The sequence below is a fragment of the Cellulomonas sp. genome (assembly GCF_017744555.1).
GTDB lineage: Bacteria > Actinomycetota > Actinomycetes > Actinomycetales > Cellulomonadaceae > Cellulomonas.
The window spans coordinates 1-57,671 of record NZ_JAGIBD010000001.1 but is presented as its reverse complement, the minus strand read 5'-3'; the positions used below and the strand labels follow the sequence as shown (position 1 = coordinate 57,671).

46 protein-coding genes and 2 pseudogenes (1 of these 48 running past the window's edge) are annotated in these 57,671 nt (G+C 73.6%); 10 read left to right on the top strand and 38 right to left on the bottom strand.

What is annotated here, in order from left to right; genetic code table 11:
• On the bottom strand, positions 1-284 hold the beginning of the coding sequence (locus tag J7523_RS00240) for a LysR family transcriptional regulator (protein WP_291881040.1). The gene continues 643 nt to the left of window position 1, outside the view; only the first 284 of its 927 coding nucleotides appear in the window; the start codon lies at positions 282-284; the stop codon falls past the left edge of the window.
• Positions 285-356: 72 nt separating this feature from the next.
• On the opposite strand from J7523_RS00240, the pseudogene J7523_RS00235 reads away from it, so the two are divergent.
• Positions 357-1,208, top strand: a pseudogene (locus tag J7523_RS00235) (EamA family transporter); the annotation flags it as partial.
• 131 nt (positions 1,209-1,339) lie between these two features.
• Here the strand turns inward: J7523_RS00235 and ispF are convergent.
• The 3 genes from ispF to J7523_RS00220 are packed head-to-tail and all read right to left on the bottom strand — an operon-like array spanning position 1,340 to position 3,154.
• Positions 1,340-1,837: a 2-C-methyl-D-erythritol 2,4-cyclodiphosphate synthase gene (gene ispF / locus J7523_RS00230; RefSeq protein ID WP_291881039.1), complete on the bottom strand. Its 498-nt coding sequence runs from the start codon at positions 1,835-1,837 to the stop codon at positions 1,340-1,342.
• Positions 1,834-2,655, bottom strand: a complete 822-nt coding sequence (gene ispD, locus J7523_RS00225; protein WP_291881037.1) for a 2-C-methyl-D-erythritol 4-phosphate cytidylyltransferase — start codon at positions 2,653-2,655, stop codon at positions 1,834-1,836. Before ispD ends, ispF begins: the two co-directional genes overlap by 4 nt.
• A gap of 16 nt (positions 2,656-2,671) precedes the next feature.
• On the bottom strand, positions 2,672-3,154 hold the full coding sequence (locus tag J7523_RS00220) for a CarD family transcriptional regulator (RefSeq protein ID WP_203757377.1): 483 nt from the start codon (positions 3,152-3,154) through the stop codon (positions 2,672-2,674).
• A 320-nt stretch (positions 3,155-3,474) separates the two neighbouring features.
• Between J7523_RS00220 and J7523_RS00215 the strand changes: the two genes are divergently transcribed.
• A complete protein-coding gene (locus J7523_RS00215; protein WP_291881032.1) occupies positions 3,475-4,035 on the top strand; it encodes a hypothetical protein in 561 nt (186 codons plus the stop codon).
• A 150-nt stretch (positions 4,036-4,185) separates the two neighbouring features.
• Here J7523_RS00215 and pstB read toward each other — a convergent pair whose 3' ends face one another.
• From pstB to J7523_RS00165, 10 genes are all read right to left on the bottom strand, one after another.
• Entirely contained in the window at positions 4,186-4,965 is a 780-nt protein-coding gene (pstB, locus tag J7523_RS00210; RefSeq protein ID WP_291881031.1) for a phosphate ABC transporter ATP-binding protein PstB, read from the bottom strand.
• Between the two features lie 34 nt (positions 4,966-4,999).
• The gene (pstA, locus tag J7523_RS00205; RefSeq protein WP_291881029.1) at positions 5,000-5,953 is read right to left on the bottom strand and encodes a phosphate ABC transporter permease PstA; all 954 of its coding nucleotides are present in this window, start codon (positions 5,951-5,953) and stop codon (positions 5,000-5,002) included.
• 1 nt (position 5,954) lies between these two features.
• Positions 5,955-6,938, bottom strand: coding sequence for a phosphate ABC transporter permease subunit PstC (pstC, locus tag J7523_RS00200; RefSeq protein WP_291881646.1), 984 nt, complete (start codon positions 6,936-6,938; stop codon positions 5,955-5,957).
• A gap of 114 nt (positions 6,939-7,052) precedes the next feature.
• Positions 7,053-8,165: a phosphate ABC transporter substrate-binding protein PstS gene (locus J7523_RS00195; RefSeq protein WP_291881027.1), complete on the bottom strand. Its 1,113-nt coding sequence runs from the start codon at positions 8,163-8,165 to the stop codon at positions 7,053-7,055.
• A 192-nt stretch (positions 8,166-8,357) separates the two neighbouring features.
• Complete coding sequence (locus tag J7523_RS00190) at positions 8,358-9,077, bottom strand: response regulator transcription factor (RefSeq protein WP_291881025.1); 720 nt, start codon at positions 9,075-9,077, stop codon at positions 8,358-8,360.
• A complete protein-coding gene (locus J7523_RS00185) occupies positions 9,074-10,375 on the bottom strand; it encodes an ATP-binding protein (RefSeq protein WP_291881023.1) in 1,302 nt (433 codons plus the stop codon). The genes J7523_RS00190 and J7523_RS00185 overlap by 4 nt, the downstream gene beginning before the upstream one ends.
• Before the next feature lie 125 nt (positions 10,376-10,500).
• A complete protein-coding gene (locus J7523_RS00180) occupies positions 10,501-10,983 on the bottom strand; it encodes a DUF1269 domain-containing protein (protein ID WP_291881022.1) in 483 nt (160 codons plus the stop codon).
• Between the two features lie 12 nt (positions 10,984-10,995).
• Positions 10,996-11,358 carry an SHOCT domain-containing protein gene (locus tag J7523_RS00175; protein WP_291881020.1) on the bottom strand — a complete coding sequence of 121 codons (363 nt, stop codon included), beginning with the start codon at positions 11,356-11,358 and terminating at the stop codon, positions 10,996-10,998.
• A gap of 9 nt (positions 11,359-11,367) precedes the next feature.
• On the bottom strand, positions 11,368-11,811 hold the full coding sequence (locus tag J7523_RS00170; RefSeq protein ID WP_291881018.1) for a DUF6325 family protein: 444 nt from the start codon (positions 11,809-11,811) through the stop codon (positions 11,368-11,370).
• Positions 11,812-11,829: 18 nt separating this feature from the next.
• A complete protein-coding gene (locus tag J7523_RS00165) occupies positions 11,830-12,231 on the bottom strand; it encodes a hypothetical protein (protein WP_291881017.1) in 402 nt (133 codons plus the stop codon).
• A 165-nt stretch (positions 12,232-12,396) separates the two neighbouring features.
• Between J7523_RS00165 and J7523_RS00160 the strand changes: the two genes are divergently transcribed.
• Positions 12,397-12,624 (top strand): hypothetical protein, encoded by a 228-nt coding sequence (locus J7523_RS00160; protein ID WP_291881015.1) that lies wholly within the window; start codon positions 12,397-12,399, stop codon positions 12,622-12,624.
• On the opposite strand, the gene J7523_RS00155 is transcribed toward J7523_RS00160, so the two are convergent.
• Positions 12,617-15,181 (bottom strand): LuxR C-terminal-related transcriptional regulator, encoded by a 2,565-nt coding sequence (locus J7523_RS00155; protein ID WP_291881013.1) that lies wholly within the window; start codon positions 15,179-15,181, stop codon positions 12,617-12,619. The two genes, J7523_RS00160 and J7523_RS00155, sit on opposite strands and share 8 nt — an antisense overlap.
• A gap of 169 nt (positions 15,182-15,350) precedes the next feature.
• Here J7523_RS00155 and phoU point away from each other — a divergent pair, with 169 nt between their 5' ends.
• Both phoU and J7523_RS00145 read left to right on the top strand, forming a co-directional pair.
• Positions 15,351-16,010 carry a phosphate signaling complex protein PhoU gene (phoU, locus tag J7523_RS00150; protein WP_291881011.1) on the top strand — a complete coding sequence of 220 codons (660 nt, stop codon included), beginning with the start codon at positions 15,351-15,353 and terminating at the stop codon, positions 16,008-16,010.
• A 262-nt stretch (positions 16,011-16,272) separates the two neighbouring features.
• A complete protein-coding gene (locus tag J7523_RS00145; protein WP_291881010.1) occupies positions 16,273-16,710 on the top strand; it encodes an MmcQ/YjbR family DNA-binding protein in 438 nt (145 codons plus the stop codon).
• Between the two features lie 28 nt (positions 16,711-16,738).
• Here the strand turns inward: J7523_RS00145 and J7523_RS00140 are convergent, their stop codons facing one another.
• Complete coding sequence (locus J7523_RS00140; protein WP_291881008.1) at positions 16,739-17,479, bottom strand: phosphoglyceromutase; 741 nt, start codon at positions 17,477-17,479, stop codon at positions 16,739-16,741.
• Positions 17,480-17,560: 81 nt separating this feature from the next.
• Here J7523_RS00140 and J7523_RS00135 point away from each other — a divergent pair, with 81 nt between their 5' ends.
• Positions 17,561-17,911: a VOC family protein gene (locus J7523_RS00135; protein ID WP_291881006.1), complete on the top strand. Its 351-nt coding sequence runs from the start codon at positions 17,561-17,563 to the stop codon at positions 17,909-17,911.
• A gap of 3 nt (positions 17,912-17,914) precedes the next feature.
• Here J7523_RS00135 and J7523_RS00130 read toward each other — a convergent pair whose 3' ends face one another.
• The 3 genes from J7523_RS00130 to J7523_RS00120 all read right to left on the bottom strand — a co-directional run bounded on the left by J7523_RS00130 (position 17,915) and on the right by J7523_RS00120 (position 25,804).
• Complete coding sequence (locus J7523_RS00130) at positions 17,915-19,216, bottom strand: glycosyltransferase (RefSeq protein ID WP_291881644.1); 1,302 nt, start codon at positions 19,214-19,216, stop codon at positions 17,915-17,917.
• A gap of 126 nt (positions 19,217-19,342) precedes the next feature.
• Entirely contained in the window at positions 19,343-24,439 is a 5,097-nt protein-coding gene (locus J7523_RS00125) for a glycoside hydrolase family 3 N-terminal domain-containing protein (RefSeq protein WP_291881004.1), read from the bottom strand.
• Positions 24,440-24,730: 291 nt separating this feature from the next.
• Positions 24,731-25,804, bottom strand: coding sequence for a lactonase family protein (locus tag J7523_RS00120; protein ID WP_291881002.1), 1,074 nt, complete (start codon positions 25,802-25,804; stop codon positions 24,731-24,733).
• Positions 25,805-25,941: 137 nt separating this feature from the next.
• On the opposite strand from J7523_RS00120, the gene J7523_RS00115 reads away from it, so the two are divergent.
• Positions 25,942-27,219, top strand: a complete 1,278-nt coding sequence (locus J7523_RS00115) for an ABC transporter substrate-binding protein (protein WP_291881000.1) — start codon at positions 25,942-25,944, stop codon at positions 27,217-27,219.
• A gap of 9 nt (positions 27,220-27,228) precedes the next feature.
• On the top strand, positions 27,229-27,771 hold the full coding sequence (locus tag J7523_RS00110) for a GNAT family N-acetyltransferase (protein WP_291880999.1): 543 nt from the start codon (positions 27,229-27,231) through the stop codon (positions 27,769-27,771).
• A gap of 28 nt (positions 27,772-27,799) precedes the next feature.
• On the opposite strand, the gene J7523_RS00105 is transcribed toward J7523_RS00110, so the two are convergent.
• Positions 27,800-29,026, bottom strand: a complete 1,227-nt coding sequence (locus J7523_RS00105) for an ROK family transcriptional regulator (RefSeq protein ID WP_291880998.1) — start codon at positions 29,024-29,026, stop codon at positions 27,800-27,802.
• 70 nt (positions 29,027-29,096) lie between these two features.
• Here J7523_RS00105 and xylA point away from each other — a divergent pair, with 70 nt between their 5' ends.
• Both xylA and xylB read left to right on the top strand, forming a co-directional pair.
• Positions 29,097-30,284, top strand: coding sequence for a xylose isomerase (xylA, locus tag J7523_RS00100; protein WP_291880997.1), 1,188 nt, complete (start codon positions 29,097-29,099; stop codon positions 30,282-30,284).
• A gap of 134 nt (positions 30,285-30,418) precedes the next feature.
• Positions 30,419-31,849 carry a xylulokinase gene (gene xylB / locus J7523_RS00095; protein WP_291880995.1) on the top strand — a complete coding sequence of 477 codons (1,431 nt, stop codon included), beginning with the start codon at positions 30,419-30,421 and terminating at the stop codon, positions 31,847-31,849.
• 181 nt (positions 31,850-32,030) lie between these two features.
• On the opposite strand, the gene J7523_RS00090 is transcribed toward xylB, so the two are convergent.
• The 18 genes and pseudogenes from J7523_RS00090 to J7523_RS00005 form a co-directional block, all read right to left on the bottom strand.
• Entirely contained in the window at positions 32,031-32,369 is a 339-nt protein-coding gene (locus J7523_RS00090) for an Lsr2 family protein (RefSeq protein ID WP_291880993.1), read from the bottom strand.
• 70 nt (positions 32,370-32,439) lie between these two features.
• Positions 32,440-32,628: a hypothetical protein gene (locus J7523_RS00085; protein WP_291880991.1), complete on the bottom strand. Its 189-nt coding sequence runs from the start codon at positions 32,626-32,628 to the stop codon at positions 32,440-32,442.
• A 10-nt stretch (positions 32,629-32,638) separates the two neighbouring features.
• A complete protein-coding gene (gene lysS / locus J7523_RS00080) occupies positions 32,639-34,159 on the bottom strand; it encodes a lysine--tRNA ligase (protein ID WP_291881642.1) in 1,521 nt (506 codons plus the stop codon).
• 118 nt (positions 34,160-34,277) lie between these two features.
• Positions 34,278-35,207, bottom strand: coding sequence for a carboxylating nicotinate-nucleotide diphosphorylase (gene nadC, locus J7523_RS00075; protein ID WP_291881640.1), 930 nt, complete (start codon positions 35,205-35,207; stop codon positions 34,278-34,280).
• Positions 35,208-35,417: 210 nt separating this feature from the next.
• Positions 35,418-40,196, bottom strand: coding sequence for an endo-1,4-beta-xylanase (locus tag J7523_RS00070; protein ID WP_291880989.1), 4,779 nt, complete (start codon positions 40,194-40,196; stop codon positions 35,418-35,420).
• A gap of 272 nt (positions 40,197-40,468) precedes the next feature.
• Positions 40,469-45,067, bottom strand: a complete 4,599-nt coding sequence (locus tag J7523_RS00065) for an endo-1,4-beta-xylanase (protein ID WP_291880987.1) — start codon at positions 45,065-45,067, stop codon at positions 40,469-40,471.
• Between the two features lie 216 nt (positions 45,068-45,283).
• Positions 45,284-46,996 carry an L-aspartate oxidase gene (locus tag J7523_RS00060; RefSeq protein ID WP_291881639.1) on the bottom strand — a complete coding sequence of 571 codons (1,713 nt, stop codon included), beginning with the start codon at positions 46,994-46,996 and terminating at the stop codon, positions 45,284-45,286.
• 44 nt (positions 46,997-47,040) lie between these two features.
• The gene (panD, locus tag J7523_RS00055; protein ID WP_291880985.1) at positions 47,041-47,529 is read right to left on the bottom strand and encodes an aspartate 1-decarboxylase; all 489 of its coding nucleotides are present in this window, start codon (positions 47,527-47,529) and stop codon (positions 47,041-47,043) included.
• A complete protein-coding gene (gene panC / locus J7523_RS00050) occupies positions 47,526-48,455 on the bottom strand; it encodes a pantoate--beta-alanine ligase (RefSeq protein WP_291880984.1) in 930 nt (309 codons plus the stop codon). Before panC ends, panD begins: the two co-directional genes overlap by 4 nt.
• Entirely contained in the window at positions 48,452-49,495 is a 1,044-nt protein-coding gene (locus J7523_RS00045; RefSeq protein ID WP_291880981.1) for a DUF2520 domain-containing protein, read from the bottom strand. Before J7523_RS00045 ends, panC begins: the two co-directional genes overlap by 4 nt.
• Positions 49,492-51,093 (bottom strand): PH domain-containing protein, encoded by a 1,602-nt coding sequence (locus J7523_RS00040; protein ID WP_291880978.1) that lies wholly within the window; start codon positions 51,091-51,093, stop codon positions 49,492-49,494. The genes J7523_RS00045 and J7523_RS00040 overlap by 4 nt, the downstream gene beginning before the upstream one ends.
• The gene (locus tag J7523_RS00035) at positions 51,090-51,611 is read right to left on the bottom strand and encodes a PH domain-containing protein (protein ID WP_291880976.1); all 522 of its coding nucleotides are present in this window, start codon (positions 51,609-51,611) and stop codon (positions 51,090-51,092) included. The genes J7523_RS00040 and J7523_RS00035 overlap by 4 nt, the downstream gene beginning before the upstream one ends.
• 111 nt (positions 51,612-51,722) lie before the next feature.
• Positions 51,723-52,214: a DUF3180 domain-containing protein gene (locus tag J7523_RS00030; protein WP_291881637.1), complete on the bottom strand. Its 492-nt coding sequence runs from the start codon at positions 52,212-52,214 to the stop codon at positions 51,723-51,725.
• Positions 52,214-53,680: a 2-amino-4-hydroxy-6-hydroxymethyldihydropteridine diphosphokinase gene (gene folK, locus J7523_RS00025; RefSeq protein WP_291880975.1), complete on the bottom strand. Its 1,467-nt coding sequence runs from the start codon at positions 53,678-53,680 to the stop codon at positions 52,214-52,216. The genes J7523_RS00030 and folK overlap by 1 nt, the downstream gene beginning before the upstream one ends.
• Positions 53,677-54,675, bottom strand: coding sequence for a dihydropteroate synthase (folP, locus tag J7523_RS00020; RefSeq protein ID WP_291881636.1), 999 nt, complete (start codon positions 54,673-54,675; stop codon positions 53,677-53,679). Before folP ends, folK begins: the two co-directional genes overlap by 4 nt.
• A gap of 125 nt (positions 54,676-54,800) precedes the next feature.
• Positions 54,801-55,430: a GTP cyclohydrolase I FolE gene (gene folE, locus J7523_RS00015; protein ID WP_291880973.1), complete on the bottom strand. Its 630-nt coding sequence runs from the start codon at positions 55,428-55,430 to the stop codon at positions 54,801-54,803.
• A 4-nt stretch (positions 55,431-55,434) separates the two neighbouring features.
• Positions 55,435-57,468 carry an ATP-dependent zinc metalloprotease FtsH gene (gene ftsH / locus J7523_RS00010; protein WP_291880972.1) on the bottom strand — a complete coding sequence of 678 codons (2,034 nt, stop codon included), beginning with the start codon at positions 57,466-57,468 and terminating at the stop codon, positions 55,435-55,437.
• 129 nt (positions 57,469-57,597) lie between these two features.
• A pseudogene (locus J7523_RS00005) lies at positions 57,598-57,671 on the bottom strand (hypoxanthine phosphoribosyltransferase); the annotation flags it as partial.

The following is a 57,671-nucleotide window of genomic DNA, read 5'->3' as shown; positions in this document are numbered from 1 at the left end:
ACCCGCACGGTCCCCGTCGGCTTCTCCAGGAACGCGTCGCACGCCGCCCGGGCACGCTCGAGAGCGACGGACACGTCGACGGCCGCCTCCGCGAGGGCCTCGCCCGCTGGCGTCAGGCGCAGCCCGCGCCCGATGCGCTCCGTGAGCACCACGCCGACCTCACGCTGCAGCACCGCGACCTGTTGAGACACCGCCGAGGGCGTCAGGTGCAGCGTCCGCGCGGCGGCCGTGACGCCGCCCTGCGAGCCGACGGTCCGCAGCACCTCGAGCGATCGCGCATCCATGTAGTGACGCTACAAGATCGGCACAGAACATTTCGATGGTGCTGAAGTCAAGTCGCGCGGCATGGTGCCGTCATGCCTGCTCGCGACCGACTCCTCGCCGTCCTCGTCGCGGTCGCCTGGGGCCTGAACTTCCCGGCGATCCACCTGTCCCTGCAGCAGTTCCCGCCGTTCCTGCTCGTCGCGCTGCGGTTCACGCTCCTCGCCGTGCCGACCCTGCTGTGGGTCCGCCGGCCGTCGGCGCCGTGGCGGTGGGTGCTGCTCTACGGGCTCGGGTTCGGGGTGCTGCAGTTCGTGTTCCTCTACCTCGCGATGGACTCCGGGATGCCCACCGGGCTCGCCTCGCTCGTGCTGCAGTCGTCCGCGCCGTTCACGGTGCTGCTCGCCGCCGGCTTCCTGCGCGAGCGGGTCACCGGCCGGCAGGCGCTCGGTGTCGCCGTGGCCGTCGCGGGTCTCGGCGGCATCGCCGTGCACCGGGCCGGGCTCGACGGCGGCGCGACGCTGCTCCCCGTGGTCCTCACGCTGTGCGGCGGCCTCGGCTGGGCGACCGGCAACCTCGGCAACCGGCTCGCGATGCAGCACGCACCCGGCGAGGGCTTCCGGCTGATGCTGTGGATGTCGGTCGTGCCGCCGATCCCGCTGGCGGCGCTCTCGCTCGCCGTCGAGGGGCCGAGCCGGATCGCCGCCTCCTTCCACGGACTCACGACCCGCACCGGCCTGCTGGCCCTCGCCGGGCTCGCGTTCACGGTGCTCGTCGCGACCGTGGGCGGCTCGGGGGTCTGGACGACGCTCATGGGACGCCACCCGTCGAGCACCGTCGCTCCGTTCTCGATGCTCGTGCCCGTCGTGGGCATCGGTGCCTCGTGGCTGCTCCTGCGCGAGGGGACCGAACCCGCAGAGCTCGTGTGGGGAGCGCTCGTCGTCGCGGGCGTGCTGCTGGGGTCGACGCGTGGACGGCGGAGGGCCGCGATGCCGGCCGCGTCCGGCGTGCCGTCGGAGGCGGCGTCGGGTCGGTCGTCGGACGTCGCCGCCGGCCGCCGGTCGGGCGGCCCGTCGGGTCAGGCCGCGGGCGAGGGCACGACGAGCGCCGTGGCGATCGCCGCGACGCCCTCGCCGCGCCCGGTGAGCCCGAGCCCGTCCGTCGTCGTCGCCGAGACGCTCACGGGCCCGCCCGCGGCCGACGACAGCGCCGCCTCGGCCTCCGCGCGCCGCTGACCGATCCGCGGCCGGTTCCCGATCACCTGCACGACGACGTTCCCGACCTCGAACCCGGCCGCCCGCACCCGTCGCGCGGCCTCCGCGAGCAGCACCGCACCCGCGGCCCCGGCCCACTCCGGCTCGGACGTCCCGAAGTTCGATCCCAGGTCGCCGAGGCCGGCGGCGGACAGCAGCGCGTCCGCCGCCGCGTGGGCCGCGACGTCGGCGTCCGAGTGCCCGGCCAACGGTCGCTCCCCCGGCCAGGCGAGCCCGGCGAGGTGCAGGACGGCGTCCGGCGCGGGGTCCGGGTCGTAGGCGTGCACGTCCACGCCGATGCCGGTGCGGGGCAGGACGGTCATCGGGCCTCCGGGGCCGTCTCGGGGACGCGGTGCGCCGCCGGGCCCGTGCCGGGGTCGTCACGCAGCAGGAGCTCGGCGATCGCGAGGTCCCGCGGCGTGGTGATCTTCGCGGCCCGCTCGTCGCCGTCGACGACCCACACCGCGCCGCCCAGCCGCTCCACGAGCCCTGCGTCGTCGGACGCGGCGAGCGCCTCGTCGTACGCGTGCGCGGCGGCCTCGTCGTGGGCGGCCCGGAGCAGGTCGAAGGCGAATCCCTGCGGCGTCTGCACGGCACGCAGCCGGTCCCGGTCCACGGTCGCGACGACGCGTCGCGCCGGCACGCCGCCGTCCTCCGGGGCGTCGACCTGCTTGATCGTGTCGGTGACGGGCAGCCCGGGGATGACGGCGGTGCGACCCGCCCGGACGGCGTCGATGACCCGGCCGACGAGCTCCTCGGGGACGAGCGGGCGCGCCGCGTCGTGCACCAGCACCACCGACGGGACCGCCCCGGCAGTCCCACCGTCCGACGAGGCGGGAGCCCCGAGCACGGCCAGCGCCGCGGCGACGGACGCCTGCCGGGTCACGCCACCCGCCACGACGACCACGCGCACGTCGCCCGCGAGCCCCGTGAGGCTGCGTTCGACGTGCGCGACGTGGTCCGCGGGTGCGGTGACGACGAGCGTCTCGATGCGCTCCCCGTCGCCGGCGCGCGCCGCCAGGAGGCGACGGGCGGCATGACGCACGAGCGGCTCCCCCGCCAACGGGACGAGGGCCTTCGGCAGGGCATGCCCGAGCCGGGACCCGCTCCCGGCAGCGGTCAGGACGGCAGCGACGCTCACCTGAGGTGCGTGCGCGTCAGGACGCGAGGACCTCGTCGAGGATCGCCTCAGCCTTGTCCTCCTCGGTGTGCTCCGCGAGAGCGAGCTCCGAGACGAGGATCTGACGGGCCTTGGCGAGCATGCGCTTCTCACCCGCGGACAGACCGCGGTCGGCGTCACGACGCGAGAGGTCGCGGACGACCTCCGCGACCTTGATGACGTCACCGGACGCGAGCTTCTCGAGGTTCGCCTTGTAGCGGCGCGACCAGTTGGTCGGCTCCTCGGTGTACGGCGCGCGCAGCACGTCGAAGACCTTCTCGAGGCCCTCCTGCCCGACGACGTCCCGCACACCCACGAGGTCGACGTTCTCCGCCGGCACCTCGATTGTCAGGTCCCCCTGAGCGACCTTGAGCTTGAGGTAGATCTTGTCCTCTCCGCGGATGGTCCTGGTCTTGATCTCTTCGATCAATGCCGCACCGTGGTGCGGGTAGACAACGGTCTCCCCAACAGTGAAAGTCATCTGCAGGTGTCCCCTTTCGCAGAGGACTATCTTATCACGCGGAATTTTGGCCCTGGACGGCGCGTCGACTGCATCGTTGCAGGTCAGAGACGTGACACGGAGATCGTGCCAGGTCGTCGGGCGGCCGGGCGGGACCTTGGACCGGCCGGCTCGGGCACCCTGACGGGTACCGTGGACGCGCGTCTGCCCCGACCCGCGGGGGCGGCTAGGCTTGCGGCGGACCGCACCCGCACCGCACCTGCAGCGCGCCACCGGTCCGACCGCATCGTCCGCGACCGGCCCCGCGCCCAGCGGCGCGCCCGACGCCCCGAGGAGTCACCGTGACCTCGCTCCGCCCCCGCACCCGCCGCCTGCTGGCCCTCACCGGCGGCGCCGTCGTCGTCGGGCTGGTCCTCGCCGGCTGCTCGGCCACCAACCCGATGACCACCGAGAACGAGTACAGCGCCTCGGACGGCGTGCGCTTCACGCTCGGTGACGTCCGCGGCACGAACCTGCTGGTCCTCAGCGAGGGCAAGGGGGACGTCGGTCGGCTCGAAGGTGCGCTCGTCAACGACGGCGACGACGACCAGACCGTGACGCTGACGTTCGGCGACGCGGACCCGACGACCCTCGAGCTCGGCCCCAAGGAGACGCTGCTGCTCGACGGCTCCGACGAGGACGGTCACGCGAACGTCGTCATCACCGCCGTCGAGGTCTCGCCGGGCGAGGTCGCCCCGCTCACAGTCAAGACCGGCAGCGGCGGCTCGATCACGTTCGACGTCCCGGTGCTCGACGGCACGCTGCCCGAGTACGCGAGCGCGGTGCCGACGCAGGAGCCGACGCCGTCCGACGAGCCCACCTCGTCGGACGAGGCGACGCCCTCGCCGTCGGCCAGCTCCTGAGCTCCAGGCGGTAACCGGCGACCCGGACACGACGAAGCGGCGGGACCTGCCCTCGGGGCGGATCCCGCCGCTTCGTCCTTCACAGCCCGCCTCCCCCGGGGCGGGACGGCCACGTGCACGCGGTCGGGCGCGTCCGTCAGCCGCGCACGGTCAGCCGAAGCGGCCGGAGATGTAGTCCTCCGTGGCCTGCTCGCGCGGCGACGAGAAGATCGTCGACGTGTCGTCGATCTCCACGAGACGGCCGGGCTGGCCCGTCGCGGCGAGGTTGAAGAACGCCGTCCGGTCGGACACGCGCGCCGCCTGCTGCATGTTGTGCGTGACGATCACGATCGTGTAGTCCGACTTGAGCTCGGCGATGAGGTCCTCGATGGCGAGGGTCGAGATGGGGTCGAGCGCGGAGCACGGCTCGTCCATGAGCAGCACCTGCGGCTTCACGGCGATGGCGCGCGCGATGCACAGACGCTGCTGCTGGCCGCCGGACAGGCCCGAGCCAGGACGGTTGAGCCGGTCCTTGACCTCGTTCCAGAGGTTCGCGGAACGCAGCGACGTCTCCACGACCTCCTCGGCGTCCGACTTCGAGATGCGCTTGTTGTTGAGCCGGACGCCCGCGAGCACGTTGTCCGCGATGGACATCGTCGGGAACGGGTTCGGGCGCTGGAACACCATGCCCACCTGGCGGCGGACCGCGACCGGGTCGACGTCCGCGCCGTACAGGTCGATGCCGTCCATCGCGACCGTGCCCTGCACGTGCGCGCCGGGGATCACCTCGTGCATGCGGTTGAGCGTCCGCAGGAACGTCGACTTGCCGCACCCGGACGGGCCGATGAACGCGGTGACCGACCGCGGGTCCACGGACATCTCCACGTTCGCGACCGCGAGGAAGTCGCTGTAGTAGATGTTGAGGTCCTTGACGTCGATGCGCTGTGCCATGGTCGTTCTCCTTGAAGGGCCGGGCTGGTGGGCGTCAGGCCCGGGTCTTGGGGGCGAACCAGCGGCTCACGCCGCGCGCCACGAGGTTGAGCAGCATCACGAGGATGATCAGGACGAGCGCGGCGCTCCACGCGCGGTCGTAGTTGATCGTCGGGATGCAGGCGGCGTCGCCGGGGGTGCAGGGCACCAGGCCCGCGGCGTACTGCCGGTAGACGTAGACCGGCAGCGTCATCATGTTGCCCTCGAACGGGTCCCGGTTGATCGAGTCCGTCGCGCCGACCGTGATGAGCAGCGGGGCGGTCTCGCCGATGACGCGCGCGATCGCGATCATCACGCCGGTCGTGATGCCCGCGACGGCGGTGCGGAGCACGACCCGGATGATCGTCAGCCACTTCGGCACGCCGAGGGCCAGCGACGCCTCGCGCAGCTCGTTCGGGACGAGCCGCAGCATCTCCTCCGTCGAGCGGATGACGATCGGGATCATCAGCACCGACAGGGCGACGGCGCCGACGAACCCGCTGCGCGAGTCCGGGCCGGCCACCAGGTAGAACAGCGAGAACGCGAACAGGCCGGCGACGATCGACGGGATGCCGGTCATGACGTCGACGAAGAACGTCACCGACCGGGCCAGCGCGCCGGACCCGTACTCGACGAGGTACACGGCCGTGAGGATGCCGATCGGCACCGAGATGAGCGCGGCGAGGCCCGTGATGAGGATCGTGCCGAGCAGCGCGTGGTAGACGCCGCCGGCATCCATGCCGCCGTACACGTTGCGCATCGAGTGCGTGAGGAAGTACAGGTCGAACCGGCCGAGGCCGTTCGCGAGCACGCTCCAGACGAGCGAGACCAGCGGGATCATCGCGAGCACGAACGCCGCGTAGATGAGCCCCCGCATGACGCGGTCCTTGCGCCGGCGCGCCGGGTCGACCTGCGTCAGGGCGAGACGGAGCGCCGACGCGTCGGGCGTGAGGGTGTCGGTGGCGGCCACGTCAGTTCGCTCCCGAGAAGTCCTTGCGCCGCGCGATGATCGCGCGCGCAGCCAGATTGACGAGCAGCGTGATGACGAAGAGCGCGAGGCCGGTCGCGATCAACGTCGAGCGGCCGATGTCGTTCGCGTCGTTGAAGCGGGCGGCGATGTTCGCCGCGATCGTCTGCTGCTGGGACGCGACGAGCAGCTTGAACGAGTAGAGCAGGCCGGGCGACAGGATCATGAGCACCGCCATCGTCTCGCCGAGCGCGCGGCCCAGGCCGAGCATCGCCGCCGACGTGACGCCCGAGCGGCCGAAGGGCAGGACCGCCATGCGGATGAGCTCCCAGCGCGTCGCCCCGAGGGCCAGCGCCGCCTCCTCGTGCAGCCGCGGCGTCTGCAGGAACACCTCACGGCTCACCGCCGTGATGATCGGCAGGATCATCACCGCCAGCACGATCGACGTCGTCATGAGCACGCGCGGCGGGTTCGAGGCGTTGCCGTGCGCGTCACCGGCGAACAGCGGGATCCAGCCGAGGTAGTCGACCAGGAACTGCCAGACGGGCTGCACCTTCGGCGCGAGCACCATGACGCCCCACAGGCCGAACACGACCGACGGGATCGCGGCGAGCAGGTCCACGACGTACCCGAGCGCGTTCGCCATGCGGCGCGGCGCGTAGTGCGAGATGAACAGCGCGATGCCGACCGCGATCGGCACGGCGACCACCAGCGACACGATCGCGGCGAGGATCGTGCCGAAGATCAGCGGGCCGACGACCGACCACAGGGTGCCGTCCTTCGGGATCCACGGGATCTCCGAGGCCAGGTCCGGGTGGGTCAGCGCGGGCATGGCCTCGATGATCAGGAAGATCGCGACCGAGGCGAGCGTGGCCAGGATGAGCATCCCCGACCCGACGGCGACGTACCGGAAGCTGCGGTCGAGGCCGCGGTCGGCCGGGCGCGAACGGCGCCGGGGCGTGCGGACGGGCGTGACCGGCGGGGTCATCGCTGTCGTGGGCGAAGCCAACAGACTGCTCCTGTCGGGGGTGAGGGTGCGGCGTCGTCCGGCGGCCGCCAGGTCGTGCCCTGGCCGGCCGCCGGACGACGGCGGTGCGATCGACTACTTCTTGACGGAGATCGCGTCGATCGAGGCCTGGACGTCCGCGCGCAGCGTGTCCGAGATCGCGGCGGAGCCGGCGGCCGTCGCAGCCTTCTCCTGGCCCTCGGCGCTCGCCACGTAGGTCGCGTAGCCCTTGATCAGGTCGACCTTGTCCTGGCTGTCGTAGGTGTTGCAGACCACCAGGTAGGACACGAGGATCGCCGGGTACGCGCCCGACTCGGTCGTCGTGCGGTCGACCTTGATGACGATGTCGCCCTCGCCGCGGGCGTCGTCGCGCGGGGAGACGTCGACCGTCTTGGCGGCGGCGTCCGCCGTCGGGGCGACGAACTCCGAACCGACACCGAGCGAGACCTTGCCGAGGTCACCGACGGCCGACGCGTCCGCGTAGCCGATGGTGCCGGTCGCGGCCTGGATCGTCTGGACGACCCCCGACGTGCCGTTCGCGCCCTGGCCGACCTGCACCGGCCACGTGTTGGAGACCTCGTACGTCCACACGCTCGGCGCCGTCTTGGACAGGTAGTCCTGGAAGTTCTTCGACGTGCCCGAGTCGTCCGAGCGGTGCACCACCGTGATCGCGCCGGTCAGCGTCGCGTCCGGGTTGAGGGCCGTGATGGCCGCGTCGTCCCACGTCGTGATGGTGCCGTTGAAGATCTTCGCGACCACGTCCGCGCTCAGGTTGAGCTCCTTGACGCCGTCGATGTTGAACGCGACGGCGATCGGGCTGATGTACACCGGCAGGTCTGTGCCCGAGCCGCCGAAGCAGCGGTCCGTCGAGGAGGCGAGCTCCTCGTCGTTCAGGGCGCTGTCCGAGCCGGCGAGGTCGAGCGACGAGTCGAGGAAGCCCTTGCGGCCCGCACCCGAGTCGGTGGTCGTGTAGTTGACGGTGACGTTCGGGTTGGCCGTCTGGAAGCCGGCGACCCACGCCTGCTGCGCCTTCTCCTGCGCGCTGGAGCCACCGCCGTTCAGCGTGCCGCTCAGGGTCGAGACCGGGGCGTCCGAACCGGTCGCGGCAGGGGCGTCCGTCGGGTTGTCCGAACCGCACGCCGACAGCGCGAGGGCGAGGGTGCCGACGAGGGCAACCGAGCCGATGCGGCCGAGGAGGGGGAGCTTCACTGTGGTCCGTCCTGTCGATCATGTGCGCACCGGGGTGTGCGCGGCATGGCCGAAGGTAGGAACCGCACGTGACCGGCCGGGCTGTCGCAGGTGAACCGCGGGTGAACGCTGGCCGACGAGTCCGGACACGTGTCCGGGAACGACGAAGGCCCGTGCGCAGATCACACGGGCCTTCGAGACGAACCGGACGTCTCAGTCTTCTTCCGTCAGCTTGTAGCCGAGTCCCCTCACGGTCACCAGCAGGACCGGGTTCGCGGGGTCGAGCTCGATCTTGGCGCGGACCCGCTTCACGTGGACGTCGAGCGTCTTGGTGTCGCCGACGTAGTCGGAGCCCCAGATCCGGTCGATGAGCTGGCCGCGGGTCAGCACGCGGCCCGCGTTGCGGAGCAGCATCTCGAGCAGCTCGAACTCCTTGAGCGGGAACGCGACGAGCTCGCCGCGCACGTGCACGGTGTGCCGCTCGACGTCCATCCGCACGGGGCCGGACACGAGCAGCTCGTCGTCGTCGGGCTCGGCCGACGACCCCGCCGGGGCGCCGACGGCGACGGGCGCCTCGCGACGACGCAGCACGGCCCGCACGCGGGCGAGCAGCTCGCGCGACGAGTACGGCTTGGTCACGTAGTCGTCGGCGCCGAGCTCCAGGCCGACGACCTTGTCGATCTCGTCGTCCTTGGCCGTGAGCATGATGACCGGGACGTCGCTCGTCAGGCGCAGCCGGCGGCAGACCTCCGTGCCCGGCAGACCCGGGAGCATGAGGTCGAGCAGCACGAGGTCCGCGCCGTGCTCGTCGAACTGCTCGAGCGCCTCAGGCCCGGACGCCGCGGTGAGCACCTCGAAGCCCTCACGCTCCAGCTGGTACGTGAGCGGGTCGCGGTACGAGTCCTCGTCCTCGACGACGAGGATGCGGGTCATGAGGCGCTCCGGCGCACGGTGGGGGCTCCTTGGTCGTGGGGCTCGTGGGGCCTGGCCGGGTCGTCGGCCGGGTCGGCAGGTGTCGGCAGGCTCAGGACGGCGGACGGCGGGTCCGGCACCGCGACGGTCGTCGGGGCGGCGGGAGCGACGGGCTGGCCGGTCTCGCCGACCTCGGCCCGGGGCAGGCGCAGCGTGAACGTCGAGCCGCGGCCGGGCTGGGACCAGACGGTCACGTCACCGCCGTGGTCCGCGGCGACGTGCTTGACGATCGACAGGCCGAGGCCGGTGCCTCCCGTCGCACGGGCGCGGGCCGGGTCGACGCGGTAGAACCGCTCGAACACGCGCTCCTGCTCCGCCGACGAGATGCCGATGCCCTCGTCGACCACCGCGATCTCCACCAGGCCGTCCTGCTCGCGCACGCCGACGCCGACGTGCGCGGCCTCGCCCGAGTAGGCGACCGCGTTGTCGAGCAGGTTGCGCACGGCGGTGACGAGCAGGTCGCGGTTGCCGAACACCTGGGTGCCCTGCTGACCGCCGATGTCGAGCCGCACGTGCTTCGCCTCGGCGGTGGTGCGGGCCCGGTCGACGGCCTCGGCGACGACCTCGTCGACCTGCACGATCGCCGGCTGGCCGAGCGCACCGGCGACCTGCAGGCGGGACAGCTCGATGATCTCGTGCACCAGCGCCGACAGGCGCGTGGCCTCCGACTGCATGCGGCCCGCGAACCGGCGGACCGCCGTCGGGTCGTCGGCCGCGTCCTCGATGGTCTCGGCGAGCAGCGAGATCGCGCCGACGGGCGTCTTGAGCTCGTGCGACACGTTGACGACGAAGTCGCGGCGGATCGCCTCGAGCCGGCGCGCCTGCGTCTGGTCCTCCGCGAGCACGAGCAGGTGCTTGTCGCTGACCTGGGCCACCCGGACCTGCACGAGCAGCACGCCGGGGCCGACGGGACCGCGCGGCACCTCGAGCTCCTCGTCGACGATCACGCCGTCGCGGCGGACCTGCGCGACGAGGTCACGGATCGCGGCCGGGGCGATGCGGCCGTCGCGCACGAGGCCGAGCGCGTGAGCCGGCGCGCTGGCGCGCACCACGAGGTCGTCCTCGTCGAGCACCACGGCCGCCGAGCGCAGCACCGCGAGCGTCCGCACCACGCCGTCGTCGACCACGGGGGCGGGCGCGTCGGGCACGCGGCGCTGGACGCGCTCGCTCCACCGGAACGCCCAGATCGCGCCGGCCCCCACGAGCACGCCGAGCACACCCGCGACGAGCAGGCCGATGCCGTCGTAGAACACGTCCACGGGCCCACAGTAAGCCGCGAGGACGTGCGCCCCGGCCGTCGGACGCCGACGGCGCGAGGCCGTCGACGAGCGTTCATCGACCGTTCACCGAGGCACACGTCGCCCGTGACCTGCGGGAGGTGGTGTCAGCCGAACGTCTCCATGAGCAGCGACTTCTCCGCCTCCGTGAGGTTGGTCGCCACGAGCGTCGAGTGCAGGCCGTGGAACCGCTCGCCGAGGCGATCCATGTCGCCCTCCGTGGTGACCGCGCAGAGCATCGAGGTGCCGGGCGTGACCTGGTCGCGGATGGTCTGCAGCTGGTCCTCGTTGAGCCCCACGGCCGACACCGCCTTGCCGATCGCGCCGAGCGCCGCACCGGCCGCCGCACCCAGCACGGGGACGAAGAACAGCGTGCCGAACAGGAGGCCCCAGAAGGCACCCCAGCCCGTGCCGCGGAGCTTGTCCTCGTTGGTGTGGTGCATGTCCGGTCGGGCCGCACCGTCGGGCCACGTGATGATCGCGCGGTCGAGCACCTTGACGAGCCGGTCCTGCTCCGCGCTCTTGAGCGCGTCCGCGGCGTGCTGCGCGCCGTCCGGGGTGTCGAACTTCCAGGCGGTGAACGTCGTCATCGTCGTCTCCTCTCAGCCGATCAGCTTCGCCTTGGCCGCCGCGAACTCCGCGTCGTCGAGCACCCCGGCGGAGTGCAGGTCCGCGAGCTGCTTGAGCTTGGCGATCAGGGGGTCCTCGGCCGGCGCCGGTGCCGGCGCGGGGGCGGGGGCGGGGGCCGCGGCCTGCGCCTGCGCGACGGCCTGCCGGGCGGCCTCGTCGAGCGCCGCCTGCTGCTGCTGGGCCTCCCACTGCTGCTGCTCGTAGGAGGCGGCCTCCTTGTTGGCCTGGTGCCGGTTCACCGCACCGACGGTCGCCGAGGCGGTCCCGGCGATGACGGCGGTGCGGGCGGCGGTGCCGATGAGTCCGGGGCGTCCCAGACGGCGGAGCGGTGGCATGGCGATCTCCTACTCGGTGAGGTTCTGGGCGGTGGCCTCGTCGAGCTCGACGAGGGCGTTGACGACCTCGGCGGGGATCCGCTCCGAGGCCAGGACGATGGCGCCCGCGTCGCGCGCCGCCGCGACGAACCCGCGCGCCCAGACGTGCTCGACGACCGCGACGAGGGCCGAGCCGCCCGGGGGCAGGCCGGCGCCGATCTCGTCGACGTCCTCGCCGCCCGTGAGACCCGCGCCGGCGAGCTCGACGTCGGTGATCTGCAGCTCGTCGCCGAAGTCCTCGACCTCGATGACGGACAGCTCGCCGTCGAGCGACTTGCGCACGACGACAAGGTCGACGACGCGGACGGCGTCGTTCTCGAGGAGGGCGAGGAGCTCGTCGCGCACGCGCTCCGGCACACGCTCCTCGGGGAAGCCGATCGCGTAGAGGTCGACGGGTCCGAACACTTCAGCCATGACTGCTCCTCCGATGTCTCAGGCGAGGCTGCGCTCGACCTCGGCGCCGTGGACGACCAGCGCCCACAGGATCACCACGTCGAGCACGATGACGACGAGCGACCACCACGGCGTGGCCGGCAGGGACACGAACTGGGCGACCATGTTGAGCACCACGAGCACGACCGCCGTGTAGCGGGCCCAGGCGCTCCCCCCGAACAGCGCGAACCCGGCGACGACCAGGAGCAGCCCGAGGAACAGGTGCACCCAGCCCCAGGTGGACACGTCGACGACCGCGACGCCCTCACCGGTCCACCCGATCACCTTCTGCGACGAGAAGGCGGCGACCAGTCCCGCCACGAGGTTGAACAGCCCGACCGTGAGCAGGCCGAACGCCGCGAACCAGACCCAGCCGACCCAACCCGTCACCGTGCGCGCCATGCCGGCCTCCGTCGCCGCTCGCCCTGCGGACGGGGTGCTCCCCGCCGTGGCTCCACTGTTCCCCCGGCGCCGGGACGCTGCCTCACCCGCACGGGGTGAGCCCCGCGCCGCATCTCACCCCGCGCGCGTGAGGCGGTCGCGACCGGCCCGACGGACAGTGGTCGGGTGCTGTACCACATCCGCATCGACGGCAGCCCGCGGGGCGTGGACCTGCGGGACGCACGTCTGCACGACTTCGCGGACATCGTCGAGACGCCGACGGGTACCGGCACGGTGCTGTCGTGCCGCGTGCCGGACAAGGCCGCGCTCACCGGTCTCGTCGCGCTGCTGCACGACCTGGGCCTCGACATCACCGAGCTGCACGTGGTGCCGGAGCCCGACGAGCTCAGATGAGACCGTTCGCCGCGGCCAGACGGACGGCCTCGCGGCGGCCCGCGACGCCGAGCTTGCGGTAGATCGACCGCTGGTGGGTCTTGACGGTGTTGGTCGAGACGAACAGCGCGGCGCCGATCTCGGTGGTGGTCATCGTCGACCGCAGCCGCACCAGCACCTCGTGCTCGCGGGCCGTGAGCTCCCACGCGCGGACGGCCGGGCGTGAGGTGCGGGCGGGCGGCGCCGACGCGAGCAGGCCGGCGACGAACTCCTCGTGCGCGCTGCCCCACGCCAGGTGGTCGACGAGCAGGGCGTGCAGGTCGTCGGCGCGGTCGGCGAACGGGCGGCGCACGCCTTCGGGCGCGGCGACGGCGAGCGCGTGCTCGAGCTCGCGGTGCGCGCCGGCCTCGTCGTGCTGCGCGGACCGCAGCAGCGCCCGGGTGAGTGCGGCCGAGACTTCGACGTGAGCCGGGATCCGGAGGCCGTCGAGCCGGTCGAGGGCGCGGTCCGCGGCGTCCGAGTGGCCCGCGAGCCGTTGCGTCTCGGCCTCCCACACCGTCGCGAGCGGGTGCGCGACGTCGGCGGCCTCGTGGGCGGTCCGCAGCCCGGCCGCGAGGTCGCCGTGCCGCACGTGCGCGACGGTGTCGACCACGCCGAGCACGTCCGCGAACGAGGCCACGGTCCGCCACCGCGGGTCGTCCCCCACCGCGGCGCGGGCACGCGCGAAGCCGGCGCCGTCGTCCTGCGCGAGGCAGACGAGCGCGAGCACCGCCGCCGCCCGGACCGCCACCTCGGGCCGCTGCCGACCGGCGCCGGTCTGGGCGGCGGCCAGGTGCCTGCGCGCGTCGGCGAGCCGGTCCTGCCAGAACGCCGTCACGCCGCGGGCGAGGTGCGCGGCGGCGAGCGCGCTCGTCCGCGTCCAGCCGTGCTCGGCGCCCTGGTCGAGCACGTGCCCCGCGGTGTCGTCGGCCCGGGTGAGCTCGCCGTCGTCCGCGAGCAAGAGGCTCTGCTCCGCGCGGCAGCCTGCGGCGATCGCCGGGAGCCCGTTCGCCGCCGCGACCGTCGCGCCCTCGGTGAGGTGGTCGCGCGCGCGGCGCGTGTCGACGCCGGTCTGCGCCTCGACGCGCCCCACGAGGTACAGGCCGAACGCCCGGGTGGCCGGGTCGACGTCGGGGGCGTCGAGCGCCGGGGTCGCCCACGCCACAGCGGCCGGGGTCTGGCCCGCCGACGACAGCACGGGTCCGAGGAGCCGGCCGACGAGCTCGTCGGTGTCCGACCAGGCCCCCTGCGCCGCGCGGCGGGCGTGCGCGAGCGCGACGAGGTCGCCGTCGCCGTCCTGCACGTCGGCCGCCGCCGCCGCGAGCAGCACGCCCGGGTCGCGCGCGAGCGTCGCGGGGAGCTGTGCGAGGAGCCGCCGGAGCAGGGCCGTGTCGCCCTCGACCAGCAGGTCGGCCCAGTGCGCGTGCAGCAGGCCGGCCGCGACCGCGTCGTCGCCGGCCGCCGACGCGTGCCGGACGGCCGACACCCAGTCCGTCGAGCGGCGGTGCTCGGCGACGAGCCGGTGGGTCGCGACCAGCAGGTCCGGGTCGCGCCGCCCCTGCAGCACCCGGCACTGCGCGGCGAACAGCGCGTGCCAGCGGTACACGGGGCCCTCGTCGCGAGCGTTCGGCACCGTCCGCGTGAGGAACAGGCCGCGGGCGACGCACTCGTCGAGCAGCCGCGCACCGCCGGGGACGAGCCGCTCCGCGAGCACCGGGTCCACCACGTCGTCGACCGTGGCCCGCAGCACGAACTCCGCGAGCGGGGCGGGGAGGCCGTCGAGGACCTCGTCGACCAGGTAGTCCGCGACCGGTACGGCGAGCGCGGGCATGCGCCGGACGCGCGCGCCGGGGTCGTCGCCCGCCGCGAGCGACAGGAGCGACATCCGGACCGCGACCGGCCAGCCGCCCGTCAGCCCGCGCAGCTCCTCGGCCTCGCTCGCGCTGAGCTCCACGCCCGACGACGAGGCGAGCCGCGCGACCTCCGTCCCGTCGAACGCGAGCGCCCGCTCCCGGACCTCGCCGAGCTCGCCGGCGAGGCGCAGCCGGTGCAGCGGCAGCGGCGGGTCGTACCGGCCGGCGAGGACCAGCCGCAGGCCGGGCGGTGCGTAGCGGACGAGCCGGCCGAGCACGTCCCGGACCACGTCGGCGCCGAGCGCCTGCACGTCGTCGACCACGACCACGAGCCCGTCGGGTGCGCGGTCGAGGGCCACGAGCAGCTCGTCGACGGTCCGGGCCGCCCCACCCGGGACCACCGCCGCGACGGCATGCGCGAGGCCGTGCAGCAGGCGGGCGGGGTCGTCGTCGGACGCGTCGAGCGCGAGCCACGCGACGGGCCGGTCGCAGACGGTCGCGGTCCAGGACGCCAGCAGCGTCGACTTGCCGAACCCGGCGGGCGCGACGACGAGCGTGACGCGGTGCCCGGTGACCAGCGCGTCCAGGTCGGCGACCCGGTCCGGCCGTGGCACGACGAAGCCCCCGAGCGTGGGAGCCGTGATCTTGACCCCCGGTGCGCCCACCAACGATGTGATGCCGCTCACACCCAGAACGTAACGGGCAAGTCGGACGTCTGCGCAAGATGACGGGCCCCTCCCGCTCCGCCGCGCGGTCCAACTGCCGCCCTGCGTTCACCTGGCAGAGCCCGGCCGTTCATCTGCCGGTGTCAGCCTGACGACCGCGCGGCACCCCGCCGCGACAGGAGAGGATCACATGCGGGACATCTTCGACGCCGAGCTCACCCAGCTCGGCGACGACCTGGTCACCCTCGCGAGCCGGGTCGAGCGCGCGATCACCGACGCCGGAGTCGCGCTGCTGACCGCCGACCTCGCGCTCGCCGAGCAGGTCATCGCCGGCGACCTCGAGATCGACGAGCTCGAGCGCGACCTCGACGAGCGTTGCGTGCTGCTGCTCGCCCAGCAGGCACCGGTCGCCACCGACCTGCGGATCGTCGTGTCCGCGCTGCGGATGAGCGCGACCCTCGAGCGCATGGGCGACCTCGCCCGGCACATCGCGCAGGTCGCCCGCGGTCGGTATCCGCGTCACGCCATCCCGCACGGGCTGTCCGGCACGTTCGCCGAGATGCACGACGCCGCCGTCCGGGTCGCCCGGCGCCTCTCGACGCTGCTCGAGAACCGGGACCTCGCGATCGCCGAGGCCATCGAGCAGGACGACGACCTGCTCGACGAGCTGCACGAGGACACGTTCACGGCGCTGCTCAACGGCTCGTGGGCGGGCACCCCGCAGGAGACCGTGGACGTCACGCTCGTCGGTCGCTACTACGAGCGGTTCGGCGACCACGGCGTCTCCGTCGCGCGCCGTGTCGTGTACCTGGTGACCGGCACCGTCGGCGAGGAGATCTCCGCCTCCTGACGGGCACCCGCTCGACCCGCGCGGACCACCTCGTGCCTGCGCCGGACGGGCGACGGGACCGCGGCGCTCGCGCGGCTGGGTGGCACGAACCCGGCCACCGCCGCCCTCGCCGCCCCGCCCGTCTGACCCCGGGTCGGTCCCGGACCTGCGGAGCCGAGTTCGTGGGTTCGAGGCGACTTCGTGGGTTGCAAGCCCCGAACTCGACCGCAACCTCCGAACTCGACGGGCGACGCAGTGCACCCGGCGTCGGTAGCGTGGGGCGGTGAGCCAGGGGCGGGTGCTCGGGTGGGGCGACGACGACGTCGCCGAGGCACGACGGCGGATCGGCGACGTCGTCGCGCGGCTCCCCGAGGCGACCGCCGAGGTCGACCCGTACGGGAACACCGGGTTCTTCACGCGCGGCAAGCGGTTCGCGTGGATCCTGCCCGACCACCACGGCGACGGGCGGCTCGCGCTGTGGTGCAAGGCGGACCGGCACGAGCAGCAGGCGATCGTCGCGCGCGACCCCGACCGGTACTTCGTCGCGCCGTACATGGGCCGGCACGGGTGGGTCGCCGCGCACCTCGACAAGGCGCACTCGCCCGACTGGGCCGAGCTCGAGGAGATCGTCGAGACGGGCTGGCGGATGTCGGCCACGCGGGCCGCGATCGCGGCGTTCGACCGCTCCGACACGACGACGCGCCGGTCACCCGAGGGGTGACCGGCGCGTCGGTGGATGCTCCCGAGGGTCAGCGACCCTGGTTCGCGACCGCCTTGATGGCCTCCGCGGCCGCCTCGGGGTCGAGGTACGTGCCGCCCGGGTTGGTCGGCTTGAGGGTCTCCTCGTCGAGCGTGTAGAGCAGCGGGATGCCCGTCGGGATGTTGATCCCGGCGATCGTCGCGTCGTCCACGTCGTCGAGGTGCTTGACCAGCGCGCGGATCGAGTTGCCGTGCGCCGCGACCAGCACGACCTTGCCGGCCTGCAGGTCCGGGACGATGTCCGAGGTCCAGTACGGCAGCGCGCGGTCGAGGACCTGCGCGAGCGCCTCGGCCAGCGGGATCGGCTCACCGGCGTAGCGCGGGTCGGCGTCCTGCGAGAACTCCGAGCCGGGCGTGATGTCCGGCGGCGGCACGTCGTACGAGCGGCGCCAGAGCATGAACTGCTCCTCGCCGTACTCGTCGAGCGTCTGCTTCTTGTCCTTGCCCTGCAGGGCGCCGTAGTGACGCTCGTTCAGGCGCCAGCTGCGCTTGACGGGGATCCAGTGGCGGTCCGCGGCGTCGAGCGCGAGGTTCGCCGTGGTGATCGCGCGGCGCAGCAGCGACGTGTGCACCACGTCGGGCAGCACGCCCGCGTCGGTGAGCAGCGTGCCGCCGCGCTTCGCCTCCTCGATGCCCTTCTCGGAGAGGGCCACGTCGACCCAGCCGGTGAACAGGTTCTTGGCGTTCCACTCGCTCTCGCCGTGGCGGAGCAGCACGAGGGTGTAGGTCATGGGGCCATCCTGCCGCAGCGTCGCCGGGTGCGTGCGGGACGTCCGTCGCTTGTCCGTCGACCTGCTGCCATGCTGAGCGCCATGGAGCGGGTGACCGGAATCGGTGGGTACTTCGTGCGCGCGTCCGACCCCGCGGCGCTGAGCGCCTGGTACCGGGACGTGCTCGGGCTCGACCTCGACGAGCACGGGCTCTGGCAGCCGTCCGCAGGGCCGACCGTCTTCGCGGCGTTCGAGCGCGCGAGCGACTACTTCCCCGTCGAGCAGCAGACGATGCTCAACTTCCGGGTGGACGACCTCGACGCCATGCTCGCGCAGGTGCGGGCCGCGGGCGGGACGGTCGCCGACGAGGTGCAGGACATGGACGGCGTCGGCCGGTTCGGGTGGGTCAGCGACCCCGAGGGCAACCGGATCGAGCTCTGGCAGCCGGAGTGAGCGTCAGCGGGACTCGGCGGCGACGCCGTAGACCTTGAGGAGCTGGTCGGCCGTCGTGCCCCAGCCGAAGCGTTCGGCGACCTGACGGGCGCCGCCCGACATCGTGGCGAGCGCTGCCCGGTCGGCGAGGACGTCGGACAGCACGTCGGCCCAGACCGCCGGGTCGTGCCCGCGGACGAGGCGGCCGGACGTGCCGTCCTCGACGATCGACCGCAGGCCACCGACGGCGGCGGCCACGACCGGCACGCCGCTGGCCTGCGCTTCCGCGGCGACCAGCCCGAACGACTCGGAGCGCGACGGCATCGCGACGACGTCAGCTGCGTGGTACCAGGTGGCGAGCGTGTCGCGGTCGGCGGGCGGGCGGACGACCACGTCGTCGGGCACGCCGGTCACGGCCGCGAGCGCCTGCAGCTCCCGCACGGCGGTGGAGCGGCCGGACGGGCCCCCGAGCACGACGAGGAGCGGCACGGGCCGGCCGGTCGCGCGCAGCACGCCGAGCGCCTGGACCAGCACGTCGGGCGCCTTGAGGGCCTGGACCCGGCCGGCGAACAGCACGATGTCGCGGTCGACCGGCAGACCCAGCGCCTGACGTGCGGCGACGCGCGAGGCGGCGGGGACGGGGGCGAACCGGTCGAGGTCCACGCCGGGTTCGACGACGTGCACGCGGGACGGGTCGGCGCCGTACAGCTCGACGAGCTCGTGCGCCTCGCACGGCGTGCTGGCCACGAGCGCGTCCGCCTCGGCGACCACCTGCTCCTCGCCGAGCACGCGGCCGTGCGGCTCGGGGGTGTCGCCGGGGGCGAGGGACGCGTTCTTCACGCGGGCGAGGGTGTGGGCGGTGTGCACGAGCGGCACCTCCCACCGGTCGGCGGCGATGCGGCCGACCTGGCCGGACAGCCAGTAGTGCGAGTGGACGACGTCGTACCAGCCGGGACGGCGCGCGGCCTCCGAGCGCAGCACGCCGGCGGCCATGCCGCACAGCACGCCCGGCAGGTCGTTCTTGTCGAGCCGCTCGAACGGGCCCGCGGGTACGTGGTGCACCAGCACGGGCGGGGTGATGCCGGGCTCGACGGCGTGCGCGAGGAGCACGTCGCGGGACTCGTCGGGCGTGAGCTCGCGGCCGGCCGCGTCGGCGCCGGGCAGCACCACCGTCTCGGGGAGGTCCGACGACGTGGCGCGCGTGAAGATCTCGACGCGCGCGCCGCGGGCGGCCAGCGCCCGGGACAGCTCGAGCACGTAGACGTTCATGCCGCCCGCATCGCCCGTGCCGGGTTGCTCCAGGGGTGAGGTGTGCACCGAGAGCATGGCGACGCGGGGGGCGTGCTCGAAGGTCACGGGGGCTCCAGAGGGCGGACGGGTCTGACGCCCATTCTCACGCACACCCCGGGCAGCCCGCGCGGGAACGGGGGTCGCGCGCGGGCTGCCCGCCTCTCAGCGCACCACCAGCAGGTGAGGAAGGGACGCCCACGGGAGGTAGCCGTCGTCGCCGCGGTACGTCACGACGACGAGCGAGGTCCTGGTCGACGACGGCAGCGTGACGGTCGCGTGGCCGGCGGCGTCGAGGGTCGCGCTGCCGCGGCGGGCGCCGTTGACCCACACGTCGACCGTGCCGGTCGGTGTGACGCCCGGGACACCGCTGACCTGCACCTGGACCACCTTCGGGTCCTTGGCGCGGACCGACCAGTCGGTGCCGTCGGTGGAGACCCTCGGGAGGGTCTTGAGGACGGTGAGCGGGACGGCCTTCGACGACGAGCCCAGCACGGGCGGGTCGGCGGCGGGGGCTCCCCCGTAGACCGCGACGAGCCGGTGATGGCCCGCGGCGAGCGTCGCCGGGAATGTCACCTTGCCGGTGCCGTGGGTCAGGGTGACGTTCGCCACCGGGACCCCGTCCGCCTGGATCTCGACCGTGCCGGTCGGGGTCGTCCCCTCCGCGGTGACCGTGACGCGGGCCGTGACCGGCCGGCCGAGGACCGCGACGGGCGACGAGAGCGAGAGCGTCGTCCTCGACGCCACCGGCGCGGTCGTCGAGACACCGGCGACGCGTGCGAGGAGCTCGGCGGCGTCGCCCGCCGCGCCGGACATGAGGGCGTGCTCGGCGTCGGCGGTGAGGGCGACGGCGTCGTCGGGCAGGGCGTTCATGGACGCCCCGACGACCGTCGCCTGCGCGAGGTCGCGGAGCAGCGAGACGACGAGCCCCGCCGCTCGCGCCGTGCCGCGGTCCGTGCCGTCGAGCAGGCCGGCGGCGTGCGCGAGGAGCGGGACCGACGTCGCGAGCGTCGCCGGGTCGAGCGACGAACCCGACCACACGGGTGCGTCGAGCACCGCCTGCACCGCGTCGCGCGCGGCACCCGCCGGGAGGTCGGCCACGACCGTCGTGAGGCGGTCGCGCTGCGCGTCCGTGCGCAGGCCCCACCCGTACGCGTACAGCGGGTCGTACGTGTCGTCGCCGACGTTGACCGGCACCTGCTCGGCGGTCGCCGGCCACGTCACGGGCAGGCGGCCGGTGAAGGGACGGTCGCCGAACAGCACGTCCGCGACCCCCGCACCCTCCGAGCCGGGCAGCCACGACGCGACGAGCGCGTCGATCTCACCGAGCTGGTCCGTGACGAGCTGCGGGCGGCCCGAGACGACGAGCACCGCGCACGGCACGGCGCCGCAGACGCGGTCGATCGCGGTCCGGTCGGCAGCCGACAGCGACAGGCTCCTGCCGTTGTTGCCGACGTCGCCCTGACCCTCGGCGTACGGCGTCTCACCGACCACGACGACACCGACCGTCGCGTCGCCGACGGGCGCCGAGGCGTCCTCGGAGTACGTGACGGAGGCACCGGGGGCGACCTGCTGGATCCCGCCGAGGATCGTCGTCCCGGTCGTGATCGGACCGGACGAGCCCTGCCACGAGATCGTCCAGCCGCCGGCCTGGTTGCCGAGGTCGTCGGCGTTGGAGCCCGCGACGTACACGTGCGCGTCCTTGGCGAGCGGGAGGACGGCGTCGTTCTTCAGGAGCACCTGCGACTCGGCCGCCGCCGTCCGGGCGACCGCCCGGTGGGCGTCCGAGCCGACGACGCCGGCCTGCGACCGGTCGGTGAACGGCTGCTCGAACAGGCCGAGCGCGAACTTCTGCGTGAGGATCCGGCGGACCGCGTCGTCGACCCGGGCCTGCGAGACGGCGCCGCTCTCGACGTTCGTCGTCATCGACTGGACGAACGTCGCGAAGTTGTACGGCGCCATCGCCATGTCGAGACCGGCGTTGACCGACCGCGCCGCCTTCTCGGCGTACGTGCCGCCCGGGAGCTTGTCGATGCCCTCCCAGTCGCTGATGAGGAACCCGTCGAAGCCGAGCTCGCCCTTGAGCAGGTCGGTGTTCAGCGCGCCGTTCTCGTGCATCCGGACGGGGTCGCCGCCCGCGACCGAGACGGCCGAGTACGACGGCATGATCGACCCGACACCCGCCGCGATCGCCGGCTCGTACGGCGCGACGTACAGCCGTCGCAGCTCGTCCAGCGAGGCGACGTGCGTGATGCCCTGGTCGATCGGGTAGCCGGAGCCCGCGAGCGCCGGGTCGTACGTCGTGCCGCCGTCGCCGGTCCAGTGCTTCGCGGTGGCGAGCACCTCGTCGGCGCCGGACATGTCGGCCGCGTCGAGTCCCTGCAGGCCGGTGATCGCGGGCTCGGCCATGGCCGTGACCAGGGCGGGGTCCTCGCCGAACGACTCGTAGCTGCGCCCCCAGCGCTCGTCGCGCGTGACGCACAGGCACGGCGCGAACGCCCACGGGACGCCGGTCGCACGCACCTCGGCCGCCGTCGCACGGTGCGTCTGCTCGACGAGGTCGGCGTCGCGCGCGGCACCGAGGCCCTCGTTGTGCGGGAAGATCGTCGCCCCGACCACGTTGTTGTGGCCGTGCACGGCGTCGACGCCGTAGATCAGCGGGATCTGCAGCCGGGTGGACAGGGCCTGGCGCTGGAAGCCGTCGACCATGTCCGCCCAGCCCGTCGCCGTGTTGGCCGCGGGGACGGAACCGCCGCCCGACAGCACCGAGCCGAGGGCCAGGTCCGCGATCTGCTGCGGGGACTTCAGACCGAGGCGCTCGGCCTGGGTCATCTGGCCGAGCTTCTCGGCCAGCGTCATGCGGCCCAGCAGGTCGTCGACGCGCTGCGCGGTCGGGAGAGTCGCGTCGAGGTACGGCGCGCCGACGGCGTCGAGCACCACGCGGGGCGACGTGCCGACCGCAGCGCCCGTCGCGGCGAGGGTGACCTCGACCGTGCGGGCGTCGTCGACCGTGGCCGTGGCGTGGGTGACCACGTCGACCGTCTGCGTCGTCCCCGAGGCCGTGCCCGCGTCGAACGTGAGCGTGCCGCTGAAGGCGTCGTAGTGCTCGCCCGCCGTCGCGGTGCCGGGCCCGTTGGCGTACGTGACGGTCACGGGGCCGGTGAGCGGCTGGCCGTCGGTCGTCGTGAGGACCACCGGCACGTGCGCGGTCTCGCCCGGGTCGACGAGCACGACGTCCTGCGCGGCGGTCACCGTGGCGGTCGGCGCGGGGACGGCCGAGCCGTAGAGCTGCACGTCGTCGACGGCCCACGCCTTGGCGGCAGCCGTGCCCGGCACGAACGTGAGCGCGTACCCCCACGACGACGTCAGGTCGAGGGTGCCGTTGCGGGTCGCGGCGTCGCCCGGCTGGTAGCCGCTGAGCGTGAACTGCGAGAACGGCAGGTCGACGATCTTCCACCGGCTGCCGTCGGGCGACCAGTTGTCCTTGAACGTGGTGGCCCACAGCTCGGAGTGCTCGCCGTCGGGGCCGCCGTCCTTGAGCTCGACCTTGATGTCGTCACCCGCGGTCGGCGACGCGGGCCGGTTGTCCTGCGACGCGTACCAGAGCAGCCGGATGCCCCGGAACGAGCTCCAGTCCTGCCCGGCGGCGAGGTTCTCGCTGAACCCGCCCCAGCCGCCCGACGGGATGAGGTACGTGCCGGACAGCACGTGGTTGTCGGCCGGGCCGCCCTCGCGGTCCTGCTGCGTGACGCCCAGCGTCACGTCGGCACCGGCCGAGCCCCACGTGAACAGGCCGACGGTCGTGCCCGGCTCGGCGATCGGCACGTCGCCCTCGGCGTCCTCGACCGTCGTGACGCGGTCGTACAGGCCGAGGTCGTCGAACTGCCACGCACCCGCACCGAGGTCGGTCAGCGTCACGGCGAAGCCGGCGGACACGTGCGGGTCGAACCGTGCGTCGGACGCCGGGTCGTTCTTGAGCCGCAGCGTCGCGAACGCGACGTTGACCCGCCGCCAGCCTGCGGTGTCGTCGACAACGGACGTCTCGAACAGCTGGCCGTTGCTCTTCACCTCGTGGCGGAGGAGGCCGCCGCCGCCCGTGCCGAGGAACCAGAACGTGAAGCCGTCGTGCGCGGACCAGTCGGTGGGCGACGTGTCGTGCGTGAAGCCGAACCAGTCGCCGGGCGCGGGCGCGCCCGACACGGTGGCGACGAGCGCGTCGCCGTCGTGGTCGGCCGGGGCCGTCGTGAGCACGGGGGTCACGGGGGCGCTGATGCCCCACGTCGTGTAGCCCGCGGGGACGCCGTCCTCGTAGTCGTCGAGCACCGTGACGGCACCGACGTCGGGGAGCTGGCCGTGCGGGGTGATCGTCACCGTGGCGGTCGTGCGGCCGCCCAGGACGAGGCCGGCGGACGGGGAGTCGAGCGTGAGGACGACCGTGCCGACCTGCGCGAGCGGACCGTGGTCGACGGTGGTCACCGTGACGTCCTTGCTGGTCTCACCGGGTGCGAACGTCACGACCTGGTCGACCGCGGTGTAGTCCGCGCCGGCCGTCGCGGTGCCGCCGGTCGACGACACGTGCACCGACTGCGTCGTCGCCGCGGGGACGGCGAGCACGACCGGGACGGTCGCGTCGCTGCCCGCCGGGACGGTGACGCCCGACGTGCCGAACGCCGTCGCCACCTCGGCGGGCGTGCCGTAGACCTCGAGCGAGAACAGCGAGTACCCGTACCAGTGCAGGCGCGACGGGTCCCAGTCGAAGCTCGTCCGCTGGTTCATCTGGAGCCGGACGTAGCGCGCGTCCGCGGGGGTCGCGAGCGTGACGTCGTCCGTGCCGCCGTCGCCCGCCGCCTCGGTGTGCACCGTGCTCCACGACGCCGGGTCGCCCGGGTCCGCCGTCGCGACCTGCAGCTCGTACCCCCGCGCGTACGCGGCCTCCCAGGCGAGCACCACGTGGTCGACGGCCGCCGTCGTGCCGAGGTCGACCTGCAGCCACGCGGTGAACGGGACGTCCTCGTCGGGCCCGTTGCCGCTCGCCCACCGCGTGCCCGGGTCGCCGTCCGTCGCCGCGCCCGGCGGGAAGGTGCCGTCCGCGTCGGACTGGAACTGCGACGCGCTCGCGGTGCCGGTCAGCGCGAGGTCGCCCGGGGCGGCGGTCGCGGGTCCGGCGGTCGCGACGAGCGCGAGCGGCACGACGGCCGCGAGAGCGGCGAGCGCACCGGTCCAGCGCTGGGGACGGGGACGGGTGGTGCGGGCTCGACGCACGGGTCACTCCCTTGTGACGCAGACTCGGCCGGCCCCCTGCCGGGCCGACTCGCGCGCCCGCTCCTGCCGAGGCGTCGTTGCCCCGGCGTCGCTCACAGCGGTCGCTCGGCTGACGCCAGGCAACCACAAAGACTTACCGGACAGTAAGTGCAGAAGGTCACGATTCGGTCACGGTGCCTGTCACGATCGCGCGCTCCCTGTGACTTCGCGGGCGGCCGCGCCCGGTCGGCGTCCGGGCGTGATGCTCGTGGGGCCCCTTAGACAGCGGCGGGCGCGATGCATGCGGGCCCCTCAGACAGCGGCGGGCGCGATGCATGCGGGCGACGGCACTGGCGCCGACCCGACCGTGGCACCGTCTTCGCCGAGCACCACCACCCCGCCGCTCTCCTGGTGCGCGACGACGGTCCAGCCGTCGACCACCAGGTGGTGCCGCGGCCAGGACCCCGGCAGCGCATGCTCGTCCTCGGGCCGCAGCAGCCCGTCGCCGTCGACCGAGAACCGGGCGACCCCGTCCGGGCCACGCACGCCGACGAGCAGCCGGTCGCCGTCGAGCAGCACGTGCGCGGGGAGCCGGCGCTCCGGGTCGCCGCTGTCCGTCGCCGGGAGCGTCTGCACGACCTCACCGTGCGCCGCCCCCTCGTCCCACGCGACCACGTGCACCGACGAGTCGAGCTCGCCGACCAGGTACGCGCGGCCGCCGTCGGGCGCGAACGCGAGGTGCCGCGGCCCGGTCCCGGGCGGCAGCGCGACGGCCACGCCGTCCTCGGTGAGCAACCCGGTGTCCGCGTCGCGCGAGTAGCGCCGCACCTCGTCCGTGCCCAGGTCGACGACGAGCACGTGCCGGCCGCCCGGAGCCACGGCGACGAAGTGGGCGTGGGGCGCCTCCTGCCGATCGGGGTGCGGGCCGGCGCCCGTGTGCCCGAGCACCTGCGCGGGACCGCCCACGGCCAGCACCTCGGCGGTGAACCCGCCGTCCGCCTCGAGCGGGATCACGCCGAGCGTGCCCGAGCTGTAGTTGGCCACGAGCAGCGTCCGGGCGTCGACGTCGAGCAGCAGGTGGCACGGGTCTGCCCCGCCCGACGCGACCGTGGCCCGCGGGCGCAGGCCGCCGTCGACCACGTCGAACACCGTGACGGCGCCCTCGCTCTCCTCGTCGACGGCGTACAGCACCGGCGCGGTCGGGTGCGCGACGACGAACGACGGCGCGGGTGTCTCCACGACCAGGCGCGCGCCGGACAGGACGCCGGTGGCGGGGTCGAGGTCGACGCGCCAGATCCCCTCGCCCCGGCCGGCCGGGGTACCGGCGCCCGCCTCGGGGTAGGTGCCGATCCAGAGCGGTCGAGGGGTCGCGGGCGTCGGGGTCACGGTTCACGAGCCTACGGTGGCCGCACGCGCCCGGCCGCCGAGGCGGTCAGGATGGGCGCAGGCGGGTCGTCGTGGAACGATTCCAGCATCCGGCCGACACCCCCGGGACGACGATGACCGCGCACCGCAGGACCGCAGTGACCCTCACCCTGCTCGTCGCCGCGTCGACCGCAGCGTGCACCGGTGCGGACAGCCCTGCTCCCACCACCACGTCCGGTGGTGCGGTGGACGTCGTCGGGTTGTGGAGCGGCCCGGAGTACGACGCGTTCGCCTCGGTCGCGTCCACGTGGGAGAGCGACACCGGCGGCTCGGTCGACTGGCACGGGTCCAGCGACGTCGCGGCCGACCTGGCGGACCGCACCGCGGCCGCGGACCCTCCCGACCTCGCCGTCCTGCCGAACCCCGGGCTGCTGCACGAGCTCGCGCAGGCCGGGGCGCTCGTGCCGCTCGACGGCGTGCTCGACATGGACGAGGTGACGGCGGACTACTCGCCGGCGTGGCGCGACCTCGGCAGCGACGACGGCCGGCTCTACGGCATCTACGTCAAGGTCTCCGACAAGTCGACCGTCTGGTACGCGCCGCCGGCGTTCGCGGCCGGCGGGTACGACGTGCCAACGACCTGGGACGACCTGACGGCGCTGGCGGACCGCATGGTGGCGGACGGCGGCACCCCGTTCTCGCTCGTGGCACCCCGCGGCCCGGGCAGCGGCTGGGCGCTCACCGACTGGATCTCCTCGCTCGTGCTCGGCGGCTGCGGACCGGACCTCTACGACCGGTGGGTCGCCGCCGACGTGCCGTGGACCGACCCGTGCGTCCGGGGAGCCTTCGACCGGTTCGACGCCCTCGTCCAGGCGCCGGGGTACGTGCTCGGCGGCACGCAGGGCATCCTCACGACGGGCGACGCCGACGGGGTCGTCCCGCTCTACGCCGACCCGCCCACGGCGTTCATGTACTCGATGGCGTCGTTCGCACAGGGGTTCATCTCGTCGTCCTTCCCGGACCTGACACCGGGCGACGACTACGGCTTCTTCCCGTTCCCCGCGGTGGACCCGGCCCACGCCGGGGCGGTCACCGTGGGCGGCGACGTCGTCGTCATGATGAACGACACGCCCGCCGCCCGCTCGTTCCTCGCCTACCTCGTCGGCGCCGACGCGCAGACCGCCTGGGTCGAGCTGGGCGGGTACACGTCCGTCAACCGGAGCGTCCCCGCGGAGGCGTACGACGACCCCGTCGCCCGCGCGGTCGCGGACCACCTCACCGGAGCCGACGTCACGCGCTTCGGTGCGGGGGACTCGATGCCCGCGTCGGTGCAGCGGGCCTGGTGGGACGGGATGCTCGCGCTCGTGCAGAACCCGACGACGCTCGACGGGATGCTCGACTCGATGACGCAGACCGCCGCGAGCGCCGCCTCGTAGCATCACCGGATGGACGAGCCACGGGCCGACGCGCGGGAGGTCACGCCAGGTCCCGGGTGGCTCGTGCGGGCCGCCCGCGAGGACGACGTCGAGGCGATCTGCCGGTTCGGTGAGACGCACGTCCGCGCGCACTACGAGCCGCTGATCGGGCCGGAGCATGCCGATACCCAGGTCGCGCGGTGGTGGAGCACGGCGTACGTCGGCCGCGCCGTGTCGCGCGGCCTGGTCGTCGTCGCACTGGCGGGCGATCGGCTCGCGGGGGTCGCCCAGCGCGGGCACGACGGCATCGACCACGTCCTCTACAAGCTGTACGTCGACCCCCGGGACCGCGGTCTGGGGCTCGGCCCGCACCTCGTCGATGCCATCGAGCGGGACCTGCCGGCAGACGCCCGCCGGCTGTGCGTCGAGCACGTCGCGGCGAACGTGCGCGCCGCGGCGTTCTACGAGCGCGAGGGCTTCACGGTCGAACGCGTCGAGGCGAGCGCGGTCGGCGACCCGGCGCTGGACGTCGTGTGGCGGGCCCGGAGCCTCCACCGAACCGGCCGCGCATGACGCGGATCATTCGCCGACGGCTCCGCGGTCACCGCACCGCGACGGTCTCGGGCTCCACGAGCCACGACGACGGGTCCGCGACGACCTGCCCGAGCACCGCGAGCGCTCCCCCGGTCATCGCCGCGACGTCCCCGCCGCGCGCCACGTCGACGGTCGGCTGGACCCACGGGGCGGCGAGCACCCGGGCGGAGAGCGCGGTGAGCACGGGTGCGCGCAGGTGCTCCGCGAGGCGGGCGTAGGTGCCGCCGAGCACGACGTGCCCGACGTCGACGACGTTGACGACGTTCGCGAGCGCGGCACCGAGCGCGGTGGCCGCGGCGACCAGCGCCGCCAGCGCGTCGGGCTCGCCCGCCCGGGCGGCGCGCAGCAACGGCTCCACGCCCGCCTGCCGGTCGAGGCCCGCCGCGCGCAGCATCGCGTCCTGGCCGGCGACCTGCTCGAGCGTGCGGCCGTCGGCCACGAGCGTGTGCCCGAGCTCGCCGGCCCAGCCGTGCCGTCCGCCGAAGATCTGCCCGTCGAGCACGATCGCGCCACCGATGCCGATCTCGCCGGAGACGTAGACGAAGCTCGGCGGGCCGTCGGCGCGGCGCAGGTCCGCCTCCGCACGGGCGGCCAGGTCGGCCTCGTTGGCGAGCAGCGGCGGGTGCTCGCGCAGCACGGACGACGAGCGGGCGAGCAGGCCGGCGACGTCGACCTCGCGCCACCCCAGGTTCGGGGCGAGCAGGAGCGTCCCGGCGGTGCGGTCGACGAGGCCGGGGAGCGCGAGCGACGCACCCGCGAGGCGCACCGGCCGGGCGTCCGGCACGTCGGCGCCGTGGCCGGGTAGGGCGCCGACGGCGTCGTCGACGAGCGCGCCGAGCTCTGCGAGGACGGTGGCCGGGTCGCTGCCGCGGTGGTCGCCGTGCACGACCCGCTCGACGAGCACGGACCGCGCGAGGTCGACGATGCGGACACCCAGGTAGTCGACGTTGACCTCGGCGCCGACGGCGGCCAGCGTGCCGGACGGCGCGGCGAGCGGCACGGCGGGACGCCCCGCGCGCAGGGTCGGCACGGGCTCGAGCTCGGCGACCAGGCCGGACGCGACGAGGCGGTCGACGAGCGCCGAGACGGTGGCGCGCGCGAGCCCGGTCGCGGACGCGACGTCGGCGCGCGACGGTGGAGGGGCGCCCGTCGCGGCGGCCTCGAGGACCTCGCGCAGGACGATGCCCAGGTTGTGCTCGCGCAGGCTCCCCTGCCGCGCCGGCGTCGACCTCATGGCTTGACCCTAGCGGGATTCGGGGATAAGTTCATCCATACAACAAATCTCGACGCTGAGAGGTTCGACGATGGTCCGCAAGCCCACCCGTGACGACAAGTTCTCCTTCGGCCTGTGGACCGTGGGATGGAACGCGCAGGACCAGTTCGGTTCCGCGACCCGCCCCTGGCTCGACCCGGTCGAGTCGGTCCACAAGCTCGCCGAGCTCGGCGCTTCCCACGTCACGTTCCACGACGACGACGTCGTGCCGTTCGGCTCGGACGCCGCGGAGCGCGACCGCATCCTCGACCGGTTCAAGGGCGCCCTCGCCGAGACCGGCATCACGGTCGAGATGGTCACCACCAACACGTTCAGCCACCCGATCTTCAAGGACGGCGCGTTCACCTCGAACGACCGCCGGGTGCGCCGCTACGGCCTGCGCAAGGTCGTCCGCAACGTCGACCTCGCCGCCGAGCTCGGCGCCGACACGTTCGTCATGTGGGGCGGCCGCGAGGGCGCCGAGTACGACTCGGCCAAGGACCTCAACGCCGCGCACGACCGCTACGCCGAGGGCATCGACACCGTCGCGTCGTACATCAAGGAGAAGGGCTACGGGCTGCGCATCGCCATCGAGCCCAAGCCGAACGAGCCCCGCGGCGACATCCTGCTCCCGACGATCGGCCACGCGCTCGCCCTCATCGCGAAGCTCGAGCACGGCGACATCGTCGGCCTCAACCCCGAGGTCGGGCACGAGCAGATGGCCGGCCTGAACTACACGCAGGGCATCGCCGAGGCGCTGTGGGCCGGCAAGCTGTTCCACATCGACCTCAACGGCCAGAAGTCGATCAAGTACGACCAGGACCTCGTGTTCGGCCACGGCGACCTGTTCTCGGCGTTCGCCACGGTCGACCTGCTCGAGAACGGCTTCCCGGGTGGCGGCCCCCGCTACGAGGGCCCGGTGCACTTCGACTACAAGCCGTCGCGCACCGAGGACTTCCAGGGTGTCTGGGACTCGGCCGCCGCGAACATGGCCACGTACATCCTGCTCAAGGAGCGTGCGCAGGCGTTCCGTGCCGACCCCGAGGTCCAGGCGGCTCTCGAGGAGGCCGGCGTGCTCGAGCTCTCGCAGCCGACGCTCGCCGAGGGTGAGACCCTCGCGGACCTGCTCGCCGACCGGTCGGCCTACGAGGACCTCGACGTCGACGCGGTCGCCGCGCGCGGCTTCGGCTTCGTCCGGCTGAACCAGCTCGCGATCGAGCACGCGCTCGGAGCCCGCTGACCCTCAGCCGTTCCGACTCCCCGCCGGCCGGGTCCGTCTCCGCAACGGGCCCGGCCGGTCCCCTTTCCCCCGGCCGCCCCTCCCCCGATCGTCGCGACGACGCCGTCACGACCCGTCAGTCCCGAAGGAAACCCATGGCTCTCGTCGCCGGCGTGGACTCCTCCACGCAGTCCTGCAAGGTCGTCGTCCGCGACGCCGACACCGGCGCGCTCGTGCGCAGCGGCCGCGCCTCGCACCCCGACGGCACGTCCGTCGACCCCCGCCACTGGTGGGACGCGCTCCAGACCGCCATCGCCGACGCGGGCGGGCTCGACGACGTCGAGGCGATCTCCGTCGGCGGCCAGCAGCACGGCATGGTGGCGCTCGACAAGGACGGCGAGGTCGTCCGCGACGCGCTGCTCTGGAACGACACCCGCTCGGCCTCCGCAGCCCTGCAGCTCATCGACGAGCTCGGCGGCCCGCAGGCGTGGGCCGACGCCGTCGGCTCGGTCCTCGTCGCGTCCCTCACCATCACCAAGCTCCGCTGGCTGCGCGACGCCGAGCCCGAGAACGCCGCCCGTGTCGCCGCGGTCGCCCTCCCCCACGACTGGCTGACGTGGCGGCTCGCCGGGCACGGTCCGGGCTCGGGCTCGACGGGCCTCGACGCGCTCGTCACCGACCGCTCCGACGCGTCGGGCACGGGCTACTGGTCGCCCGCCACGGGCGAGTACCGCCACGACCTGCTGGAGCTCGCACTCGGCCACTCGGCCGCGCTGCCCGTCGTGCTCGGCCCGTCCGAGGCCGGCCCGAAGTCGGCCGTCGGCGCGCTCGCGCCCGTGCTCGGCCCCGGTGCCGGCGACAACGCCGCCGCTGCGCTCGCGCTGGGCCTCGGCCCCGGCGACGTCGCGGTGTCGATCGGCACGTCCGGTGTCGTCTCGGCCGTCGCGCCGACCGTGACCGCCGACGGGACCGGCATGGTCACCGGGTTCGCCGACGCGAGCGGCGCGTTCCTTCCGCTGGCCTGCACGCTCAACGCGTCGCGCGTGCTCGACGCAGCCGCGCGCCTGCTCGGCACCGACCACGCGGGCCTGTCCGCGCTGGCCCTGTCCGCCCCGGCGGGCGCCGACGGCCTCGTGCTCGTCCCCTACCTCGAGGGCGAGCGCACCCCCAACAAGCCGGACGCCACCGGTGCGCTGCACGGCGTGCGGCTCGGCAACACGACGCCCGCGCACCTGGCCCGGGCCGCCGTCGAGGGCATGCTGTGCGGGCTGGCCGACGGCATCGACGCGCTGCGCGCCCAGGGCGTCACGGTCGAGCGGCTGTTCCTCATCGGCGGCGGCGCGCAGTCCGAGGCCGTGCGGCGGATCGCCCCGTCGGTGCTCGGGCTCGACGTGCTCGTCCCGACGCCCGGCGAGTACGTCGCCGACGGTGCCGCCCGCCAGGCCGCGTGGGTGCTGTCCGGCGCCGCCCAGCCGCCCGCGTGGAGCTCCGCGGCGACCGCCGAGACGTACACGGGTGAGCCCGTCGCGCGCGTGCGCGAGCAGTACGCGGCCGTGCGGGACCTCACGGCCGTCCGGCCCGCCTGACGGGCGGGCGCCGGTCCGCCCCCCTCGCGACCGGCGCCCTCCTGGTCCGCGGGCCGGCACACCCCGGTCCGCGGACATGACGAGAGCCCGGCACCCTGACCGTTCCAGGGTGCCGGGCTCTCGAGCTGCGCGACCGCGGGCGGGGGGACCCGGTGGGTGCGCTCAGTCTGTGAGGCTGTGCTCAGTGCGCTGCGTCGTACGCGGCCTTCACCTCGGCCGAGATGCGACCACGCTCCGAGACGTGGTGACCGTTGGCCTTGGCCCACTCACGGACGGCCTGCGCGTCGCCGCTCGCGGCGCGACGGTTGCGGGTGGTGGCACCCGACCGTGCGGACGACGAGCGGCCCCCGACCTTGCGCGCGTGACCGACCCACGACGCGAGCGCGTCGCGCAGCTCGGCGGCGTGCGCCGTGGTCAGGTCGATCTCGTAGGTGACGCCGTCGATCCCGAACGTGACGGTCTCGTCGGCAGTTCCGCCGTCGATGTCGTCGACCAGGGTCACGACAGTCTTCTGCGCCATTGTTCGCTCCGGGGTATGCGATGTGCGAAATGCGGGACTCGTGCAGCATCGCATCCGGGCTAATGCACCGTCAAACGCTCGACGGAGATTCGCCATTCTTCCCGGCGGCTTCTGCCGCGCGTTCCGCGGCATCCATTCTCGCCAAAGCCTGCCGCTCGGTGCGGTCCGCATTCACGAGCGCGCGGATCGCGAGCCAGAACAGGAAGCCGACACCGACCGACGGGATGATCGCGGCCAGCGCCGTGAGCAGCGTGTCCATGCCGTTCTCCTCAGGCCTGCGGCTTGACGAGCGGGAAAAGGATCGTCTCGCGGATGCCGTAGCCCGTGAGCGCCATGAGCAGACGGTCGATCCCCATACCCATGCCACCGGCCGGCGGCATGGCGTACTCCACGGCGGTGAGAAAATCCTCATCGACGCGCATCGCCTCGTCGTCGCCGGCCGCGGCGAGCCGTGCCTGCGCCTCGAAGCGCTCACGCTGGATCACCGGGTCGACCAGCTCGGAATAGGCCGTCGCGAGCTCGAAGCCGCGCACGTACAGGTCCCACTTCTCCACGAGTCCGGGCTTGCTGCGGTGACCGCGCGTCAACGGGCTCGTCTCGACCGGGAAATCACGCACGAATGTCGGCGCGGACAACGCGTCACCGACCCGGTGCTCCCACAGCTGCTCGACGAGCTTGCCGTGGCTGGCCTTCTTCGGGTCGACCTCGACATCGAGCTTCGCCGCGATCGCGCTCAGCTCGGCGAGGCTCGTCTCGGCGGTGATCTCGGTGCCCAGCGACTCCGACAGCGAGTCGTACATGTTGAGCTGCGCCCAGTCGCCGCCCAGGTCGTACTCGGTGCCGTCCGGGAGCGTCACGAGCGTGCCGCCGAGCACCTCCTTGGCGGCCGTCTGCACGAGGTCCTTGGTGAGCTCGGCCATGGTGTCGTAGTCGCCGTAGGCCTCGTACGCCTCGAGCATCGCGAACTCGGGCGAGTGCGTGCTGTCGGCCCCCTCGTTGCGGAAGTTCCGGTTGATCTCGAAGACCCGCTCGATGCCGCCGACCACGGCCCGCTTGAGGAACAGCTCGGGCGCGATGCGCATGTACAGGTCGATGTCGAACGCGTTCATGTGCGTGACGAACGGCCGGGCGGCCGCGCCGCCGGGCTGCGTCTGCAGCATCGGCGTCTCGACCTCGAGGTAGCCGCGGCGGTGGAAGTTGTCGCGCAGCGACCGGACGACGCCCGCGCGCTGGCGGACCATGTCCCGGGCGGCGGGCCGCATGATCAGGTCGACGTAGCGCTGCCGGACGCGCGCCTCCTCGGACAGCACCGTGCCCTCGTAGAGGTTCGGCAGCGGGCGGATCGCCTTGGCGGCGAGCTGCCACGCGTCGGCGAACACGGACAGCTCGCCGCGGCGCGACGAGATGACGCGGCCGTGCACGAACAGGTGGTCGCCGAGGTCGATGTCGGCCTTGAACGCGGCGAGCCGCTCCTCGCCGACCTCCGCGAGGCTGAGCATCGCCTGCAGACGGTTGCCCTCGCCGTCCTGCAGCGTCGCGAAGCAGAGCTTGCCGGTGTTGCGCAGGAAGACGACACGACCGGCGACGCCGACCTCGTCGTCCGTCTCGGTGCCTGCCTCGAGGTCGGGGTGCGCCGCGCGGACCTCGGCGATCGTGTGCGTGCGCGGCACGCCCACCGGGTACGCCTCGACGCCCTCGGCGAGCATGCGGGTGCGCTTCTCCTGCCGGACCCGGATCTGCTCGGGGGTCTCGTCGTCGACCGTGCCGTCGACGAGGTCCGGGGCTGTCACGGGGGCGTCAGGCGTCTCGCTCACCGGGCGATTCTACCGGGGCGACCGGGCGCCCCTCCCCCGTCGGACCGACCGCCGGGGCGACCGTCGAGCCGACCGTCGGGCGACCGTCCGGGCGTCAGGACGCGCTCAGGTCCAGGGCCAGGTCGAGGATCGGCGACGAGTGCGTGAGCCCGCCGACGGAGAGGTAGTCCACGCCCGTCGACGCGACCTCGCGCGCCCGGTCGAGCGTGAGGTTGCCGGTCGCCTCGAGCTCGACGCGACCGGTGGTCGCCTCGCCCGCGCGGACCGCCGCGACCACGTCGGCCAGCACCGCGGTGGGCATGTTGTCGAGCAGCAGGAAGCGCGCGCCGGCCGCGACGGCCTCGAGCGCCTGGTCGAGCGTGTCGGCCTCGACCTGGATCGCGACGTCGGGGAACCGGGTCTGCACCGCCCGCACCGCGGCGGCGACCGAGCCGGCGGCGACGACGTGGTTGTCCTTGACCATCGCGACGTCGTACAGGCCCATCCGCTTGTTCGTGCCGCCCCCGCAGCGCACGGCGTACTTCTCCAGGGCGCGCAGGCCGGGGGTCGTCTTGCGCGTGTCCAGCACGAGCGCGCCCGTGCCGGCGAGCGCGTCGGCCCAGCGGCGGGTGTGCGTCGCGACGCCGGACGCGCGCGACGCGAGGTTCAGCAGCGTGCGCTCCGCGACGAGCAGCACCTGGACCGGGCCGGACAGCTCGGCGAGCACGTCGCCCGCCGCGACCGCGGTGCCGTCCTCGACGAGCTGGTCGTTGGTCGCGGCCGGCAGGCCGAGGCGGTCTGCGACCTGCCGGAGCACCTCCGGGACCACGACGAGCCCCGCGACGACGCCCGGCGCCCGCGCGACCAGCGCCGCGGTGCCCTGCGCCTCCGGCGGGATCGTCGCCTGGGTGGTGACGTCCCGCCCGGGCGCGGCCCCGAGGTCCTCGTCGAGCGCGGTCGCGACGACCCCGGCGACCCACTGCGGGTCGAGCCCGGACCGCGTCGAGACCGTGGCTTCCCCGCGAGGCCGGGGGCTGGAGCCCACGGACTCGGCGGCAACCCCCGGACTCGGCGCGGCGGACGGGACGGGGGCCGGGGTGGAGGTCACGAGCGTCACCGTAGTCGGTGGCAGCCGGGGACGACCGAGGGGCCCGGGGAGCGGCGTGCACCGCTCCCCGAGCCCCTCGCGGCCCACCAGGCCGACCGGCGGGGTACCGGTCATCTCGTGACGACGGCCCACACCGTCGTCACAGCGTCAGCTCCGCAGCTCACCCCCCGGGCGAGCGAACCCGCGGCGGCGGTAGAGCACGAGTGCGACCCCCGACCCGAGCAGGCCGATCGCCAGGGAGATGACCCCTGCGACCTGCGCACCCGTGGCGGCGAGCGTGCCGCTCGCACCCGTCACGGTGATCGGCACCGACACCGAGCTGCCCGACCACAGGCCGCGCACCTCGATGGTGTGCTGACCCGCGGGCAGGGTCTTCGGGATCGTCACCGTCACGGTGTACGTGCCCGTCGAGGAGGCGACACCCCGGGCCAGCAGGACCGGCGTCGAGTGGATCCAGACCTCGACCGGCTCGTTCGGCTGCAGGTGGGTCGCGGTGAGCGTCACCTTGCCGCCGGCCTTGACCGACGTGATCCCGCCCTTGAGGGTCAGCGTCACGCCGTTCGTGCCCGTCGCGGACGGCGACGGCGACGGCGTCGGCGACCCGGAGGCGCCGGGCGTCGGGGTCGTGCCCGGGTCCGTGCCGGGGTCCGTGCCCGGGTCGGTGCCGGGGTCGGTGCCCGGATCCGTGCCGGCCGCGGCGACCAGCCGGCCGACGCCCCAGCGCTCCGTCGTCTGGTACCCCGAGCCCGTGGGCTCGGCCCAGCCGCGGACGGACGTCCGGACGCCGTCGCCCGTGGCGTCGTTGACCTGGAAGTCCAGACCGTGGAACGTCCCGAGGCCGCCGTTGTCGTGCAGGCCGATCGCGGCCTCCACGACGTAGCCCGTCGAGGTCAGACGAGTCGCGGACACGACGTTGGCCTTCTGGTAGCCCTCGTCGCCCGTGCCGACCGACACCTTGTTGTTCGCGGTGATGCGGATCTGGGTGTCGTCGTACCGGTACGAGTCGTTCTTCGCGTTGCCGGGGTCGACGAAGATCTCCAGCGAGTCCGCGAGCCACGGCGAGCCGTCGGCGGCCTGCACGTTGATCAGCGGGTCGGTGACCGTGGCGTAGACGTACAGCGTGTCGCCCTTCCACAGCGTCCGGACGTCGGCCGTCGCACCCGTCGGGTTCGGAGACACGGCGCTCACCTTCGACGTGGTCACCGAGTGGGCGGCCGCCCACGCGGCGTCCTCGTCGCCGTCGATCGTCGGGACCGCGGCGGCCTCGACCGCCTCCAGGTAGGACAGCGGCTCGACGAGGGACAGCGTGCCCATCGCCCCGAGCTTGTTCCAGCCGGTCGTGGTCGAGCCGTCCGTGACCGCGACGTCGAACGACGGCGTGTCGCCCTCCGTCGCGCCGGCGAGCGGCAGGTGCACGACGAGCGCGTACCCGGTGCCCGTGTCCGAGACGGCGGCGGGGAGGTCCCCGCTGCCGTCGCGCTTCACGGTGTAGGCGGTGCCGTCGAGCGTCAGCGTCACGGCGTCCGACGCGTTGTGCGTGCCGTCGTCGACCGTGACGTACGCCGTCAGGTGGTCGGCCGCCCAGCGCAGCTGGAACGCCGTGCCGCCCTCGATGACGTGCAGCGGGAGCTGCTTCCACGTGAGCGCGTCCGTCGCGCCGGCCTGCACCGCGACGTCACCCTGGAACACGGTCGCGGTCCGCAGCGGGGCCGCGAGCGTGCCGTCGACGACGCCGTAGAACGCCGGCTTGGCCTTGAGCTCCTCGTCGAACAGGAGCGGCGCCCCGGAAGTGTTGCGCCAGCTCAGGTTGTCCGTGAGGCCCCACACGGTGGCCGAGAAGAGCTTCCCCGTGGCCGCGTGGAACGAGCGGAAAGCGTCGAACGCCGCCTTGTAGTAGTAGCCCTGGTCGACGAGCTTGGCCTCGGTCACCGGCGTGCCGGTGGTGACGTCGAGCTCGGTGACGGCCTGCTTGAGGGGCAGGTCGGCGAACGCGTCGAGCGTGTCGCCGAGGGTCGCGACCGGCAGCGACATGCTGACGTGGAGCTGGTGGCCCACGCCGTCGAGCGGCACGTCACGAGCGAGGAGCCGCTCGATGAGGTCGTGGTACCGCTTCTGCTTGCCGGGCAGCTCCGAGTTGTAGTCGTTGATGAACAGCGTCACCGGGTGGGCCTGGCCCGCCGCGGCGTACGTGCCGTTGAACGACTCGTTCGCGTACTGGAACGCCAGGTCGATGAACTGCTCACCGAGCACGTCGTGCCAGTGGCTGTTGCGCAGCCCGTCCGGCGTGCCGCCGCTCGTGTCGGACACGGTCTCGTTGACCACGTCGAACGCGTACAGCGGGTTGGTGGCGCTGCCGAACTTGCCGAACTTGTCGCTCAGGTACTTCGCGACGTTGTCGATGTGCGTGCGCATCCGGTCCTTGAGGACCTGCTGGTCGGCCGGGCTGCTCGTGAGCCAACTGCCGTCCGCGTGCTGGAAGAACCAGTCCGGCGTCTGGCCGTGCCACACGAGCACGTGCCCGTAGACCTTCGTCCCGTTGTCGCGGGCGAACGTCATGAGGGCGTCCGCCCCCGCGTTCGTCGTGACGAACGTGTGCGCCGCGTCGCCGGTGTACCAGGACTCCGGCTTCATCGTGTTCTCCGGCGTGACCTGGTCGAAGTGCTTGACCACGAGGTCGGAGTACGGCTTGTCCGGGCTGGAGACCGCGGCACCGACGGCGAAGTCGGTGGTGCTCTTGATCGGGACGAGGTTCGTCTCGATGCCGAGCGGCGCCACGACCGTGAGCGTGATGTCGTCGAACATGAACGGCGAGATGTTGCCGGCCGCGCCGTTCGCCCACCTCGTCTCGAAGTAGAGCTGCTCGGCCCCTGCGGGTGCGACGAACTTGCCCGTCACGTGGACCCACTGCGAGTTCGACATGTCGGCGAACGCGAGCAGGTTGAGGTACTGGTTGCCGGCCTTGACGCTGAAGACGACCTCGCCGGGCGTCTGGTCGGCGGCGAACTTGATCCACGCCGACAGGTCGTACCGGTTGCCGCCGACGAGCACGCCCGCGGTGTCGTGCGCGAGGCCCTGGCCCTGCGACGACCGGTTGCTGACGAGCGCCGACTGCGCGCCGCCGTGCTTGTCCGTCGTGGTGATCGCGGCCGTCGGGCTGCCGCTGCCGGTGTCACGGACGTACCAGCCGTCCATGCCGCTCTCGAAGTCCGTGCTGAGGGCGGTGTCGCCGGGCGCCTGCGTGGGGGCGACCGTCACCGACGGCAGCGTGAACGTCCAGCCGAGGTCGAGGCGCTCCTGGATGACGGCCTGGGCCGCCGCGACGGTGTTCGTGCGGTCGCCGCCACCGTCGTGCATGAGCACGATCTGGCCGTTCTTCATCGAGGTGCGCAGGTTGGACTTGAGGAGCTCGACGTCCGCCTGCGTCGCGGCGTCCCAGTCGTTGATGGTGTTCGTGACCCCGAGCGGCTGCATGCCGAGCGCGACCGCGTCGGCCGCGAGGTGCGAGCCCCACGAGCCGTTCGGGGCACGGAAGAACGGCACCTGCTGGTTCGGGTTGCCGAGGGCCGTCCGGATGATCGCGAGGTTGTCCTTCATCTTCTGCGTGGCCTGCGCCGACGTGAGCGAGCCCATGTCGGAGTAGTCCGTCGAGTGGTTGCACAGGGTGTGGCCGTCGGCCACGATCCGCTGCAGCACCGCGGCGCCACCGGGCGCCGTGACGTTCTGGCCGATGACGCAGAACGTCGCGTGCAGGTTCTTCGACTTGAGGAAGTCGAGCAGCGCGACGGTCGTCGCACCGTTCGGGCCGTCGTCGAACGTGAGCGCGGAACGGTCGCCCGTGCCCGCCGCGGTGGTGACCGGCGTGGTCGTCGGGTTGATCGCGCCGCCGGGCACGAAGGTCGGGTCGACCGGGGTCGTCGTGCTGCCGCCCGCGGTCGTGACGAGGATGTCGTCGACGAGGAAGCTCGGGAGCACGCCGCCGATGGCGTCCGCCTCGATCGAGACCTTCGTGGTGGCCGCGGTGGCCGTGCCGAGCAGCGTGTACGTGCCCGTGACCGTGGTCCAGCCGTTCGCGTCGACCGTCGTCGCGCCGACCCACGTGTACGAGCCGTCGGCGACCGTGAAGTGCGCCTGCGTCGACCCGGTGGTGCCGGCGGCGAGCTTCACGCGCATCGAGAGCGTGTACTCCTTGCCCGCCTCGAAGATGCCCGTCGGGGACTGGATCGTGTCCCACGAGTTCGCCCGGCCGCTGACCGACAGGACCTGGCTGCCGCCGTCGGCCACGATCGCGAGGGTCGGCGAGCCGCTCTGCGACCAGGAGCCGTTGGTGCCGTCCTCGAAGTCCACGGCGGAGACGGTGTCGACCGTCGGGGTCACCGGTGCTGCCGCGGGCTTGGTGATGAGGACGTCGTCGAGCAGGAAGCTCGGCAGCACGCCGCCGATCGCGCCGACCTCGAACGAGACGCCCGTCGTGGACGCGGTGGCCGTACCCGGCAGCGTGTACGTGCCGGACACCGTGGCCCATCCGGACTCGTCGACGTTCGTCGTGCCGACCCAGGCGTACGTGCCGTCGGCGACCGTGAAGTGCGCCTGGGCCGTGCCGGTGGTGCCGGCCGCGAGCTTCACGCGCGCGGACAGCGTGTACTGCGTGCCGGCCTCGAACAGGCCGGTGGGCGACTGCAGGGTGTCCCACGAGTTGGTGCGGTTGGAGACGCTCAGCACCTTGCCGGCGCCGTCGGCGACGACGCCGAGCGTCGGCCCGCCGCTCTGGAACCAGGTGCCGGTGGTGCCGTCCTCGAAGTCGACGGACGAGACGACCACGGGGGCGGGCGCGGCGTTGGCGCCCAGACCCGCCGCGATGGGGACGGCCACCACGGCGACAGCCGCGATCGCACCCCCGATAGTTTCGAACAACCTACGCCGTCTCATCGACGCTCCTTTGCGTGCTCCGACAGGTATCCGGCACAAGGTAGGGGTGCCATCCTGCGGAAACAATGCACGTATCGGGTGATGACCGCGCGATTGATCGGTCTTCCGTCCGACACTTTCGAGAATCGTCCGAAATCCGACACACGATTCACCCGTTCGCCTCGCACGGCGTCGCGCGCCGTGTCCACCACCGGGTGACGACACGGACGCGATCTCCGGACAGCACTGCGCCCCCGGGACCGTGCGGGTCCCGGGGGCGCAGACGGGGGTGGTCAGCTGCGCCTGACCACCAGGGTCGCCGCCGACGAGGTCGCCGAACCGGCCGAGCTCGTCGCCACGGCCCGGTACTGCGTACCGTCACTGCTCGGCTTCACGGCGACGCTGAGCGTCGTGCTCGTGGCGCCGGGGACCTTGGCCCACGACGACGAACCCTTCGCCTTCTGGTACCACTGCACCGTCGGTGCCGGGTACCCGGTCACGCCGACCGTGAACTTCGCGGTCGAGCCCGACCTGGCGGTCACGTCCTTCGGCTGCGACGTGATCGACGGCGCAGTGGGCGCCACCGTCACGGTCGCGGCCTCGGTCGTCGCCGAGCCCAGCCGGTTGGTGAACACCGCGCGGTACCGCGTGCCGTCGGTCTTCGCGCTGACCTTCACCGACAGCGTGGCGCCGTGCCCGGCCGCGGGCCGCCACTTCGACGAGCCCGCCGCACGCTCCTCCCACCGGACCGTCGGCACCGGGTACCCGGAGGCCGCCGCGGTGAGCTTCACCGTCGAGCCGAGCGCCCCGCTCACGGACTGCGGCTGCGTCGTGACGACCGGCTTGGCCTTCGCCACGGTGACCGTCGCCTTGTCCGTGGTCGCCGAACCCTCCGAGTTCGTGAACACCGCCCGGTAGGTCGCGCCGTCGTGCTTGGCGTCGAGCGTGACCGTGAGGTTCGGGCTCGTCGCGCCCGGCACGTCCTTCCACTTGTGCGTCCACAGCCAGCCGTCCGTCAGGACCTGCCACTGGACCGTCGGCGTCGGCGAGCCGGACGCGGCGGCCGTGAGGGTGACCTCCGAGCCGAACGCGCCGGACACCGACTGCGGCTGCTGCGTGACCTGCGGCGCCGCGAGCGGTGGAGCCACCGGCCCGACGAGCTCGGCGACACCCCAGCGGGTCGTGTTCTGGTACGAGCGGCCCGTCGGGTCGGTCCACGAGTGGACCGACGTGCGGACACCCGCGGTGCCGTCGTTGACCTGGAAGTCGACGCCGGTCAGGTCGCCCACGGCCGCGGTGCGGCCGAACTTGATGGACTCCTCGACGACGTAGCCGCCGTCGACGACCTTCGTCGCGCTCGTCAGCCGGTCCCCGATGACGTTCAGGTCCCCGCTCACGGACTGGAAGTTCTCGAAGTTGACCCGGTACTGGCCGTCGTCCGGCAGGTACGAGCCGTTCTTCGCGTTGACCGGGTCGAGGAACGTCTCGACCGAGTCCTGCTCCCAGGCGTTGCTCGAGCCCGCGTCGAGCGACGGGTCCGTCACCTCGAACAGCAGGTGCAGCGCGTCGTCCGTCCACAGCGCCTTGACCTGCGCCGTGGCACCGTCCGCCGCGCCCTCGACGAGCGTCTCCGTCGTCACGACCGGCGCGTCGGCCCACGCCGCGTCGACGTCGCCGTCGATCGCCGGCGCCGCCTCCACCTTCGGGACCGCCACGTAGCCGACGGCCTCGACGAGGTCGAGCGAGCCGAGGTGCGCGCCGTCCTCCTGGTGGTGCGTGAGGTCGTTCCACGACGCGACCGTGCCGGTGGCGCCGTCGGTGGTCCGGACGTCGAACGGCGCGGTGCCGCCCTGCGTCAGGGCCGGGGCCGCGAGCGTCGCGACGACGTCGTAGCCGCCCTCCACCTCCGCGACCACGCCGCCGGCCCCGGTCCGGTCGACCGTGACCTTCGTGCCACCGGCCGTGAACAGGTCGACCTTGTCGGCGGCACCGTCGTTCGTGGCGTCGGCGACGTGCACGAACGCCGTCAGGTGGTCGGCCGACCAGCGGACCTGGAAGCCCGACGCGGTCGTACCGATCTGCGTGTTCGGCAGCAGCGCCCAGTCGTGCGCGTCCGGGCCCGCCGGGTCACCGGCGTGCGCGAGCGCGGACAGCGTGAGCGCCGGCAGCTGCGACGGGTCGGCGATGCCCCAGTAGGCCGGCTTGGCCTGCAGGTCGCCGTCGAACGGCAGCGGCCGGCCCTCGCTGCGCCACGAGCGGGAGTCGTACGGACCCCAGATCGTCACCGCGAACAGGTCGGGGTAGGTGCGCAGCAGGTCGAACAGGTCCTTGTAGTAGTACCCCTGCTGCACGAGCTTGTTCTGCGTGATCGTCCCGTCGACCACGACGTCCAACTCGCTGACGTTCTGCAGGATCGGCAGCGTGCCGAACAGGTCGAGCGTCTCCTTCAGGCTGGAGATCGACGTCGACAGGCTCAGGTGGAACTGGTTGCCGACGCCGTCCACCGGGACGCCCTGGGCGATCAGGTCCTGCAGGAGCGTGAACATCGCCTGCCGCTTGGCGGGCTGCTCGGTGTTGTAGTCGTTGATGAAGAGCTTCACCGCCGGGTCGGTGGTGTCGCCGCCGTTGAACGCCTGGCTCGCGTACTCGAACGCCTTGGCGACGAAGTCCTTGCCGAGGACGTCGAACCACGGGCTGCGGCGCATGCCGTCGGCCTGGCTCTCGTCGATGACCTCGTTGACCACGTCGAACGACACGATCGGGTTGCCGGCCGTGCCGTACTCGCCGTACTTCTCGCGGAAGTGCTCGGCGACGGTGTCGATGTGCGTCTTCATCCGCTGGAGCAGCAGGGCCTGGTCGTCCGCGCTGTCCGTGAGCGGCGTGCCGTCGGTGTGCTCGAAGAACCACGCCGGCGTCTGGCTGTGCCACACGAGCGTGTGGCCGTGCACGCGGTCACCGTGGGCGATCGCGTAGTCGACGAGCGCGTCGGCGTCACCGAACGTGAACGTGCCCTCGGTCGGCTGGATCTCCTCCGGCTTCATGTCGTTCTCGGCGGTGATCTGGTCGTAGTGCTTGCTGACCAGCGTCTCGCCCGTGCCGGTGGTCTCGCGGCTGTCGATCGCGACACCGAGCGGCCACGGCACCACGTCCTGCAGCGACGGGATGCCCGTCTGCACCGGCGGCGCCGTGTTGCCCGTCACCACGACGTCGTCGACGAGGAACGACGACGTGCCCGACGCGGTCTCGAAGTACAGCAGCGCCGTCTCGGCCGCGGCCATCGTGTACTGCGCGCTGATCTGCACCCACGCACCGGACGTGACGCCCGTGGCCGTGGCGATCGTGTCGTACGACGACGTGCCCGCGTTGTCGCGCTGGATGCTCAGGCGCACGTCCGCCGGGTCGGCGGTGCCGTCGGGGAGCTTGACCCACGCCGAGATGTTGTACGTGCGGCCCGTCGCGAAGACGCCGGTCACCGACGCGCCGAGGCCGTGCCAGCCCTGCGTGCGGTCCGCGACGCTCGCGGACTGCGTGCCGCCGTGCGCCTCGGTGGTGCTGAGGCTGACGACGGGGTTGGTCCCGTCACCGCGGGCACCCCACGCGCCGAGGTCCGTCTCGAAGTCGTTGGACAGGGCCGAGACGCCCGACGAGCCGCCGTCGTCCGCGGGGCCACCGACCGGCAGGCTGAACTGCCAGCCGAGCGCGAGCCGCTCGCTCACGACCGTCTTGACGGCCGCCAGCGTGCCGGACCGGTCACCGCCGCCGTCGTGCGTGAGCACGATCTGGCCGGGCTTCATCGCCGTGCGCAGGTTCGCGGTGAGGGTGTCGACGTCCTGCGTCTCCCAGTCGGAGATCGTGTTCGTGACGCCGAGAGGCTGCATGCCGAGCGAGACGGCCGCGGCCGCGACGTTCGAGCCCCAGCTGCCGTTGGGCGCCCGGAAGAACGGCACCTGGGCGTTCGGGTCGCCGAGCGCGTCGCGGATGATCGCGAGGTTCTGCTTCATCTTGTCCTGCGCCTGCTCGAGCGTCAGGCCGCCCATGTCGGCGTAGTCCGTCGAGTGGTTGCACAGGGTGTGCCCGTCGCTGACGATCCGCTTGAGGATGTCCGCGCCGCCGCTGGCCTGGATGTTCTGGCCGATCACGCAGAACGTCGCGTGCAGCCCGTTGGCCTGCAGGTAGTCCAGCAGCTGCGTCGTCGTCTCGCCGTTGGGGCCGTCGTCGAACGTGAGCGCCGCGACGTTGCCCGTGCCGCGCGCGGCGACCGACGGGGTCAGCACCGGGTCGACCGCCCCGCCCGGGACGACCGACGTGTCGGGCGGCGGGACCTCCGCGCCCGTGATCGAGATGTCGTCCACGAGGTAGCTCGGCGAGGTGCTGTCGATGTTGGCCGCCTCGATGTAGAGGGTCGCGGCCGTGGCCGCGGCGGGCTTGGTGTACGTGCCGCCGATCTTGACCCAGCCGTCGGCGGTCGTGGTGACGGCGCCGCCGACCCACGTGTACGCGTCACCCGCGGCCGACGTCTCCTGCACCGTGAAGTGCATGCCCGACGAGCCCGTGGTGCCCGGCGCGAGCTTGACCCACGCCTCGACCGTGTACGGGGTACCCGCCTGGAAGAGGGTGGCGACGCTCGTGGCGGCGCCGTTCCAGTCACCGGTGCGGCCGGTGACCGAGAGGCTGTGCGTCCCCGCGTGCGCGTCGGTGTCCGTGACCGCGAGGGTCACCGGGCCGCGCGGGCCCCACGGGGTGTAGGTGCCGTCCTCGAAGTCGTTGCTGAGGACGACGGTGTCGGCTGCCGAGGCGGGAGCCGCAAGCGCGACACCGGCGATGGGGGCGATGGCCAGCGCTGCCGCTGAGATGCCGACTCCGATACTTTCGACGACCCGAGGTCGCTTCATCCGACGCTCCTTTGCGCAGATCCATGCTGAGGCGTGACCAAGGTACGCATCGTGGTGGATCACCCGCAATGCACGTTTCGTTCGAAACTTGCAGAACGCGGCTTTCAAGTATCGGCGACGCCGATGTGAGCGCGCACATGCTGACGTCCCCGCGTCAGCCGGATCCCGCGAGCGGTGGTCCGTGGCATGGACGCCACTTCGTGAGCCGCCGCGCGCCTAACGGAGCGTCGACTCCGACCGGCGGGTCGTCACGGTCCCGTCCGGATCGAGCGCGACCTCGATCCGCACCTGCCAGTCCGGGTCGGTCGCCGGGAAGTCGGACCGGGCGTGCCCGCCGCGGCTCTCCTCGCGCTCGAGCGCCGTGGTCGTGAGCACGGTCGCGACCGCGTGCACGTTGGTCGTCTCCCACTCGGCGACCTGCGGGTGCGCGAGCAGCCGGCCGTCGTCGAGCCGCTCGTGCGCGTCCGTCGGGACCGCCGCCAGGGCGGCACCTGCCCGCCGCAGCCCGTCGCCCGACCGCAGCACGCCCGGCCCGTCGGACGCGATCCGCTGCACGCGCGCGCGGGACGCGGCCGCGACGAGCGCCTCGTCGCCGGGGCGCTGCTCGGGCGACGACTGCCGCAGCACGCCCGACTGCACCTGGGACGCGATGTGCCGGGCCGCCCGGTGCGCGAACACCAGGCCCTCGAGCAACGAGTTCGACGCGAGCCGGTTCGCGCCGTGCACGCCCGTGCACGCGACCTCGCCGACGGCGTACAGCCCGCGCACCGACGACCGCCCGACGAGGTCGGTCACGACCCCGCCCGAGTGGTAGTGCTGGGCCGGGGCGACGGGCACGAGGTCGGTCGTCAGGTCGATGCCGTGCTCGAGCAGGCGCTCGTGGATGGTCGGGAACCGCGTGCGCAGGAAGTCCGCGCCGAGGTGCCGTGCGTCGAGCCACACGTGCTCGGACCCCGTGGCGGCCATCTGCGCGACGATCGCGTGCGCGACGACGTCCCGGGGCGCGAGCTCGGCCATCGGGTGCACGGCGGGCATGAACCGCACGCCGTCCGTGTCGAGCAGGATCGCGCCCTCGCCGCGCACGGCCTCCGACACGAGCGTGAGCTGGCCGCGCGCACCCGAGCCCGCCCACAGGACGGTCGGGTGGAACTGCACGAACTCCACGTCCCCCAGCGCGGCGCCCGCCCGCAGCGCCGCGGCGATGCCGTCACCCGTCGCCTGCGCCGGGTTCGTCGACGAGCGGAACACCTGACCGATGCCGCCCGTCGCGAGCACGACCGCCTTGGCGAGCGCCGCGCCGACGCCGTCGCGCTGCCCCTCGCCGATCACGTGCAGCGTGACGCCGCACGCGGCACCGGGGCGGCCGTCGGGTCCGGGCGGGCCGGTCAGCACGTCCAGGACGAGCGCGTGCTCGACGACCTCGATGCCCGGGTCGTCACGCACCGCCTCGATCTGCGCGACGAGCGCCCGCGACACCTCGGCGCCCGTCGCGTCGCCGCCCGCGTGCACGATCCGGTCCGCGTGGTGGCCGCCCTCCCGGGTCAGCGAGATCTCGCCGTCGGGCGACCGGTCGAACCGGGCGCCCCGCGCGACGAGCTCGCGCACGCGCGCCGGGCCCTCCGTCACGAGCACCTCGACCGCGCGCGGGTCGCACAGGCCCACGCCCGCGACGAGCGTGTCCTGCAGGTGCGCCGCGGGCGAGTCCGTCGGGTCGAGCGCCGCGGCGATGCCACCCTGCGCCCACACCGTCGAGCCGGACACGAGCGTGTCCTTCGTGACGAGCAGGACGCGCGGGACGCGCGTGCGCAGCTCGAGGGCCGCCGTCAGGCCGGCGATGCCCGAGCCGACGACGATCGCGTCGACCTCGATCGTCCAGCCGGGCTCGGGGGCGGCGAGGCGGGTCGCGAGCCGCGTCGTGCCGCCGGGCACCCGGACGGCCGCGCCCGGGTCGGCCGCCGTGCTCGTCGTCGCCGTCACCGCTGCTGCAGGTGCAGGTCGTGCGGGTGCTCGACGAGGTCGCGTCCCTCGGCGAACGGCACACCGCTCGGCATCAGGCCGGACTGCGTCGTCCAGTCGTCCGGCACCTGCCCGGGGTCCTCGCTCAGGTCGACGATCTTGTTGTCCGCGTCGACGAGCACGACGTGCGGCGAGTACGTCCGGGCCTCCGCGTCGGACATCAGCCCGTACGCGATGAGGATGACGACGTCGCCCGGGTGCACGAGGTGCGCCGCGGCACCGTTGATGCACACCTGACCCGAGCCGGCCTCGCCCGCGATCGCGTACGTGGTCAGCCGGGAGCCGTTCGTCACGTCCACGACGTCGACCTGCTGACCGGGCAGCAGGTCCGCCGCCGCGAGCAGGTCCGCGTCGACCGTGATCGACCCGACGTAGTGCAGGTCGGCCTGGGTCACCGTGGCGCGGTGGATCTTGCCGGTCATCATGGTCCGCTGCAGGGTCGTCATGCGCGGGCTCCTTCCGGGGCCGTGCGGGCACCCGCGCCTGGCGACGGCGCGAGCGTGAGTGCGGTGTTGTCGATGAGGCGTGTCGTGCCGACCCGGGCGGCCAGCAGCAGCAGCGCGTCGCCGTAGCCGTCGTCCGGCACGTCGGCGAAGGTCGACGGGTCGACGAGCGCGACGTAGTCCACGTCGTCCACGCCCGACGCGGCGAGCTCGGCACCGGCCGCCGCACGGACGTCGTCCGCGGACGCGCCCTCGGCGGCCCGCTCGACGCCGGCGCGCAGCGCGCGGGACAGGCCGAGCGCCCGCTCGCGCTCGTCGGCGCTCAGGTAGGCGTTGCGGCTCGACAGGGCCAGGCCGTCGGCGTCCCGCACGAGCGGCGCGCCGACCACCTCCACGGGCACGTCGAGGTCGTGCACCATGCGGCGGATCGCGGCGAGCTGCTGCGCGTCCTTCTCGCCGTACAGCGCGACATCGGGCCGCGTCAGGTGCATGAGCTTGAGGACGACCGTGAGGACGCCGTCGAGGTGGCCCGGCCGCGCCGCGCCCTCCAGCACGTTCCCGATCGCCCCGGCGGACACCCGCACCACCGGGTCGCCGTCCGGGTAGACGACGTCGGGGGTCGGCGCGAACACCACGTCGCCCTCGCGCAGCAGCCCGGGGGCCGTGAGCAGGCGGACGTCGCCGTCGAGGTCACGCGGGTAGCGCGAGAGGTCCTCGGTCGGCGCGAACTGCAGCGGGTTGACGAAGATCGTCACGACCACGGTGTCCGCGAGCGCCCGCGCCTGCTCCACGAGCGACAGGTGGCCCGCGTGCAGCGCGCCCATCGTCATGACGACGGCACGACGACCAGCACCGTGCGACCCGTCGGGGTGGTTCAGCGCGGCCTCGAGCTCGGCGCGCGTGCGCACGAGCGTCGGCGTCCCGTTCATGCATCCTCCTGCGGGCCCTGCGGCCCGTCGTCCGCGCCGGGTGGCTGGTCGTCTTCCGACTGCAACGATCCGGCGCCCCGCGTCATGCCCGCGACCGCGTCCAGCAGGTCGGTGGCCTGCGCCGGGGCGATGAGCCCCGCCGCGAGCGCGCGCTGCGTGGCCGCGCGCGCCAGGGCACGGTACCCCGCGGGCACGTCGACCGCCCCGCTCGAGGCGGCGAACGTGGTCAACGCCTCGGCGTGCTCCCGGACCGTGCCTGCGTCACCCCGCCGCACCGGACCGGTCAGCGCCGTGATCGCGCCCGGCCCGCGCTGGCCCGCGTCGCCCGGCTGCTCGGCGCGCAGGGCACCATCGAGCGCGGCCTCCAGCAGCGGTCCGAGCATCCGGCCCGGGTCGGCGACCCCGGCCGCCGCGAGCGCCTCTGCGGCCTGCGCGACGAGCACCACCAGGTGGTTCGCACCGTGCGCGAGGGCCGCGTGGTACAGCCCGCGCGAGCCCTCCGGCAGCACGACGGGCTCACCGCCGATCTCGACCACGAGCGCCTGCCCGATCGGCAGGACCGGCGCGGGCCCCGTCACCGCGAACGAGCAGCCCGCGAGCCGGGCCAGGTCGAGCGACGTGCCCGTGAACGTCATCGCCGGGTGCACCGCGAGCGGGATCACGCCCACCGCCCGCGCGGGCCCCAGCACGTCCGCGCCGAACCGGCCCGACGTGTGCACCGCGATCTGCCCGGCCTGCCACGCACCGACCTCCGCGAGGCCCGCGACGAGCCCCGGCAGCGCGTCGTCCGGCACCGCGAGCAGCACGAGCTCGGCCCGGCGGACCACCTCGGGGACGTCGAGGACCGGCACCCCGGGCAGCAGCGCCTCGGCGCGCTCCCGGGAGGCCTCCGACACCGCGCTCACCGCGACCACCGGGTGACCGGCGCCGCGCAGCGCGCTGCCGAGCACCGCGCCGACCCGGCCCGCACCGACGACACCCACGCCGAGGCGCCCCGGGCGGGAGGACGGTCCGGCGCCCGGGGGCTGCTCGACGCTCATGCGACCGGGTCCGGGGGACTGTGCATGGTGCGGGGACTCGCCGCGTCGGTCGGCGCCGGGGTCGGGGCGACGACGTCGACGTGCTGCCGCATCCACTGCTCCGACCGGTCGCCGGCGCGCGCGGTGCGGGCGCGCTCGGCCTGCTCGTCGAGCAGCGCGGCCGCCACCGGCGCGGCGAGGTGCGCGACCGACGGCTGCACGGGTCCGGGCGTGGAGTGCACGACGAACGACGCGAGACCGAGCCGCCGCTGCAGCGGCCCCTGCTCCAGACCGAGGGACTGCGTCCGCTCGTGCGGCACGATGTCGACCTGCCGCCGCAGCCGACCGGACCGGGTGATGAGCGCCCGCTGCGTCACGAGCACGCCGTGCCGCCGCCAGCCGATCGGGTCGACCCAGCGGGCCGACCGCGGTGCGGGCGTGAAGCCGCCGTCGTCGCCCGTCCCCCGCAGCGCGGCGTCGTACACGGGCCGCACGTCGGCGACGCCCAGGTCGGGCAGCACGAGCCAGACGGCCGTCATGACCTCGTCCTGCGTCGCGACGGGGTGGAGCACGGTGTCCTGCTGCTGCTCCTTGCCGATCGCGTACCCGGCCACGTTGATCTCGATGCGCCACCACCCCGACCAGCGCCACCACAGCCCCTGGCTGATCCGGATCGCCTGCACACGCCCCGGCGGGACCGTCTGCGCGCGCGCCTCGGTGAACCCGTGCCGCAGCCGGATGCCGTCGGGCGACGTCGCCGCGCGGAAGCTCGCGCCCTGGTTGATGCGTGACCACAGGAAGCCGCCGATGCCGAAGATCATCGGGACGACGAAGAACGCCGCGCCGACCTCGCGCGACAGGACGGCCGTGACGACGGCGGCCCCGACCGCGATGACGAACCCGACGGTCGCCGACGACTGGATGGTGCTCAGCACCAGGCGCGGCATCGGCACCTCGTACACCTGGTGCTCGGGTGCCGCGGCGAACACGACGGGCGGGGCGGCCACGGCGGGCGCGGGTCCGGTGCCGGGTGCCGTCGGCTCGGCCGCCGCGTCGACCCCCGGCGTGGGGACGGCGGCGGGCGCGGCCGCCGGACGGCGCAGGCCCGCCGCGAGCGCCAGCAGCTCGGCACGCAGGACGTCGGCCTCCGCCTCCCGCAGGAACGCGAGCGACACGGCCGACCCGCTGCCGCCCGCGACCTCGAGCTTGAGCTCGGACAGCCCGACGAGCCGGGCCAGGAGCGGCTGCACCACGTCGACGGCCTGCAGCCGGTCGAGCCGCGCCTGCCGCTGCTGCCGGAACAGGATGCCCGTCTGCAGGTGGACGGCGTCGTCCGTCACCGCGAACCGCGTCATGCGCCACGCGACCGCCGAGTACCCGAACCCGACCACGGCGACGACCGCGAGGACGCCGACCGCGATCAGCCAGCCCTTGCCCTGCAGCAGGCTCGACGCCTGCTGCAGGTTGTCCATGAGCTGGTAGCCGGCGACCAGCAGCACACCGACGAAGATCTTCCAGCCCCGGAGCGCAGGCGTGACGGGGTGCATGCGACGCCACGCGCCGGGCGGCACGCTCTCGTCCACCACGTCCTGCTCCCCCTGCGGGGTGCTGCGGCTCACAGGCCCGCCAGCCGCGACTCGCCGCGGGACGCGAGCCGGTCACGCAGCCGGGCGGCCTCCTGCGGCGGCAGACCCTCGATCGACGCGCCCGTGCCCGGCGAGGCCGTGTGCAGCTGCACGGACGCGATGCGGAACCGCCGCGCGAGCGGACCCGCCGTCACGTCGACGTACTGCATCCGCCCGTACGGCACCACGACCAGGCTGCGGAACAGGATGCCGCGCCGGATCAGCAGGTCGTCGGCCCGTTCGGCGTACGCCATGGCGCGCACCTGCCGCGGGATCAGCCACGACTGCCACGCCGCGAGCGCCGCCGTCACGGCCGGCCACACCCACACCCATGCCTCACCGGTCGCGACGGCCACCACGGCACCGGCGACCACGAGCGGCCCGAACCACAGCGCCAGCACCGTGAGCCGCGCGCGAGCCAGCCTGGTCGAGACCGGGGTCCACGAGACGTCGAGCGGGGCGAACGGGTCGCGGGTGCCGTCGGCCGTGGGCGCGGTGGCGTCGGAGGTCATGCCCCACATCCTCGCACCGGCGGGGCCCGTGGACGGCAGGCCCGTGGTCCCCCTCATGAGCAGGGCCGCGACCGTCGCGCGCGGTGTCCAGGGTGTCGCCGACCCACCGGCTCAGCCCACGCTGGGGTCCGGGTTCACGTCCTGCTGCGGGACCTTGGCGTCGCCCTCGGGCGGCGGGATCCGGCAGAACCCCTCGACGACCAGCCCCACGACGGCGAGCAGCAGCGCACCGGCACCCGCGATCCCGGCGGCGACGGCACGCTGCCCGTTCGCGGGGATCTCGAGCCGGCCCAGCACCGCGAGCACCTGCCCCGCGTACCAGCCGAGCAGCAGCGCACCCGTGTAGCACGCGGCCTTCGCGAGCATCGCGGTCCGGGCCGCCCGCAGCGGGTCAAGCGACGGGCGCTTGCCCCGGAGGAACTGCCGCACCGCCCACCCGAGCACGAACACGACGGCGGCGATGACCACCTCGACGGCCACCACGAGCACGGGAACGGTCGGCGGGGTCGTGCCGCGCCCGACGAGCGTGCCGACGACGGCCCACGTCCCCGCCGCGACACCGGCCGCGAGGAGCAGGAGCGTCTGCCAGCGGGTCCGCTGCATCACGGGGCGGGAGCGGGCGGCACGGCCCCCGGCTCGGCCTGGTCCGGGGCGGCGGGCGGCGCCGGGTTCGCGGCGGGCACCGCGGCGGTCAGCCAGTCGAGCGCGAGCCAGCGGACGCCGTCACGGTCAGGGGCCGTCGCGGCGAGCGCCGCCACGGGTCCGCCGCCGAGCCCCGGCAGGAACGCGTCCGGGTCGACCTGCGCCCATGGCTGCAGCACGAACGCCCGCTCGTGCGCGCGGGGGTGCGGCAGCTCCAGGTCGTCGGACGTCGCGAGCACCGTGCCGTAGACGACGATGTCGACGTCGAGCGTCCGCGGACCCCAGTGCTCGTGACGCTCACGTCCGTGCGCCTGCTCGACGGCCTGCGTGGCGCGCAGCAGGTCGCGCGGTGACAGCGTGGTGCGGGCGAGCACGACCGCGTTGAGGAAGTCAGGCTGCTCCGGGCCGCCGACGGGGGCGGTCCGGGCCAGCGGCGAGACGTCGACGACCTCCACGCCGGGTGTCCCCGCGAGGTCCGACACGGCCTGACGGAGGGTGTCCTGCGCGGCCCCGATGTTCGCGCCGATGGCGAGGACGACGTCGACCGGGCTCGTCGGGGGCGTGTCGAGCGCGTCGGTGAGGACCTCGCCCTCGACCACGTCGTCGTCCGCGTCCGGACCGGTGCCGAGCGGCGCAGGCGGCGGTGGCGCGTTCCAGGCCGCCACCTCGGTGCCCGCCGCCACCCCGGTCGCAGGGCTCTCGACGTCCGGACCGCCGAACCCACCGCGGGGTGCGCCCACCGCGCCGCCCACCGGTCCCCCCGTCGGCCCGCCCGCCGGCTCGCCCGCCGGCTCGCCCGCCAGGCCGCCGGCGAGGACGCCCGACGGCGCCGGCCCGACCGTCATCGGCCCCGACGGCGGCAGCGGCCCCGGCCCCGGGAGCACCGGACCGACGGCCGGCGACCCGGTCGACGGGCTGTCGGCCGTGATCGGGAACGTCGCGGTCGGGTTCGGGACGGGCCGCGACGAGGCGCCCGTGGCCGCACGCGCGACGTACGGTTCGGCCGCGGGCAGCTTGGACCGGTCGCGGTGGATCGCGACGACCACGTCGCCGAACGGCACCTGGATCGGCGCCTGGGGCTTGTGCACGGCGACGTCGACGGCCTGCACGATCCCGTGGGCCAGCACGGTCGCGGCGATGCGCTCGGCGACCGTCTCGATGAGGTCCACCGGGTCGCCCGCGAGCACGGCGGCCACCTGCTCCGCGAGCTCGCCATAGTGCAGCGTGTGCTCCAGGTCGTCACCCGCCGCGGCACGGCGCGTGTCGAGGTGGACGACGACGTCGGCGACGAACGTCTGCCCGTCGCGGCGCTCGTGCTCGAACACGCCGTGGTACCCGGTCGCGGAGATGCCGCTCAGCCGGATCTGGTCCAGCCGGCGGCCGCTCGCGTCGAACGCGACACCCCGCGCCTCGTCGTACAACGTCACGTCCCGCTCCGTCCTGCCGTCGCGTCCTCGTCGACCGGCATCTCCTGGTCGTCCGGCGCATCCGCCGGCACCCGCACGTCCGCCGGCACCCGCACGTCGGCCGGCACCCGCAGGTCCGCCGGCACCCGCGCGTCCGTCCCCGCCCGCGCGTCCGTCCCCGCCCGCGCGTCCGTCCCCGCCCGCGCGTCCGTCCGTCCCGCGCCCGCGGCCCGCCACGCGGCGGCCACCCGGACCGCGTCGGCCGAGCCTGTCACCTCGTGCACCCGCACGCACCACGCTCCCGCCGCCGCGGCCAGCGCGGTCACCGCCGCGGTCGCCCGGTCCCGGGCCAGCGGCGGGGCCGGCTCGCCGTCGGGACGTGCGAGCAGGTGGCCGAGGAACCGCTTGCGGCTCGCACCCACGAGCACCGGGAAGCCGTCCCCGACGAGCTCGGGCAGCCGGGCCAGCAGCGGCCAGTTGCTCGCGCCCGGCTTGGCGAACCCGAGGCCCGGGTCGAGCACCACCTGGTCGTCGCGGACTCCCGCCGCACGCAGCACCGCGACGCGGTCGGCCAGCTCGCGTCGCACGTCGCCGACCACGTCGCCGTAGTCGTCCAGCTCGTCCATGACGTCCGCGTGCCCGCGCCAGTGCATCGCCACGTACGCGGCACCCGTGCGCGCCACCACACCGGCCATCGCGTCGTCGGCGAGCCCGCCCGAGACGTCGTTGACCAGCACGGCGCCCGCGTCCACCGCGGCCTGCGCCACGACCGCCCGTGTCGTGTCGACGCTGACCGCCGCTCCGGCCGCCGTCAGCCGCTGGACCACGGGCAGCACCCGCGCGAGCTCGTCCTCCACGGGCACCCGGCGCGCACCGGGACGCGTCGACTCGCCGCCGACGTCGAGCAGGTCCGCGCCCTGCGCGAGCAGCTCCAGGCCGTGCGCGACGGCGGCGTCGGGCGTGAACCAGCGGCCGCCGTCCGAGAACGAGTCGGGGGTCACGTTGACCACGCCCATGACGAGCGTCCGGCCCGGTGCACGCAGCGGCTCCGGCAGGGCTGCCGGTCCGGCCGGCGCTGCGACGGCGTCGCTGGGGATCACGGTGCGAGCCTAGGGTGTGGACGCCGTCTCGGGGGCGGTCGTCAGCGGCCCAGGACGAGGCTCATGGCCTCGGCGCGCGTCGCCACGTCGCGCATCTGCCCGCGCACGGCCGACGTCACGGTCCGCGAGCCCGGCTTGCGCACGCCGCGCATCGACATGCACAGGTGCTCGCACTCGACGACGACGAGCACCCCGCGGGGCGCGAGGCCCTCCACGAGCGCGTCGGCGATCTGCGACGTGAGCCGCTCCTGCACCTGCGGGCGCCGGGCGTACACGTCGACGAGGCGCGCGAGCTTGCTCAGACCCGTGATCCGGCCGTCGGCACCCGGGATGTACCCGACGTGCGCGACGCCGTGGAACGGCACGAGGTGGTGCTCGCACGTCGAGTACACCTCGATGTCCTTGACCAGCACCATCTCCTCGTGACCGAGGTCGAACGTGGTGGTGAGGACGTCCTTGGGCTCCTGGTAGAGCCCGGCGAAGATCTCGCGGTACGACCGGGCGACCCGGGCCGGCGTCTCGCGCAGGCCCTCGCGGTCCGGGTCCTCGCCGACCGCGAGCAGCAGCTCACGGATCGCCCGCTCGACCCGCTCCTGGTCGTACGCGCCGACCGCGCCGTCCGGCGCCGACACCGGTCCGAGCGCGGTCCGGTGGCCGTCGGTGCTCGTCATCGGCTCAGGCCTTCGCGTCGGGGGTCTGCGACGGGGGCACCTGCACGATGTGCTCGCTCGGGTGGCCGAACGCCACGGCGGCCTCGTCCTCGGGGATCACCTCGTGGCCGTTCAGCTCGGCCTTCTCGGCGGGCGTCAGCACCGGCGGACGCTCCGAGACGTTGCGCTGGTCGCTCGACAGCCACACCTGGCGGGCCTCGCGCTTGACGACCGGCGCGAAGATCTCGGCCAGCTCCTGCGCGTTGAGCGTCTCCTTCTCGAGGAGCTCGAGCACCAGGTGGTCCAGCACGTCGCGGTACTCGACGAGGATCTCCCACGCCTCGTCGTGCGCGTGCTCGATCAGCGCCCGCACCTCGAGGTCGATCGACCCCGCGACGTCCTCGGAGTAGTCGCGCTGGTGGCCCACGTCGCGGCCGAGGAACACCTCGCCGTCCGCCTGGCCGAACCGGATCGCGCCGAGCCGGCTGCTCATGCCGAACTGCGTGACCATCTTGCGGGCCGTGGCGGTGGCCTTCTCGATGTCGTTGCTCGCACCCGTGGTCGGGTCGTGGAACACGAGCTCCTCGGCGACCCGGCCGCCCATCGCGTAGGCGAGCGTGTCGAGCAGCTCGTTGCGGGTCGTCGAGTACTTGTCCTCGGTCGGCATGACCATCGTGTAGCCGAGGGCGCGGCCGCGCGGCAGGATCGTCACCTTCGTCACCGGGTCGGTGTACCGCAGGGCCGCCGCCACCAGGGCGTGGCCGCCCTCGTGGTACGCGGTGATCTTCTGCTCCTTGATGTTCATGACGCGCGTGCGCTTCTGCGGGCCGGCGATCACGCGGTCGATGGCCTCGTCGAGCATCTTGTCGTCGATGATCTGCGCGTTCTGGCGCGCGGTGAGCAGCGCGGCCTCGTTGAGCACGTTCGCCAGGTCCGCGCCGGTGAACCCGGGCGTGCGGCGTGCGACACCGACCAGGTCGACGTGCGGCGCCATCGGCTTGCCCTGCGCGTGCACCTGCAGGATCTTCTCGCGGCCCTTGAGGTCGGGCGGCTCCACGGCGACCTGGCGGTCGAAGCGGCCGGGACGCAGCAGCGCGGGGTCGAGGATGTCGGGGCGGTTGGTCGCCGCGATCATGATGACATTGGTCTTGACGTCGAAGCCGTCCATCTCGACGAGCATCTGGTTGAGCGTCTGCTCGCGCTCGTCGTGCCCGCCGCCCAGGCCCGCGCCACGGTGGCGGCCGACCGCGTCGATCTCGTCGACGAAGATGATGGCCGGCGCGTTCTGCTTGGCCTGCTCGAACAGGTCACGGACGCGGCTCGCGCCGACGCCGACGAACATCTCGACGAAGTCCGAGCCGGAGATCGAGTAGAACGGCACGCCCGCCTCGCCGGCGACCGCGCGGGCGATGAGCGTCTTGCCCGTTCCGGGAGGGCCGTACAGCAGCACGCCCTTGGGGATCTTGGCGCCGACGGCCTGGAACTTGGCCGGCTCGGAGAGGAACTCCTTGATCTCCTGGAGCTCCTCGACCGCCTCGTCGACGCCCGCGACGTCGGCGAACGTGACCTGCGGCGACTCCTTGCTGACCAGCTTGGCGCGCGACTTGCCGAAGCTCATGACGCGCGAGCCGCCGCCCTGCATGGACGACATGAGGAACCAGAAGATGCCCAGGATGATGATGAACGGGAGCACGAGGCTCAGCAGGCTCGACCACCAGGCCGTCTGCGGCACCGACGAGTCGAAGCCCTTGGGCGGGTCGGCGTCGGCGACGGCCTGCACGACCGACGGGCCCTGCGGCTCGACGTAGTTGAACTGGACGAGCTTGCCGAAGTTGTCCTTGTCCTTGACGAAGTCGTCCGTCAGCGTCAGGTCGACCCGCTGCTCGCCCTCGGTGATCTTGGCCTGCTCGACCTTGCCGTCCGCGAGGAGGGAGAGGCCGTCGGACGTGTCGATGTGGCTGACCTTCGGGGAGGTCAGCGCGCTCGCCCCGATCCACAGGAGCACGACGGCGACGGCGATCCACAGGAAGGGACCACGGACTAGACGCTTGAGGTTCATGGGCGATCGGGGCCAGGCCCCTCATCCTCCGGTCGCAGGGTTCTGGCCATCGAAGTTACACGGTGTTCCTGGACGTTCCCGACGATGTTCACCGAGGGCAGAGCCCGCCCTGCCCCCCGGCGACGGGCCTCACGCCCCGTAGACGTGAGGCGCGAGCGTGCCCACGAACGGCAGGTTGCGATACTTCTCCGCGTAGTCGAGGC

Bases quoted from the DNA above. Each gene is read 5' to 3' on its own strand.
- J7523_RS00070 (WP_291880989.1), bottom strand. From the start codon at position 40,196: ATGAGACGGCGTAGGTTGTTCGAAACTATCGGGGGTGCGATCGCGGCT.
- J7523_RS00170 (WP_291881018.1), bottom strand. From the start codon at position 11,811: ATGGCTGAAGTGTTCGGACCCGTCGACCTCTACGCGATCGGCTTCCCC.
- ftsH (WP_291880972.1), bottom strand. From the start codon at position 57,468: ATGAACCTCAAGCGTCTAGTCCGTGGTCCCTTCCTGTGGATCGCCGTC.
- ispF (WP_291881039.1), bottom strand. From the start codon at position 1,837: ATGACCGTCCTGCCCCGCACCGGCATCGGCGTGGACGTGCACGCCTAC.
- phoU (WP_291881011.1), top strand. From the start codon at position 15,351: ATGCGGGACATCTTCGACGCCGAGCTCACCCAGCTCGGCGACGACCTG.
- J7523_RS00065 (WP_291880987.1), bottom strand. From the start codon at position 45,067: ATGAAGCGACCTCGGGTCGTCGAAAGTATCGGAGTCGGCATCTCAGCG.
- J7523_RS00190 (WP_291881025.1), bottom strand. From the start codon at position 9,077: ATGACCCGCATCCTCGTCGTCGAGGACGAGGACTCGTACCGCGACCCG.
- J7523_RS00085 (WP_291880991.1), bottom strand. From the start codon at position 32,628: ATGGACACGCTGCTCACGGCGCTGGCCGCGATCATCCCGTCGGTCGGT.
- J7523_RS00180 (WP_291881022.1), bottom strand. From the start codon at position 10,983: ATGACGACGTTCACCGCCTGGAAGTTCGACACCCCGGACGGCGCGCAG.
- J7523_RS00030 (WP_291881637.1), bottom strand. From the start codon at position 52,214: ATGCAGCGGACCCGCTGGCAGACGCTCCTGCTCCTCGCGGCCGGTGTC.
- J7523_RS00175 (WP_291881020.1), bottom strand. From the start codon at position 11,358: ATGCCACCGCTCCGCCGTCTGGGACGCCCCGGACTCATCGGCACCGCC.
- xylA (WP_291880997.1), top strand. From the start codon at position 29,097: ATGGTCCGCAAGCCCACCCGTGACGACAAGTTCTCCTTCGGCCTGTGG.
- J7523_RS00105 (WP_291880998.1), bottom strand. From the start codon at position 29,026: ATGAGGTCGACGCCGGCGCGGCAGGGGAGCCTGCGCGAGCACAACCTG.
- pstB (WP_291881031.1), bottom strand. From the start codon at position 4,965: ATGGCACAGCGCATCGACGTCAAGGACCTCAACATCTACTACAGCGAC.
- J7523_RS00090 (WP_291880993.1), bottom strand. From the start codon at position 32,369: ATGGCGCAGAAGACTGTCGTGACCCTGGTCGACGACATCGACGGCGGA.
- J7523_RS00045 (WP_291880981.1), bottom strand. From the start codon at position 49,495: ATGAGCGTCGAGCAGCCCCCGGGCGCCGGACCGTCCTCCCGCCCGGGG.
- J7523_RS00135 (WP_291881006.1), top strand. From the start codon at position 17,561: ATGGAGCGGGTGACCGGAATCGGTGGGTACTTCGTGCGCGCGTCCGAC.
- J7523_RS00110 (WP_291880999.1), top strand. From the start codon at position 27,229: ATGGACGAGCCACGGGCCGACGCGCGGGAGGTCACGCCAGGTCCCGGG.
- xylB (WP_291880995.1), top strand. From the start codon at position 30,419: ATGGCTCTCGTCGCCGGCGTGGACTCCTCCACGCAGTCCTGCAAGGTC.
- J7523_RS00220 (WP_203757377.1), bottom strand. From the start codon at position 3,154: ATGACTTTCACTGTTGGGGAGACCGTTGTCTACCCGCACCACGGTGCG.
- J7523_RS00165 (WP_291881017.1), bottom strand. From the start codon at position 12,231: ATGGCGCGCACGGTGACGGGTTGGGTCGGCTGGGTCTGGTTCGCGGCG.
- J7523_RS00130 (WP_291881644.1), bottom strand. From the start codon at position 19,216: ATGCTCTCGGTGCACACCTCACCCCTGGAGCAACCCGGCACGGGCGAT.
- panC (WP_291880984.1), bottom strand. From the start codon at position 48,455: ATGAACGGGACGCCGACGCTCGTGCGCACGCGCGCCGAGCTCGAGGCC.
- folE (WP_291880973.1), bottom strand. From the start codon at position 55,430: ATGACGAGCACCGACGGCCACCGGACCGCGCTCGGACCGGTGTCGGCG.
- folP (WP_291881636.1), bottom strand. From the start codon at position 54,675: ATGGGCGTGGTCAACGTGACCCCCGACTCGTTCTCGGACGGCGGCCGC.
- J7523_RS00140 (WP_291881008.1), bottom strand. From the start codon at position 17,479: ATGACCTACACCCTCGTGCTGCTCCGCCACGGCGAGAGCGAGTGGAAC.
- panD (WP_291880985.1), bottom strand. From the start codon at position 47,529: ATGACGACCCTGCAGCGGACCATGATGACCGGCAAGATCCACCGCGCC.
- J7523_RS00035 (WP_291880976.1), bottom strand. From the start codon at position 51,611: ATGACCTCCGACGCCACCGCGCCCACGGCCGACGGCACCCGCGACCCG.
- pstC (WP_291881646.1), bottom strand. From the start codon at position 6,938: ATGACCCCGCCGGTCACGCCCGTCCGCACGCCCCGGCGCCGTTCGCGC.